This is a genomic window from Rhodococcus sp. ACT016, assembly GCF_050477185.1.
Taxonomy (GTDB): Bacteria; Actinomycetota; Actinomycetes; order Mycobacteriales; family Mycobacteriaceae; genus Prescottella.
Window position 1 is genome coordinate 172,195 of record NZ_JBEAET010000002.1, and the last position, 55,444, is coordinate 227,638.

Sequence of the window (55,444 nt, forward strand, 5' to 3'; positions counted from 1 at the left end):
GAAATCCCCATGGGCCGTGCAGGTGAACCCGACGAGGTTGCCGACGTCGCGCTGTTCCTGGCGTCCGACCTTTCCTCGTACATGACAGGAACCGTTCTTGAAGTCACCGGCGGGCGCTTCATGTGACTCGACGTCAACCGTCCAGCCTGCTAAGGCCCAGGATCAGCGCTCAGTCCACGTAGCTGGCGCCAGCCCCGCGAACAGCGGTGCGCGCTGCGCTCGGCCGTTTGGATTGTGCTGCGAAACAGAAGCTTCAACCGCTAGTCAGGAAAGGAAAACGAAGATGAGACCACTGGCGCACACCATACGTGGAGTCGACCACGTCGCTTTTCCGACGTTCGAGCCCGCTGCAACTGTCCGCTTCTATCGCGATGTGCTCGGCTTTCCCGTCGTCCATTCGATCTGCGCGGCAGGATGGGGACCCAAGGACCACCCCGACTTCATCCACTTCTTCTTCGACATCGGAAACGGGGATCGAATCGCCTTCTTCTACTACTTCGGCCTCGAACCCCTCCATACAGGCCCGAAGGGCGACGCATACGCATCCTTCGGCGAGGACACACCAGACTTCTTCGTGAAGTCACGCCACCTTGCCTTGCATGTTGACAGCGAGGAGGACCTACTCGACTATCGTCGCCGCCTCGACAACAGCGAGTGGCCCGTTTACCGGCAGCTCCAGCATGAGACGATCGAGTCGATCTACACCCACGATCCGAATGGCTACATGTTCGAGATCACTCGAGCGCTGCGTCCGGTTACTCCTCAGGAAGACCTCGACGCCAACCTCACGATTGACGCTCTAGTCGACATCGTGAGTGAGCCCAATCCCACCATGGAAGCGCTCCTCTGCCGGAAGGCCGAGCTAATCACTGAACGTGCTGCCGCGTGGGAGAAACAGACTCTGAACGTTCGCGGCTGACTGGCCGTCCGACCTCCGCACTGCCGTCGCCTCCAAAAGGCTCTTCGGGGCGACGGCAGCGCGGTCAGCTGCGGGTCAACGCGCCTCACTCGCCTATGAGGCGGTCGAGGAGATCGAGATCCTGTCGCAGCAAGGCGAGGGCGGCCTTCGGCCCGGCAGTCTCGGGGATTCGCTGGGAGTGCTGCGCGACGGCCGCCACCGCCATATCAGCCATCTGGTCAGCGACTGCGTCAGCTGACAGGCGTCCGTCAGGGCGATACCACCACGGCATCCAGTTCCACATTCCTATCAGCGTCAATGCGGCTACCTGTGTGTCCTGCGGTCGAAAGTGCCCCGATCGGATGCCTGAATCGAGAACCTTGGCAAGTTCGTTCAAGACTGCCCGGCGACCTGCTTCATGGGATTTGGAAAGTTCCGCCGGCAGGTCGGCTTCAGAGCGAATGATCATCTGAAACCGTGCAGGATGGTGAGCCTGACGCAACACGCTTGCGCGTGCGATCGCGCGGAGCTTCTCGGTAGGATCGAGATCGGCACGCCGGTTGATCTTGCGCAGCTCTGCCGTTGCGTCGCCCGTTGTCGACGAAACGAGGCGCGCGAGTAGCTCATCCTTACTCTTTACGTAGTAGTACAACGCAGGTCGCGTCAACCCAACCGCGTCCGCGATCTCCTGGAGATTGGTGCTCGCGAATCCTCTCTCTGCGAACAGTCGAGCAGCGTGCTCAAAGATCTCGTTCTCGACCAACTCGCGACGGGCAGAAGCACGCGGTCCCGAATCTGCCGATGTCGCTGATCCACGACTCGCGCCGTTTGTAGTTCTCTTCGCAGGCGTCATACTTCGCATCCCCCTATCGCTCGGCGAGCACAGCATCGTTCAGTTCGCATCTGAGGGCCCGAAGTGGTCCCTGCCGCAAACTGCGGTGATGTGGTCGAATTGCCTTACGAGGCAAAAAGCGTCGTACGGCCAGCCTTCCCGCGCACCTATGTTGATGCTGCGCTCTCTACTTGTGAGTAGATTATTCGACTCGAACTCCGGTCGTGTCAACTGCAGCGTCCTGAATTTCGGCGTCCCAGCGCTCGTATCCAATGCTCCCGTCGGCTGGGCAGATGCCAAGCAGGTCGCGCCTCTCGCCGGAGGCACAGCAAAAGGGAAGCATCGAAGGACAGTTCGATGGTGAACGAGCGAGTCGCCAAAGACGCCCAAGCGACTCACGCTTCACCGACTGCGTGTCGTCGGGCCGACGTGGTGGATCCGGTCCGATGCCGACGGCTCGCGGGCCCAACAGATGCTGGAGTCGGGTACAGCCGTTGTCCCCGGCCTGGTGAAGTTGTTGGCGGTCTACCTCTCATTGTCCGTCCGCTCGTCGAACGATGATCTCGCCGTCACGCAACGGCGAGTCCATCATGGCGCCGGCGGCCGCGCACGACTCGCCCTGTCTCCGCGCAGGTGAGCCACCACCTCGAACGGAAAGAGCTGATCTAGAGTCACCGAACCGGGTGTGCTGGAGGTCTCGTGTGCTGCAACACCTGTTGGTGCCTGATCAGTACCCATTAGCAGAACGTACGAAAGTAGCGTAGTGAGCTAAGGAGGTTGTTCGACACACGGACGCGCGAACCCTCCGGGAACAGAACCCGGTCATAAGACTCCATCGAGGTAAGTCCGCGCCAAGTGTGCGCGGTGGGAGTGGTGTGGCAGCGCCGGGTGCATAGTGCCGCGGTGAAGTACCTGCTCACTGCCACCCGCCTCCTGGACCGGCCAGTTGAGACTCGTAGAGCGAAAGTTCCTCATACACAGTCGAATCACGGTGATGGCGCCTACTCGTGCACCGCGGGCGACGAGTGCCCCGGATTGGGGCTGATCAAGCATCGATGACGGAATGCAAGTGCCCGCAGCATCAGCGAGGGCTACGCCGCTGCCTACGCAGCGGGACTGCTGTCCGGATGTAGGAAGGGCGGGCGAGCCGGGCGGGTGAAATGAGCGGCCTGTCCGATGCCTGACCTACAGTCGCCATCACGATCGGCGACCGGGAGGGAAAGATATGAACTCGACGATGCACTCAACGCCAGCGGGATCCGTCACTGAACAATGGGGCCGGATCGCCCGCTGGGTCAGCGACAACCTCAATGGCGTCACGTTTGATGGCGCTGATTCCGGAGCGATCAACGCTGCGATGGAGGCGACGGGTATCGAGTGGCCCAGCGAGCTGGTCGAACTCCTCGGATTGATCAACGGGTTCCCCGCCGACCGCCACGTGAGCCTCCTGCCGCAACACGCGATGTTCGATGTGCAGCGAGTTGTCGACGAGCGTGCGATGGAACTCGACGTGTGGAGCGAGTTCAGCGAGGAGTTCGGTGGACTTGAACCTGGCACCGAGGCGGGAGGTGTTGTGGGCACCTACCATCCAGCGTTCGTTCCATTCGCCGGTCTTGATGGCTACTTGTTCGTCGTCGACACCCGACCGGGCCCACTTCACGGATGCGTCACCGAATTCGAGAAAGTCGACGCAGACGGGGAGGGCCCGCGTTGGGTGTCGATGAGTGCCATGCTGCCTGATCTCGCGGACAGCCTGGAAACGGGATGTGTCTTCGATCAGAGTTCGACGCCAGCAGTCGTAGATGGGCATCTTGAGTGGCAATACGGCACGGAGGAGTAGTCCGGCAGAAAAGCATGGCCCACCGGCCGCTCTGGGGGAAGGCCGGTGGGCCGGTTGCGAATCCCGGGGGAGGGGTTTCGCTGGACGTAAGGTAGTCCGGCGCTCGGTGCGGTTGGTATCGGATTCTGGAGCGTGGAAATCCCTCGACAGAAACCGGATTGGTGTGCTGGGCGGCGGCAGACTTCTCCGGACCACCGCCACCCAACACAGGTAGACGCCCAAGTCGGGGGTGGACGCCTACCGTGCCGCCTTCAGTCGGCAACTTGGACGCTAGCCCAGCTCGAACGGTCGCCAAACTCGGTGTCCTGGGGAAACGTGGGTTCACCCAGGATTTCATCCCTCGCTCGGACCACGACGATCCGCGTCAACGGCTCGCAGTTAGCTCGCGCCGGAGACGTGATACACCAAGAAGCCGAGCAGCCCAATCGTCAGAACGCAGCTACCCAACGCGGACCAGGCACAACGGCGGTCCGAGGAACTCATCGCTCGGAACTCGGCCCGCAGAGCCTTCCGGGTAATGCCCTGACCAGACGCGGTACTCACAATCAAGGCAATCGCGCTGGCAGCCAAGCCCGTTGCCGACGCAACGAGCAGCCACAATCCCCAGGCGACCGACACGGAGGCAATCGGTGAGATGGCATGCAGAAGATTGTTGAGCGTCGTGAGGTCCGCGACGGCAACGACCAACGTGACGATCGCTGCTACTGCTGAGAGGGCAACGCCGGTGTCGAAAGGGTGCTCTCGAACCTCAAAGCGCGGCGCGCGTGGGAGAACCACATCGGCCCGATCCTCACGCCTCGGCAGATGCTTGACATCACCGAGTGGACAAAGCAGGCACTGAGCCAGGCCGTGCAATCGCGTCGAGTCCTGCGCCTCCAAGCCGAGGACGGCACCTTCGGCTACTGGTCGGGAGGACTGACCGAGACCTCGCCGCATCGCCCCCTCGCGGGTTTCAAGGAGACGCTCGCCGCCTGGGCCGCCGACGTCGATCCGTGGACGGTGGCGTCCTGGCTGTCGACCGAGCAGCCCGAGCTGGACGGCCGCACTCCGCAGCAGGCCCTCATTGACGGCGACACCGCCGACGTGGTGACCCTTGCCCGCCAGGCTGCGGGCCGACTCGCGTCGTGACGCCGCCGCGAGCGAGCCAGCACCTCACCACACCACCGGCGCCGGCGCCGGCGCCGGACGAGCTTCGCGGCCAGTTCCCGCAGATCACTGTTCGCGCGGGAGTCCCGCTGTTCCGGACCCGCTCGGCGAAGCTGAACCCGTGGTGGTTCGGCACCAGCCTCGACAACCGCTTCGACCTGCCTGGCACGGCAGGGACCTGCTACGTCGCTGAATCGGAGCTGCTGGGCCTACTCGAAGCGTGGTCCGGAATCCGGATCATCGCACGGGCGGACGCGGCGGTTCGTGCGATCTCGACGTTGAGCGTGAGCCGGGACCTGATCGTCGCGGACACCACCGCGAACGCCGCGATCCGGTTCGGAGTCACCGCCGAGATCTCGACGACCGTCGACTACGCACTCACCCAGCAGTGGGCCGCGCCACTGCAGGACGCCGGCTACCACGGCATCCGGTACTGGGCGCGGCACGAACTGTCTCACACCAGCGCCTCCATCGCGCTGTTCGATTCCGCTGGAGACCAGACGGATTCGCCGCTCCGGCCAACCGTGTACGGCGTTGCACGTACCGATTGCCTGATCGACCGGGATGATCTGCTGACCGATCTGCAGGTGAACGCGGGCATCACAGTCATGGCGCCGCCGTCGACGCTCGGCCCGTCGTGACCAGCAGGTGGGTTGGAATGGCGACTGCACACTCGCGGCCCGATCTCGTGGCCTCTGCATATCTCATTGAAGCCATGCGGCTCTTGGGCGTTGTTCAGGTCGACGACTGAACGCATCCGCGCCGACAGGCATCTGCAGTCGCGATCGAGGAGCCGAATGCCACGCGCTCAGAGGACCAGACGCCCGGCGCACAGGTCCTCTGGCGCACCCTTATCCGGAAATGCTGCTCCTCGGTCCTGCTGACGGTGTGTGGGGTCGTCCTGGCCTTTGAGGCGGAGGTCCTCAGGTTCTCGGCAGGCATGATCGTGCGTCCGGGGTGATCGGCGTCGTGTTCTTCGTGGCCCCGCTATGCACCGCTCTCTCAGGCAGAGAAAAGGACTGGCCTGCAACCGATCCTGAGTTGGGTTGGACCGTCAGCCCCGGGTCCGTCTGGGACATCTATCGGTGGGCCGGATAAGGAGGCGTAGAGGCAGGAGAGCTCCGAGGCCGCCGCGTGCTACCGCGCCAGTCTACGTCTGGTTGCAGGAGTGCTAGCGCCACATCAGGCCGCATTCGCCTGGCGACCACGACTCATAGCCGTTGTCCTCGGCGTCGACAGCTTCTGGCTGGAAGACCAGCTGATCGCTTCCGCAAAGCCGTCAGCCCGGCGGACGGCCGACGTTCGGGCGATTGTCGAAGGTGTTGAGTGCGGCACGGTTCCGCAATGCGTGGCTGCGGGACGGGTCTCAGGTGACGCAGCACCAGACGTTGCAGGCTGCCTGTGGAACACTGCCCCGGTGAACAACACCGAAGAGCCGAAGACTCCACCCGCACGTATCCTGATTCCTCTTGGTACCGCCATTGCGCTGGTCGCGGTATTGGTCGCGACCATGGTCGATCTCGGCGTGGTGGGCACCGTGATGACCTGGATCGTAGCGCTAATGGGTGTCGGCATCCTGATCCAGGGCGTCGTGAACTTTAGACGAGAACGGCAGAGATAGCCGTCCAAGGTTGGCGCTCGGTTCCCCGCAGGATCTCGGCAGAGTCGTGTAATCCACGTCGGATAGCCTGAACTTGGTCGATCGGTCGGCGTGGATCGCCGCTGGGGCGGCACAGCGTCGACCGCGGCGCTGGCGGCGTCCAGGCGCTGCAGGAGCGTCTGCAACTGGATGCCCATCGCCTCGCCCGGGGCCCGCGAACACTTCGACCGACGGCGCGCTGCCGGTGACTGGAGCCGCCAAGCTCAGCGTCACCTGTTCGGCAAGCTCCTCGGCCAACTCCACGCATGTCTGCGAACACGTCAGTGCTACGACGAGCAACGGGCCTTCCCCGACACAACATCGATGGTATTCGTCGCTTGATCAGGACAGACGATACTGTGGGCCGAGTCGGCTTCGCCGCTGGTGGCATCGTACGAATTTGTGCCTCAACGCTCCCCTCACTGGTCTCAAGGTGAAGGCGATCCCGTAGCTCCGCTGACCGCCTGACCGTGCTATCCATGGCTCATGAGAATCCTGATCGCGGTTGCTGTCGGTGCTGCCGTCCTGGCTCTGTCGGCCTGCACTGGTCCGATCGATTCGGACTCTGAGCCAGGAACTTCGTCTGAACCGCCATCGACGTCCGCCAGCACCGAAGACCTCGACGGGCAAGCGCAGACCGGCACATGGGTTCGTCGCAGCGATTGGAGCAGCGTGAGTGGACTTGCTGGTCAGGCACTGTACGACGAGAAGTGTCGCTCGGAGTCTGAGTACTTCGACTTGATGGGCGATCCCGTGCGGACGAGACGTATCGAGGAGTTCGATCGCGAGCAGTTTGCGCAAGAGCGAGTGAATGAGATGCGTTCGGACCCCGCGTGGAAGGCGACGTTCTCGCCGGCGGATCAGGAACTGATGGTCAAGGCAGTACTCGCTGCAGGCAGACGATCCTGCTGACGGGGGACAGCTCCACCGGGATTACCTGACTGCCGCGTCCTCCCTGGGATCTTTGTGTCCCGATCTGGGGATCGCGACGATCGCGATTCGCCTAGGTCGACGGACCCAGCTGTTGCGCATTACCGAACTGAGATGTCTGTGTGTGCTGTCAAGCGCCCCGGTGTTCGAATGCCGACGGGTAGATCTCGGTGCAGGTCGACGAGGGAAGCGTCGACCTGCACCGTTCCTGCGCCAATGTGAGCCCAGTCGTCGATGACCAGCTCGCCCTATCGCACGGTCGCGAGGTCTAGCCTGACCGGGGGGTCGGGAAAGATATCCGGAGGTGCTCGACGATGGACGACTGGTTCCTGTTCTGGCCAGTCCCTCCCGAGTGGCAACAGTGGCTTACACAGCACGTCCCATGCTGGTTGGGCGGCCACTGCCCCTGAACGAACCTGTGCGAATACCGTGGATGACACCGTTGATCGGATAGTGATCAACCAAGCCGGTCCGCTGGATTATCCAGCTTTCACACGAGATCCACTCGTGCATCGATCCGTTCGATGGGTATCGGCGCTATCGGTGGGACGTTGTCAGTCTCCACGTTGGGCTGCCTGGCGATGCAGTTCGACATCGTTTACCGCCGATGCGGGCACCTCGAAGATCGTGTCGAACGTCCAGTTGTAGGCGAAGGTGTAGACGGGGATGTAAGCGATGAACACCAGGTCCAGCAGAAATGCCTCGAACAGAGATCTATCCAACCACCACGCGATGAGCGGGATCAGGAAACACACCAGGGTCATCTGGAAAGCCAACGCGTGCAGGATTCGGCGGCGTACCGTGCGCGTGCGATCGCGTTGACGACTTTCCCACGCTTCGAACAAGTAGTTGAACGCCAGATTCCACGACGTCGCCACAGCGGTGATCATGATCGCCAGCACTCCTGTGGTGTCAGCCGGTTCACCGGTCAAGAGCGTCATCACCGCAGTACCGATAAGAAGACCCAGGATCTCGTATCCGCTCACATAGACCAGCTTGCGCTTCACGCCTTGCATTACTTCCACACTTCCGTTCGATCAGTTGGTCGGACGGAAGGAGACGATATGGTCAGAGCAACTGAACGAAAAAGTTAGATTCCTTCAAGAAAGTTGACAGATACATGGCCCTCTCCAGCGACGACATCGAACTGGTCCTGGCCGTCATCGACCACGGCTCCTTCTCCGGCGCCGCCCGCGCACTGCGCCGCGTACCCTCCGCGGTGAGCATGAGCATTGCCAACATCGAGGCCGAACTCGGATACCCCTTGTTCGATCGTTCCCGACGAGAGGCAGTGCCCACGCCACAGGCTCTTGCTCTGGAACCTCACGCCCGATCCATCGCCAGCAAGTTACGCCTGTTGCAGGTCCACGCTGTCGAACTGTCACAGGACCTGGAGAGTGCGCTCACGATCGCAGTGACGGCAGGCATCGATCACCAAGACCTGCTCGACGCCGTCAGCCGACTCGGCGACCGCTACCCGCTGCTACGTATGAATCTGCTCCGCGCACCACAAGACCGAGTACGGACGATGCTGCATCAGGAGCAGATCGATCTGGCATTGATGGTCTCCTCCTCGAACGTAGACCGCGAGGAAGCCCTGACAACCGTGGCAGAAGAGGTCTTCGTGGCGGTAGCAGCGGCCGCTGTAGACACCTACAGCCTGCCCAAAGACCTGCGACGGCTCGAAGACCTGAGCGGAAGCCGCCAAATCGTGGTGACCGGCCCTGACGACGAAATCGCCGACCGCCGGCTCCTGATCTCGGACGCCCGATGGCACGTGGACTCCGTAGAGACTGCAATAGGGCTCGTCGAACGCGGTGCAGGATGGGCCAATCTACCCTCATGTGCGATCCGAAGCGCCGTCGCAGCAGGCAGATTGAGAGTGCTGGAGTTCGACAATCTCAAGAACGGGTTGGCCCTCCCCATACAACTTGTGTGGCTCCGCAGGAAGCCCCTACACCGTGCTGCAGGAGAGATCGTCGAATTGATGCGCCGCACCCGGGTCTAATGCACCGATCGGTGTCACAACATTGCGTCCCCCATCTGCTGCGGCTGACGTGGCGGTCGTCGACGGCGTAGAGGATCGAGCGGTAGAAGGCGGGGAGGTAGGTGCAACCCTTGGTTCTCGATACCGGTTAGCTGCACATCGGTCCCGTCGACGAACCGTTTTAGACGAGCCCCGACGTGTCAATAGTGGCCGGATAGCTCTGGGAGGCCTGGCACCTTCACGCAGCGTCAACCGACTGCACACCCAGCCTCTCGAGCTGGTCGTCTCGCATCGTGCATCAAAGTCGTTTCGCGACTTGACGTTTGAGGAAGCGCTTCACCTCGCGTGAGGTCTTGCCCTCGGCCATCTTCCGTTGGTGATAGATGTAGCCGTCGCTGCTGGGTGTCCTCGCCTGGGTGACGGCGACGATATGGATTGCCGAGTTGAGCATTCGATCGCCGCTACGGGACAGTCGGTGTCGTTGTTTGTCGGCGCTGACGATCTCGACGGGCACGGTGCCGGTGTAGTTCGCGAACGCCGATTCGTTCGGGAATCGGGTGGGGTTTCCGGTGCGAGCGAGGATCCGTGCTGCCGTGGCGGTCCCGACGCCGGGGATCTTCTACAGTTGGGTTCCACAGGCGGTGAGCTCGGTCTTGATCCGGGTGGTGATCTCGTCGATCTGGAACCGGAGCCGGCGCAGATCACCGGCGATTTCGAGGGCGATGTTCCTGCGCATCGCATCGGCCGCGGTGTCAGGACCGAACGCCTTGAGCTGCCGGGCGGCTTCTTCGGTGTCGAACTCACGCTCCATCCCACCCGGAAACAGCGCCCGCAGCAGCGCATGGAGTTGGGTGGCCAGCCGCCCGTTCTGCTTGACCAGGTCGATCCGCCCTCCGCCCGGGATCCGCAGCACGTCGGTGTGGCTCTCCGGCGCGACCGGGCGGAAGTCGCCCTGAGAGAGAACGCGACGCACGCCGCGGCCGCCACGGGAGAGTTCCCGGACCCGAGTGGTCGCGGTCGACTGGATATCGACGACCGCTTCGCCGCGGCCGATCAGCCACTGCGTGAGGTGATGGCCGAGCCCGGATGCGTTCTCCACTGCCCAGATCCGGTCCGGCCACTGCTTCGACCAGGTCATTAACTGGGCGTAGTCGTCGAACGAGGCCCTGATCCGGACCGAACCCAGATCCCTGTTGGTTGCCGAATCCACCGCGGTCGCGGTGTGGGTGGACGTGTGTGGGTCGATACCGATGACGATCACCGTGGCGTGTCTCCATGTGCTGGTGGACGGGTGTATCTGCTGTCGGCATTCCGGCTTCCGGCCACCACCTGGTTGTGACTCTCCTGTATCGAGCCAGGCAGCGAACGGAGACCGCGGGCAGGCAGAACCCGCTGAGAGCCAACCCGCTGGCCGGTGGAGTGGCAGGAAGCCTCCGGGCCACCCCCACGGTCTCCTACGGCGCGCTACGAACCCGCCGGTTCGAACACCTGCCGCCACGCCATACAAGCCGGAAACTGCACGGAGGACTGCGGATCGCGGCCGCGATTGTCGAGATGGGCTTGCTTGCGGGTGCCCTCGTGGTTGGAGCGATAGCGCTGGCGCTGTGAGGGAGCGGTCTGATCTGAAAACCAGCCAGCAGCCCCCGATTCCAGTCGATCGCTTCGGTAGCCGTGCTGGCAGTGTTGTGCGGCGTCATCACGGTACCGACTCTCGTCGCCCAGTGGGCTTCGATCGGGTACTTCGCGCTCGCCGGAGTGGGAGTGGCGCTCACGGCCGCGCCATGGCTTCTGTATCTGAGAGGGAGATCGAGGAGGCCCCGATCTCCGTCCCGGTGAGGTGGGTGCGATGGGACGGGGCGTCGGTGCGGATCTCGTGCAGGTCGGGATCTTCGCCGCTGACGGTGCGGCGTTGCGCCGCACCGTCAGCGGGACCCATGTGAGCGGCTCAACGAGAAGAAGCGCAAGCTGGTGCAGCTCTGGACGATCCACGCTGAGAGGGCAGTCCAGCAGCAGAAATGGCTCCGGGACCGTCGAGAGCGCGTCGAGGCCGCGCACGCCGCGGGCGGCCCCAGTTTCCGCAGATATTGATCATGGCCCAGTGCAGGCGAAATGCTTATGTGTGGGTGAGGGCTGGCGAGGCCCGCCATCGGACGATTTCGACGGTGGACCACTGATGTGGTTGTCGATGACGGGTCTCTGACCCAACGCTACCGCTGATCCCGTGTTTGGGTGACGACTTTGGATGCTGCCTAGTGCTACTGCCCGTTGACGGCCTTGCGGGCCAGGATGTTCCACCGGTTGCCCGCGGCGTCGATGGTGGCGCCCTCGACTTTGCCGGAAGTCCTGAACTGGCAGGCGGCGACGCGGCCTCGTGCTGGCCGAGCCCGGTCGGCGACGAGAACATGGAAGCGGACTGCCCGTTGAGGGTGCTGGTGGTGAAGCAGTCGCGCATCAGGCAGCCCGAAGCGGAAGGGCTCGATGTTCGTGACTTCGGTCGTGTCCGCGATGCTCTGTCCGGTGGCGGTGGCGGTGGCGGTGTAGGACGCGTACTGCTTGGCGAAACTCGATGATGGCATTCCGCCCGGCCGGGTCGAGTCCGGCGACGTGGCGGTGAACGACTGCCTGGTGGCGGAGTTTTCGCCGACCTGGCCCGCCCAGTCAGTCGCTTCTTGCACCGCGGACCACGGCGCGGCTCCGCGTTCACCGCGGGGCGCAACCGGCGGGAGACGCCCCAGCCGTCGCTTGTTCCGGCGGGGAGAGCGATCGCGGGGGATTACGTCGGTGGGCCGCTTAGTCGGATCGGTGATCTGCCACGCGTCGAATAAGGACCGGGGAAAGTCCAGTGCGGTGACGGTGTGTGCACGCAGCTCGCCGGGCGGATCCACCAGTGCCGGTGTTGTCGTCGCTGCAGCCGGTCGCGGTGTCGACGATCAGGCCGGCAAGTGTCACGGCGGGCACGGTGGTGCGACGGTCTAGGATGGTTTCTGATCGCGCTGTCTGCGGCATCTTTTCGGAGACAATGCCGCCAGGGTTCTCCGGGCGTGGCGGCCGCCAGTCAGACTGGGCTCTCATGGGGACAACGAATGGGCCGGACCAGCGCCCCTTGGTCGAACAGGTACTTGCCGCGACTTCCCGATCTGATGTCGAGATTCGTGAGCTGACAGATACGTGGCTGACGATGGCCCGCAGCGTCGCGGATCTGCCGGCAGACGAACCGTGGCCGGCGTGGTCGGCAGGGGAGGTCCTGGCCGTTGCGTTGATCCTCGACGACGCGCAGCGCCTGCAGATACTCGGGTACACGGCGGACCAAGCCGTCGACCGGCTGAGATTCGACCTGCAGCTGCCGACCGTCGTAGAGGCGGCCCAGCGTTTCGCTGAACTGCGCACCAGGCTCTGACCAGAAACTGAGTCGGGTCACGTTCAGACACGTTCAGCTGCTGTTGTTCTCGCTCAACGATCGGGAGGTTCGCGATCGCATAGCGCGCATCGATTTTGGGCGCACCCGAGCGGTCGGGTGGAATCCACGGCCGGATAGCGCGGCCTTGGAGATCGACCAGCCACGTCATAGGGCAGCCCGATCCCAGGGCCCACTGCGTGGGTACCCCGCGAGAGAATCACGCGGTCGCCCTGCCACGCGTACAGCGCGTCGGTGGAGTATCTCTTCCGCCGGCGCATCGCCCACCGCAGCCGCAAGTCGGAAGGTTCTCCGCGCATCGAGGTCCCGGGGCGTTGGTGTCGGTACGACGGCGAATCGACGCCACCCCGACACCGATGGACACGACGCGCAGGTTGGTTTCCGGTACCCTGGTCCGTGTGCCGCACGGGTAGCGGCGAAACCATCACCCATTGAGCGGTGTTCAGCCGCGTGAACGGAGTTTCGCCATGCCCGACATCCGATCGTTCCGCCGTGCCGATCGTCAGCAACTGACCGATCTCGTCAACGCCCACCTCGGTGCGGTAGCCCCGGGTTGGGCGATATCGAGCGCGGCACTGCTGGCGAGTCTGGAGTCGGATCCGAGTCAGTACGTCACCGATCCATGGGTTCGTGACCGGCAGACTCTGGTTGCCGTTGTCAATGGTCGCATCGTCGGCGCGCTGCATCTGCGCCGGTACGGAACCGAACCCGATGTGTCCGCCGACTACCGCAATGCCGGGGAGGTTGCGTGGTTCGTGTTCTGGCCGGACCGGTCCGACGCCGCGAAAGAGCTGCTCGACGCCGGTCTGGCCGTTCTGGCGCGGAGCGGCGCCGCGCACGTCTTCGCTGACGGCGACATCCCGACACCAGTCTCCTATGGCGTCCCGGATGTGTGGCCTCACGTCGCGGCGACGCTGTCCGCCGCCGGCTTCGTACCGGACCCCGCGTGCACCGAGATCGTGTCGAGCAAGGATCTCCGGGCCCACACATCGCCAGAGACGGATCTCGATCCGCATCGACTCACCCGGACGGTGGGCATCCATGGAACCCGGTTCACCGCGATCTCGGCTGGCGACCCAACCGGACACATCGAGGTGATCGAGAACCTCACTCGGGGAGGCAGTCTCATGACGTTGGCCGGTTGGGCTGAGATCGCCGAGCTCGATCTTCCTGACGCTGCCGATGAGACCGTGGCCGACGCCCTCCTCGAAGCGGCGACACGATGGCTGCTGCAGGCAGGGACACGGCATGTCCTCGCGTCCGCCGGGGCAGACGAGCACGACGACCTCGCGCGCCTGCACCGGCACGGATGGCGGACGCTCACCGTCCTTCAGCGCAGATGGATGCTGCAGGTCGGCTGATCCGAGCGGGAACCTGCCCCGTCGAGTCCCCGCCGGTCAGTCGTTGTGCCGGCCTGTCGGCAACTCGTCCGGAGACAGATAATCGCAGCTGAGATGGACGGGTGCTCAGTTCGGTCTGGCGAGTTCGGCGGTGGTCACTTGTTTACGTGAGATGGTGGATTCGTCGAGGAGTTCTCGCACGGCCGCTTGAGGTTCCGCTTCAGTCTCACGGATGGCGGAATCAGCGCCAGCAGCCCGGGGATCTACTTGTCGTTCGGTGGTTAAGGGGATGGGGCGAACATACCCGCCGCGACGGTGTCCTCTACATCGGTACCCCGAACGGGTCCGGGGTTCTTCACTGCGTCGATCATCAAGTGATGACGTTGGTAGACCGGCCCTATGCGAGAATCCAGACGGGTTAGGCCGACTATTTAGATCATGATGTAATCTGTTCTGCGGCTGTATGATTCATCCGCTGTAGCGCAGCAAAGGGAGGGGCACATGAAGAATATCGTTCGGGTGGGAGCTGCCGTCGCCGGGGCGGGTATCGCCGTGATGGTCGCTGCAGGAACGGCGTGCGTGATCGCGGTCACCCCGATTCCGAACGGAAACAGCATCAGTTCAACCGTGCGGAGACCGAGTTCATCGCGAACACCGGACTGGCGAACGCTGCCCTCAGCGCCGCCTATCCGACATTCACTCAGCGCCAGACTGGAGCCTATAAGCCCCGACATCCAGCGCACCTTCAACACGGCAGCCACTGCCCCGCGTGGGCACGTGGATGTCGAAATCTATGGCGCGCTGCACGATCCGCACAACGTGAGAACGAACCTCTGGCTTCGTTAACTAGAACAACCGGCGGTCCCTCAGTCCCACAACGGAACTGGGGGCTGGTGTACCATCACCCGAGTGGGAATCGGCTTGGAGTCCGCCGCCACAGTGATACCCGCTGCCTCAGCACCGGCATTGCCTCCGCTACCGCAGCCTCCCACTTCAAGAGTAAGACCTGCGACCGCCAAACCCAATACTGCACGTACCTGCACTATTGCCCCCTTTTCACCTGCCCCGTACAAGTCCACCACCAACCCGCCAGCCCCGGCGCCCGCCCAGGTGCCGGCGCGAGTGCCGGCCCCTCGTCACCCAACTGGAGCAGACCCGCGCCGGCACGAGCAAGAGCTTGAGATCTTTCGCGCCGCCCAGGCAAGCCCCGGCCGAAACGAGATCCGCCGCTTGTCGGCCGAGCGCCGGAAGCCCCTCAGCTCTGGAAGAAACGTGGCGCCAAGCATGTCCGGTCCACGACGACCTCGTCGAACGGGACTTCACCGCCGATGAGCGGAATCGATTGTGGCTCCAAGACATAACCGAGCATCGCACCGGCGAGGGCAAGCTCTACCTGTGTGCGATCAAGGACGTTTACTCGAACTGGATCGTCGGCTACTCGGTCGACGCCCTCGATTCGGCCGTCGCCCGCCGGGCCGCAGCAGGGGATCTGGTGGCCGGCTGCGTAGTTCACAGCTACCGCGGATCGCATTTCCGCTCAAGGAAATTCCTCCACGCCCGTGGCCGGCATGCGATGACCGGATCGATGGGCCGGGTCGGCGCCTGCGGCGACAACGCCGCCATGGAATCGTTCTTCGCCCTGCTGCAGAAGAACGTCCAGGCCGCCGGCCCTGGGCCACCCGCGACGAGCTCCGGATCGCGATCGTCACCTGCACTGAACGCACCTACCACTGCCGCCGATGCCAACGCCAGAGCAGGCTCGGCAAATTGACCCGTCGAATACGAGACCATCATGACCACACCAGCCACTCAGGCTGCGTGACCGAATCTGTCACCTGATCGTGCAACAGTCCCACTTTGCCGGAGCCCTGGGGGTGTAGCGGACTACACCATTATCGGGGGGACTGCTCCAATGCGTGCGCCCAAGCACACGAGCAGAGTGGACGACGTAAGGGCAGCCCCAGACCAAGGCTGCCGATCACTGTTCAGCACAGGAGGCACCACCCTATGAAGGCCACGCTCTGGATTCTGCTCGTCATCGCTCTCTGCGCGACCGTCTACTTCACCAACTTCTCCGACCTCAGCGGAACCACCGCGATCATCAGCCGGGCGGTGTCAGCCGTGGTCGCCGCCGCCGCCGGAGTCGGCCTGTGGCTGATGCGCAGCGAGAAGGACGCCTCCTAGCTAGGGCATGTCTGTCAATTGCGATCAGCGCGTTGATCCACCGATCAGGCGGTTACCGATCAGGACCCTGCCAACGCTCCGGCCGGTCGGGCGGCAGGAAGCTCCTCGGGCCACCCCACGCAGGGATGAACTCCACATGGTGGAGCGGGGGAGGAGCAGGCAGATGACATTGGTGGCCTTAGAGCCGGCAACGCTAACTAACAAGACGATCGTCGGGACATGGCGGTGTAAGCGCCGTCGGTCGCAGCTATCCGGACCAAGCCCGACTGGGGGGCTCGATCACCAACGCACCAATGAATTCTTCCGCGTTGCCGAAGGCCAGCTGGTGCCCCGGACTGCGGTACGCCCCGTCGCCATGCAATTCGACGACCAGAAGCGTGTCCGCGCAAACGGCGGCGCCCGCACAGCACTCTCACCCGAGGGATACGTCATCCTGAGCGGCGCATACAACCAGCAGAAGCAAGCCGCAGCCGACCTCGGGGTCCCCATCCCAGGACCTCGGGAATACACCTCGGTGAGAGTCGCACCATCGAACGACAACACCGGAGCCATGATCAAAGGAACCCGCTGGCGCCGTGCGCGACCCGGCGAAACTCTGCACCATCCCGCCCCGGTAATCTCCAAGAACGACGAGCAGTCCCTCGGCGCGGACCGCCGCTCCACCCCCGGTGCTGCGGCCACAGTGCCGCAACGGCGATCGCATCCCCGGAGCCTGACCGAGATGCTCAACGCCATGCCGAACCGCCGCGCCATCATGGATGCGGCCACACCCGACGTAAATCCCTACCGCGGCAACAGCAACGAGCTCGGCCTCTAGCCACACGTATCCTCGCCGCACCCAGTCATGACAGTGCCCGACCAGCTTTGCCCAGCTTCTTCGGCGCGAGCCCGGTCGTTCACGTCGAGCTCGCCGATCCGGTTGTCTTCTGGCGCCGCAATGTCGGTGTGGACAGTTCAGGGTCGGACCCGCATTGAAGCGCTATCAGTGCCGGGCGTACCCGACAGGGGAGTGGCAATCGCTGGCCCGATCATTCGGGTGCGCGCAGATGGTCTTGAACGATGCGATCGTGGTTCGGCAGACGTCACGGTTGGCGTACCTGAACTACTTCGGCTCCTATTGGGAAACGGGAGGGGAAGGGGCGTAGGATCGGTGCACCGCGGTCCACTCCCGCCGCGACAACAAGCAGTCGATCTGGTTCACCCACAACGGATTCACGGTGGTCACCGGCCGGGTTCGGTGACAGCAACCCGCAGTGATCCGGGGCTACCATCCGAGCCGTCGTCCATGTCAATGATTCGGGATGCCGACGCCGCTCTTGCGGGGACAGCACTCTCCGAACGTGCACGACTCCGCCGACCCCGGACTACAACATGAGGAGGACAACCATGCGTAACCTTGCGCAATCCGCGCACGCCAGTGAGCAACTGACCGCAACGCGGCGTACAACATCCGCAATTCCGCCCGAACAAAGCCGGCGGAAGAGCCGCACCGAGGAGATCCACACTGCGCTCTTCAGCCACTACCGCGGCTGAGGCTGGGGCTGAGACTCAGTCGCCGCAATCTGTTCCTAGCGGTGCCTGTCGACACGGTAGAACTCATCCGGATCAGGGCGCACCGCTCGTCTAGGTTCTCGATCGTGGCCGACCGGCGAATGAAGGACTGCCCCGACCGTTCATGGTCAGGTCAGTCGGCAAGAACGCGGCAGGCGCATAGTCATTCCCGCGCGCAGCCCCGATTTGACCCCACGCTCGAAGTCCGACCAGGACGGAACATAAGGAAAGTCCGAACACTACCCGCGCGCAACTAGATATCGAATAGCCACCCCCAAACAAGGCCAAGAGGGGAGGGGTCGTTCCCAGTCTTGGCCTGCGCACCGATGTGTGGGGCGCGGAAGTTACCTCGTCGCCGCTGGATGATTCGCCTGGTTCCGCTCGTGCTCTGGACGTGCGCCTCGAGTGCGTTGTCCAACCGAACGCGTTCCCGCTCTACGCCGTCCTGCCCGACCTGACCCTCAGCGACGACAGCCGCGCTGAGCTGATCCGGCAGATCCGGGATTGTTGATCACCGGCCGGCGCGCCGGCGACGATTTCATCGAGCACGACGCTGAGGACTACGACCTCACCGACAAGCAGCTCAGGCGGCGTTCGTCGTGCTCCGCACTGCCAGTGCGCCAGCAGGCGGAGATTGGCGCGTACGCGCGCCGCATCGAGGATGCTCAACACCAGCGGCGTAGTTGCCCGCACGGACTTCTCTTGGCGCGGTAGCTGTGCGTCCGGCGAGATCTGGGAGGAGCGCGACGACAGTCGGCACTGGAGGAGCCACGTGCACTTTCATCAGCAGGACACCGACGGTCTCGTCGAGGACGGCGAAAGCTACATCGGCTACGGCGCGTTCTCGCCCGAGGAATTCGATGTGGTCAGCGATGACGCGAAGGAAGACCTCTATTCGGCCGATGTGGTGTTTCCCGTATTCCCGCGCCACGGCAGCGAGCCGGAGTGGAATCGAGACTTGGGCACGCGGGTCCTTCTCGAGAACTCCGGATGGTGCGTCCCTATCGAGGCTAGGACCGTGCCCGTCCGTGAACTCAGGGCTTCGTCAAAAGAGCCGGCCACCTGACTGGCCGGCGGGCCCGGAGATCTCGAGCTGTTCCAGTGTTGTTGCAGCGCATCGCTCGCTGTGACCGCGATTTCGCTCCGGTTGTCTCCCGGGGACGCGGAAGGCAGGTCAGTGGTAGTGAGGCTCGGCAGCAACCAAGCCCCACTACCGCCGCCGCTGGCCGGGACCGGGCTAGTTGTTCTCGATCGCGCTGAGGACTTCGCGTGCGAGTGCTTGTTCGCCGTCGGCGTTCGGGTGCACGGGAACCGGCTGCGTGGCGAAGAGCATCGGTTCGATCCACCGCTGCCCGACTGGCTGGCAGCTGTCCCGGCCCTCCGACACCGCAGCCGTGTCGACGAAGGTCGTGCCCGTCTCAGCGGCCGCCCGCCGCACGGCGTCGTTCAGTGTCGCTTGCAGGTCGCGCAGGTAAGGGACGTCGCCCGGCGCGATCGGCTGCGGGAAGCAGCCGCCGCTCGGTGGAAGCAGCCACGGGTATCCGACGATGACGATGTGGGCATACGGTGCGCGGGCGTGAATGTCATCAAGGGCGCGGACGAGGGCTGGGTAGGTCCGGCTGACGACCGGCTCGGTCAGGCTGTCGCCGTAGCGTGCCTGACAGGGGTTGTGGGCGCCCGGATTCGTCGCCGCCGCGGCGATGCAGGATGCCATTGCGCCGCCGAAGGTGTTGTTGTTGTTTCCGCCGATCATGACGGTGACGAGTTCGGTCGACGGTGACAGCGCGTCGAGTTGTGCTCGGGTGCCTGAATATTGGGGTGCGTAGAAGTCTTCGGTCTTCGCGCCGCCGCAGCTGACATCGGTGAGCCGGTAGTTGAGTTCGGCGGCCACGATGTGGGCGAAGTTCCGTTCCGACTGCCAGCACTGGAGCGGCTGCCCCGGGGCGGTGGGGAAGACCCCCGACCCGGCGCTGAAGCTGTCGCCGAGGTTGACGTACTCGACGGCACCTGGCTGTGCGGATGCCGGTGTGGCCAGCGCGAGGGCCGTCGTGGTGGCCGCGAGAGCGGCCAACACCGCGTTCCGGAGGCTACCTCTGAGCCTTGTCGTCATTGTGTCTCTCCTTGTCGATGTCCGCCCTGAGGCGATCGGATGTGGAGCGCATCTCATCTATGGGGCAGCAACATACGCGCCTGTTCAAGGAAATTGGGGTGGTTGAATCACGCGGGTGCCGATAGATAGCCAGCCGCTCCAGGGCGTCGCGCTGAGCACCGTGCCGGCCTGCGGGAACCTTCGACGAGAGGGAATTCGGATTCATCGCCGGTCGATCGCAAGGGCTCAGAAGGCGCGCCCGCACGACGCGTTTCGCCTGGTTGAGCAGCGGTTGACGCCCGGGGCCGGGGCACGTCGGTCGATCCTTCAGGTTCGGCGCGGCGGCGATGGTTGAATCCCGAGCATGGAAATGCTCGATACCGGACGAATCCGGCTCGGGGTGGATCGACGAGGGGAGGGCCCGCCAGTCATTCTGACCGGCCGGATGGGGATGCCTCCCATCGCCTGGGAGGTCTCCGGGCTGACTGCTGCGCTGGCCGACAGTGGATTTGAGGTCGTCACCTTCGCCGCTCGTGGTGTTGTGCCGAGCGATGCGCCCTCACCCGAATGCACCGTCGCGGACCTGGGCGAGGACCTCGCCTCCCTCATCGACGTGCTGGGCCTCGACAGGCCGCCAGCGCTGGTCGGCTATTCCCCAGGCAGCTTCACCATCGAACACTTGCTGTCGACGTGCCCAAGTCAGTTCTCGGCCGGAGTCCGCATTGCAGGTCCTGGCCCGACGACACCGCTTCTTCATTCGGTCGTGGACAGCGAAGCCGCTTTGATAGACCGGTTGGGTGCACTGCCCGCTGAGGTGTTAACGCTTCTCCTGCCTGAAGGCAGGAGATTTCACGCTCAGACCGCAACCGGGCCATCCCCCCGGAGGAGGTGATCAGATTGTCTGACGTCGTCAACACGTGTGTGGCCGCGTTCTGCCACAGCCAGGATCACCCCGGCAGCGTTCCGATCCCGACCATCGGTGTACCCGCAGGCCGTGCATCGGAAGTTTCGTTCGCCGAGCCCGAGTCGCTGCTTGACCCTGGCGAAACAACCCGAACACGTCATCGACGTGTAGGCGGGCCGCACCAACACCACCTTCCGGCCAGCCCGCACACCACGCTCGAGAAGTTCGCGTTTCGCCGCGCCGATCGCCGCATCGGCGGCCTTACGCGCCATTGTGGATTTGGCAAGGAACCTCGATGTGAAGTCCTCGACCGCGATCAGGTCGTGGCGCTCGACGACCTTCTTCGCCCAGACGCGAGTGTCGTGCGCGTTTTGGCGGGCGGCCTTCTTTTGCAGCTTCGCAGCCTCCCGCCGCGCACGCAGGTAACCATTGGATTGAGGTCCGCGCTTGCCGGTGTGACGACGGGTCATCTTCCGTTGCGCCCGCATGAGTTCCGCCGCACACCGCTGACGGTGCCCAAGATAGGGAAGATCGAATTCGCTGTCCGTCGTGGTGGCGGTGGTGGCCACACCCCAGTCGACACCGGTCCCACCCACAGCCTCCGGCGCGTTGGGCGCGTCGCCGCGAACCACAAACGAGGCATACCAGTGCCCCAGCGAATCCCGCGTGATCCGGACGCTCGTCGGCTCCGATGGCAACTCCCGCGACCACACCACCGGCACACCGATCCCTTTCGGCAGCACCAGCCGACCGTCGCGGATCCGGAACCCCCGGCGCGTGAACTCCAGCGACAACTGTGCCTGCTTGCGGGGCTTGAACACCGGCCGGCCCCGCCCCTTCACCGTGAACGACTGCCCCAACGCCTGCGAGTACGTGCGCAGCGTCTGTTGCTGCGCGACCTGCGATCCGTCCCGCAGCCACTCGTTACCCGACCGCGCCGCCGTCAGCAGCTTCGACAGCTTCCCGAACGTCGGCTTACCACCCGACTTCTTCTGGTGGACAGCCTCGTTCCACAGAAACCGGCACCGATGCCACTCCTCGGTCAGCACACGTTCCGCCCGCGACCCGGGCCGCAGCCGGAACGTGTACCGCACAACTTCCCCCATGCACGGAAAACCTAACCGACACCACCGACAGAAAGGAGGATGGCGCTTCCTCTCCCCCGTGAACGAGGGAGTATCCGCGCCAAACATCCGATGACGCATGCACAGCACGTCGTTCCCCGGGTCGTCGAGTTCCTCATCAAGAACCACAGCTGACTAGAAGCGAGGAGTCGAGCGGCATGTCCGCCCCGAAGGCCGGACAGCCCGCTCCTGTCTCAGCGGCTCATTGTGCTGCGATGTTCCCTGGAACCCGCCCTCTCAGAGCGTTCGTCCTTGTACTGCCGTGCGCGGCGGGTCAGGATCACCCTTCGCGGGTGAGGCGACCACCTGGCGCCGTGTGGAGGTTGGTGGGATGCAGTCGCGGAATGTGGACAATCCGGATCTTCGGTGGGATGCCGTGTCGCGTTGGGTGCGCGCGTGGGATCCCTTTCTGGACTCGCGGGATCTGGAACTGTGGGCGGCCGGGTTGATGGACGCCGCGGTCGACGTTGATTCTGGTGTCTTGTGGTCTCCGGAGGCAGATGTTGTAGCCGCACCGGCGAACCGATCGACTACGGAACTGGAGACGTGCATGCGACGGGCCCTGGCCTCGTTTGCTGGTATTGGCTTTCCATGCCGGGATGAGTCGACGAATTCCGGTGAGGACGGACCTCACTGGAATCGGTAGGGTGCCGGCCGGGCCACCCATGTCTTGTAGCTGGGTGCTGGTCCTTTCCCGAAACCTGCCGCACGAGTGCCGTCAAGCTCGCGGTCCCGGCCAAACAACGCGCACGGACAGCGCTCATTGAATCGAGTTGCAGCTGGCGGCACGCATCTTTCGGCAGGGATGCACAGCTCTCGGTGATCGGGGGGGGCAGCGTGGCGATCCGTGTCCAAAAGCGATTGCACCGTGCTGTTCCCCCGATCTTCTACTTCGCCCGTTCGTGAGCGACTGCGGCGCACACTGATGGCTATCAGTCGATCCCGAGGCCTTGGCCACGTCGCCGGGCCGGCGCCCACTGCAACACCGGACACATCAAGTGCAGCCGAGTAGTGAGCATCGGACCGTGCGTAGCCTCGTCGCGGAGTTCACCACAGGGGTGGTCTACGACCGGCTCGGCACCGGCTGGAGCGACACGGTGGACCTCCCGCGCAGCGGCACACAGGTGACCGATGACCCGCACGAGCTGCTGCTGTACCCAGCCGGTACCTTCTGGTCAGCACTCACTCGGTGGCTTGTGTGCACGGCTCCGCGCGAAGCGATTTCCCGGTGAAGTCACCGGACTGGTCCGGCTCGACCCGACACATGAGGACATCGTCGACTATCTGTCGGAGGAGAAGGCGAAGCGGCTGCCGGACTCGAACACCGACGACCTGTTCGCGCGCGAGCAGTTGGACGCGATGCGCGCGGCTGTTCGGCCGGGCGCATCGCCAGCTGGCCTGCCGAGATCCGCGCCCCCTGCTGGATCAGGGGTTCAGCAGCGAGGCCTGTCAGCAGTCGCTGCGGGAATCGCTGGACCTGCCGCGCTTGTTCGGCGAGGTCCGCGACGCTGGACCGGACCCGTCGTGCCACTGATCCGCCTGTCCTCGATGGGCACTGACACCTTCGCCAAGGATCCGGTACCGCCGGAAGCGCACACGGCGCTGGCCGAGTCCGACCGGACCAAGCACCGGCTGTTCGCCGACCTGGCCGCGGCGCTTCTCCAAGCCCAGGTTCGCCGCCTGGACGATGCCGGACACTCGTGCATCGTTTGGTTCCGCCAAGACGCCGCGGTTCAAGTAATTCGTGAGTAGCCGCCGCGCCGGCACCGCAATCCACCCAGAGCGACCAGCTGACCACCGGCACCCGGCCGGCGACCGGGGTCGATTTGAGTCCGCCTGAAGCCGCGGCTGTCTTGCTATTGCGGCTGAGGCGGGTCGAGGATCGCGCCACCTGTGCGGTGCTCGTAGGTGCGTCGTCCGCCGTGGTTTCCGCACCGGAACCCTTAATGAGTTCTGGATCTCGACGAGGGCCCAGAATGATCTGACCGGCACCAGACGGGCCCACAACCCCACCACCTATACCGCCGTTGGCGTTGTTGCGAGCCGCCGCGCCATCCAGTCAAAGGAGGTGGCCGACATGAGAACTCGATGTGTTCTCACGGCACATCTCGCGTCGGGCTCGATTACTATCAGTCAGCCGCTCGGTGGACCCAGCTAGATTGTCGGGATGAGCGAGACGAGGGCCGCTGATATGAAGCGGGCTGGGGCGCGGAGGCATTATCACCCCCTGGCCTGGTCATCTCGATCGTGGCAGTTCTCGCTGTCAGCCTCGTGATTTGCCTCCACTACGGTTGGTGGCCATCTCGATTCGGCAGCTTCCAGTGGGCCGAGCCTCTCATCTTCGCTCTCGGGGCGCTACTTACACTGAGTGTGGTGGGACTGGCCTGGGCGGTCCGTACGCTGATCTATGTCGTCGAAGAACGTCGATGGTCGTGGTGGATTCTCCCAGCGCCGGTAGTAATGCTAAGCGCTGTTGGGCTCAGTTCCATCCTGCAGCCGACATCGTTCGACCAGATGCGGCCGGAGTTCGAGCGGGCAGCTCAGGAACTGCTCGCCAGCCCTGACAGCACCCGAGAGAACCTCGAGATCGGCCGATTCGACATCTCCCACGCGTTCGAGGGCCGTGACGGTGAGGTCTACTTCCGTGAAGCGTCCCGGTTCTCCTTCGGTACCAGCAACGGATGGGTGTACTCACCGAACGGGGAGCCCGCAGGGTTCGATGACTTCTCGTCGACACACCTCGGTGGGGCTTGGTACGCATACACATCCGTCTGGCGAGACTGAGTTCACGGCCTTCGGGGGTGCGATAGCGCACCTAGTGTGCAATCCAGCGGCTGAATGTCGACTCGAAGGCACAGTGCACATCCCAACGGAGGGTTTGCCCATGCGGGCGGAACAGGTGGTCCCGCGAGTCGAAGGTTCCTAGGGACTGGATCACAAACTGGGAGAGGTCGCGGCATCCGGCTGAGCCGGCTTTCCCCCAGGTAATACGGCGTCGGCGTCGGCGTCGGCGTCGAAGAGTGTCTCCTCATCAAGGTTCGAGAATTCCTCGGGCGGCAAGTCGCATCGGGAGGTAACGCGTAGGAACCGTCGATCCACTCACCGTCGGCAAGGAAGCTCGGCCATGCCAGGAGGACGAGGGTCAGCAGGGCCTCCCGCCGGCCCTCGGTCCGGAACGACGCGGCGGAAGTACCGGACGCGGGGATGCCGGAACTCAGCACGGAGGACGAGTCCCTCCACTCTTGTTGGGATTCTGCTCTGTCGCGCAAGCGTTTCGACCAACGCGAGTCGCTGGGTGCCGACCCCGCGGGTCTTCGCAAAGGTTAAGGGCGCTGATTGCGTGTCGTCGAGCGCGTAACCGTCGCGAACGTTGTGTGAACCCATCGGTGCGCTCGTTGCGGATACTCAAGACCGGGCCTACCGGGGCCCATGGTGGGCACCCCGAACTGGCTGAACCGTGGATCATCCCAGTTCAGGATCGGGGTTCGTTCGACACTGCCACGCGCGACGCCTCCATCGCTTGGTCGAAAATCCTGCCTCCGCCAGGTTGTGATCAGAGAACAACTCACTAACTCTCAACCACAGCAAGCACGCTCGTTCAGACGTCGCGGACATCCGACGTTCCCCGTCGAAGTCCGCTCGGCCGGCACACCATGGTGCCGACAGTGCACGGCGATTCTCGATCTCACCATTTGTGGTCCGCCAGAGGCGTCTGGCGACTTGTCCCTTGGTGCGGCGCCTTGCCTCCCCTGAGGTCATGCCCGGGTCGGGCCGAGTTCGTCGGTTGGACCGTAGGGGAGCGCGTTTCCAACTGGAAACGACGGCGCTGCAATCTGTCGCATGACGAAACACAGCGGTGCACGACTCACGGTTGCGAGATAGGCCGAATGAAAACGCTGCCGCCCACCAATCCCCCTGACGTCACCGAAGCTGAGTGCCGCACAGTAGAACTGAGTTCCATCGAGGCGGCGACGGGCGGGAAGCTGATGACCCCACTCCACACGCAGTACCTCAACGGGTGGCGACTACTTCCGGGCAAGAGCCCGATTGACGGTATCGGGTGACGCACGCGGGAGCTCATCCCGTCTTCTGGGCGGGGTGCGCGGCAGCGTAGTCCGCGAGGACGGCGTGGGGGACATGGCCAGTGTGTCGTGCGATGGGGTGGCCGTGGGTGCGGGCCCATTCGCAGACGTCGCGCATCCCGTTGTCAGATGCAGGGAGCATCCTCCCTGCCCACCTCTTGTGCCCGCCGATACGGCGGGCATGTCGGGTGTAGCCGCCGAACAGGCGGCGTAGCTGCGCCGCGTTCTCGTCACGAAGATCGATCGAATACTCGACACCATCGATCGCGAAGTCGATTGTCTCTCCTCCGGATTCGATCGTCTTCCCGTCGAGATCGTCGAGGGTCTCCACGACCACCTTGAACATCATGCCCTCCCCTGCACGTGTCGTTGGACGCGAAAACCGTCCCCGCGCAATGCTCATGGGGACGGTAGCGGGCGGTGGAGCCCACAGCATGTGGCCTATCGGCTCCACCGCCCACCTGGCAGCCCCCTTAGGTCAGCTGCCCGAGGTCATCGATTCGAGGCTTGCCCAGCCTCCACCCTGTTGTGAGGCGGTGTACAGCCCGACAGACCCGACGGTGGTGAACGCCGTGAGCAAGTTCACCAAGCCGTGCCAGTAGTTGGACGACATACGTTTCAATCTCCTTCTAGGAAAGGCCGGACAGGAATGTATTGAGCGGTCCTGCCAGATTCATCCACAGTTGAAACAACGTAACGTGGAGCAGGTCGGTGCTGATTGCGTTGAGTGACATTCACAGGCTCCTTGGTGCGGTCACGGGCGTCATCCCGGGATGGTGTTCCCGAAAGACAGCTGTATGGGCAGGTCGATCAGAAAGCCGAACAGCATGGGGAGCATCTGTGTCACGGTCTGTCCGAGCGACGCGGTCCCTGCCTGAATCGATCCCATCAGCTTGCTCCTCCGCTCGAGTAGGCAGTGGTCGACATGGCGTTGAGCCCGTCGAGGGAACCGCCCAAGGCGGTTGCGAATGCCGGGACGAAATCCCGCAGCAGGGCCATGAACTGACCTAGCATCGTTGACTCCATTTTCGGTCGATGGTTGTATTGCGGCCACGTGTCTTGCGATGCGATTCGCGGAGGGCACGGTTTGGTGGCCGAAAGGCTGGGTTGCGGGCTCATCCGCAACCCAGCCCGGCCGATCACTGATGAACGGCGTCGATCAGATCACTGGTAGACGACATTCACCTTCCACGCACTCTTCGCCGAGGTCGTTGCGGTCGGGTAGCCATGGCTGAGGAACTCGAGGGAGTTGATGGAGGCATCCGTCCCTGGGGCGCTGGTACCACCCGACATCTTCCCGGTGTAGGTGCCGACCGTCGGAGTGTCGAAGGACATCTTGACCTTGCCGCCCCACGTCACCGTGTTCGCCATTGCCTCATCGCCCTGCAGGCACCAGGTACCGTCGCTGGCCGTCGTGGTCGTGTACGTCGCCTTCAGGCTGTTGAGAAGGTCATACAGCTGACCAGTGATCTTGACACCCCCGACGGCCTTGGCGTCAGCCGGCGGCGCACCCACGTGGGTGTCCGCGCCGACATAGGCGGTGCCACACACCTGGTAGTCCGCGGTCGGAGTGCCCGTGCCGGCCGAGCCGGCGGGCCCGACAACCACGGCCGCGGATGCCGAACCGGCACCCATCACGATGGCCGCGGTCATAGCGGTGCCGGCAAGTGCTGCTTTGGCGAACGTCGTCTTCATCTGAGCTCCTTCGATTTCCGATGGCGAACCCCAGTGGGGCTGCGCAGCTTTGATCCTCGACTTGTCCAGCAGTTCCAAGAAGTGCCGTGACGACCCGAGGGCAACTCTTCTTTCATCGAGCTAGCTGATCCGAGTTTCCGAATCGCACGCGCGGATCGGATCCGTAAAGGTCCAGTTTGCGCCCCTCCTCGAGCTCGAGCGAAGGGCCACCAGTACGCCCTAGCTTCCATCCTCGAGGTCAGCACCACGCACGCTATTACGAACCGGTCGCGGCCGTTAACGGTTTCGCATACCTACCCACCGGTAGGTTATTGGGGCCGTGAACGAAGGGTGGAGTCGATCCCGCGTTCAGGTGAACTCGGTCTCCGGCTGTGATGTTGTTGGACTGCAATCCGATTCACTGGACTCCGACGGATGCGTATTGTGCGTTTGTTCAACACGGGTCGGAATGCGCAGGCGGTGGTCTGGGATTGGATTGCCGCGTGAGCAACCTGGATCTTTCCGGGTAGACGTGTGGCGGGCGTGCATACACAGCAGCACTCTCGCTCAGAGCGGGCTTCAGGTGCTGAAACCCGCGGCATCTACGATTGAAAGACTTTGGGCAACATGCAGTCCGCATGGACTGCCGCTGGGGCGTGGCGGGTTGAATCCATGCGGGTGGATATCGACACGATCGCGGCGTATGTGCGCCAGCCTCTGGACGAGGGAGTGCTGTCTCGTCCAGAGGCTGGCGCGGATGTGCCGCGGCGTTAGGGTGTTGCCCTGTCGTTGTATTCGCCTGGTGCTACGTGGTCACCGTCAGCTGGGGCGTGGAGTTGAAAGTCAGGGTTCCGGTCATGGTGCCGGTTCCGGCTCCGGCCGGGGGGCAGCTGGGCGAGCCGGTTCCGTTGGTGACAGTGTTGAAGTTGACGGTTCCGACGGGTGTGCTGGCATCGATCTTCGGAGGCGTGCCGTTGATCCAGGGGGCGGGGCCGACGTTGCTGGCACCGACCGTGATCGTGCACCCGTTGGTCGTGCCGATCTTGACCGTCGCGCCGCTGGCGGGGATCTTCAGGGTGCCCATCGGGGAGCCGGAATCGGCGTTGGCGTTGACCGCCCAGGCTCCGGCGGTGGTGACAGTTGCCGGTATGCCGTTGACCTTGCAGCTGCTCAGGGTCGGCGGTGAGCTGAGCGGGACATCGATTCCGCCGGCGCCGGTGTTGACGTTACCGGGGGAGGCCGGGGCTGTACCGGTTCCGTTGACATTGGTGCACTTGAGGACCAGGCCCCCGGTGGTGGTGATGGCCAGGTCGGTGCTGGTGGCCGTGACGGTCAGTGGTCCGCCGGGGGAGATGGTCGTCGATGCCAGGGCGGGCAGTGCCCCGCCCAGTGCGAGGGCGGCTGCGGCGCCGGCGACGAGGGCGGTCCGGGTGAGTTTCGATTGCATGTTCTTCTCCTTGTCATGGGATCGGATACTGCATCTTTCAGCTGGTGCGGCCCGGTGAGATCAGCTGGAGCGCACCATGTCTGCGTCAGCGACGAAGAGGTCGCTGGTGGTGTTCAACGAGTTCTTTCCGCTCTGGGATGGCGCGTTGGCGCGCAGGTTCACGGCCCAGTTCAGTGCGCCGAGGAGACCGCAGCCGCTGGCGCCGGGGACGGCGAAGGTGGTGTCGGTGTGTTGGACGTTGCGGTAGCTGGCGGTGCCTGGGTAGCCAGCGACCGGTGCCATGGTTCCGGCCTGAGTCACGTCGAGGTTGAGCGTGATCGGGTTCGACGCCGAGCCGAGGTAGCAGTTGTTGCCCAGTGTCGGGTTACCGATCTTGAGGCGGACGGGCATCTTCACGGACTGCTCGAACACGTCGACGGTCGGGTTTGCGACTGGCTCGACGGTCGCGGTGATGGTGGTCAGTCCGCCGGGGAACGGGATACCCAATCCGAAGATGCCGCCAGGGACGGTGATTGGTTGCGCGTAGACGCCCTTGGTGCCGTCGGTGGGTGGGACGAAGACCTGGTCGAAGCCATTCGGGTTGTTCGGGTTGTCGGGGAAGGCGACGCCTCCGGCGATTTTGAGTGCTCCGGAGGGCACCGGGACTTCGAGATCGCCGATCCGCATCGTGCCGGCCTTGACGGATACGTTCACGCAGGTGCTGGTGTCGGGATTGGACACCGGGCACTTGCTCCAGCCATCGAACGGTGCATCGGGGAGCGGAGTAGCGCCAGCTCCTGCACTGAAGACGACCATCGCAGCCGATGCGGCGGCGAGTGTGAGTGGGGCGCGAGAACGAGCTTTGCGAGACATGCCTTTCCTTTCCACACGATCACGGGTCGCCGGGACAGTGGCATGCCTCGACGACGATGGCTTGGAGCAGTGGATAGACGAGCGTCGAGAGTGCGGAGCAATGGTTCCGGTTCCTGCCTGGACGGTTCGTTGACCGCCCAGGCAGGGCGGTTGGAACCGGCTACGGGTTCTGCATCCCGCGGACTGCGTCCGCGTCGTTTGTGAAGACGTCACTTGTGGTGATCAGGGAGTTCTTGGCGTCGGGCGATGGGGTTCCCGCGCGCCAGTTCACGATCGGGTTGAGAACTCCGAAGGGGCCGCACCCGGAGGCAGCGGGAACCGCGAATGGCTCGGCGGCGTGTTCGACGTTGCGGAAGCTGGCGCCCATGTTCGCGCCGGGAATGGCTTCGAGTGTGCCAGCTTTGGTGACGTCGAGGTCCAGCTGAACGGGCGTGGCATCGGAGCCGAGGTAGCACTTGTTCCCGAGTAGCGGGTTGGCGATCTTGAGCTTGACCGGCATCCTGACGGACTGCTCGAACACGTCGAGCGACGGGGTGTTGTTGCCGGCCAACTCGACCGTGGCCGTAGCCGTGTTCAGGCCGAAGAGGTTGTTGAACGGCAGGTCGATGCCGAGCGCGCCACCGGGGATGTTGATCGGCTTGGAGTAGATTCCGCCGCTGCCGTCGGTCGGTGGTACGAAGACCTGGTCGAAGCCATTCGGGTTGTTCGGGTCCTCGGGGAACGCCACGCCACCGGCGACGCGTAGTGAGTCGTTCGGGACATCGACGGACAGCTTGCCGATCTGCATGGTGCCGCCCTTGACGGTGACTCCGACGCAGGTGCTGGTGTCCGGGTTGGAGATTGGGCAGTCACCCCACCCTCCGAACGGTGCGTTCGGGAGGGTGTCAGCGCCTGCGGTGGCGGTCGTTGTCAGTGCTGCCGCGGCGGCGATCGTGAACCCCCCGATCATCGCGGCACGATAACGTTTCTGCATGTCTGCCTCTCTCGATGAACTTGTGGAAGTGCGGGAGGCCCAATCCGAACCAGACGGTCGTGATCCCCCGGTAACTCGGATGTGACTGTAGTCACCTGTTGACGTGCATGTACAGATAAATTGCCGAAAATTCCTACGCTTACCGCCAACGGCAGCCGCCCGGCGTGAGCGATCTCCCGATTCGATCGAGCACGTAACTGAGTTGATGAATTGCCCCACTTCGACTGCAGTGCACTGTATTTCGATGCCGACGAATGATGCGTGCGGCGGCGCTGCCCGACCGCATCGAAGCGCTACCGAGACCAAAACCGGACCGCCGGTATGCATCGTCAAAACCTGGGCATCCGGTAACTGTGCCGGCCACAGGAGGGGCCGCTCGGCCCGGCGGCGACGTGATCCGGGTCGGCCGAACCGGCGAGGAGACCCCGGGCCGAGGGACGCCGAGACCGAGGGATCCTCAACACCACCGAGGGCACGTCACCAGGTCGCGCGCCGCCGGGTCGTTCACGACTGGAGACAGAGTCGACGCAACCTCTGAATGATCCACGCGCGATCGACTTACGGCAGCTCCGGACGCTTCATCGTGCCTGAAGTTCGACGCGACGGCGGTTGCGGTCAAGCGCAGGAGAAGAATCACGACGGTCATCCACCTCGCCAGCGAGTCCGCACCGGAGCGATCCTTGCCATTGACCGTGGGCCTCTAGATTCCTATGCCTGCGGCCCGGTGCAGGGCCGACGGTGCGCGCTATTGACGGGTCTGTCGAGCCGGGCCCGTTGGCATCGACGGCGCCACTCCCGTGACGCGGTCGCGGGGCGGGGCCGACCCCGTGGCGGGGCCGACCCCGTTTCCCTTCCCCCTCGACACCGCGTGTGGCGGCGCGTCATTGCATCCGGCTAGGCAGAGAAAAACCGGCTAGCTGGTATGTCCGAGGAGTCTAGCGGACTCGGGGCGCGTCCGCTGCGAGGGCCGTGGAACTGTGAATGCCATTGGTCAGGATATGGATCCGCGAAACCGCACATTCCGCACTGTGGGCGGGTCTATAGTCCGAATCTGAAAAGCCGGTCGGTTGGCATGTTGAGGATGGGCGCGGCGGATGAATCAAGTGTTGAGCTTTCAGTCGGCTGTTGCGAAGCGCTATGTGCACCGTCATGCGATCGCCGAGGTGTACCTGACAGACTGCGTGCCGGTTGGGGACGACCGGTTCCTCGTCGGGGCACAGTGGCCGCGTCTGCATGCCTTCTACCGCACCTGCACGGGGCGCTACGACACGATGCTCCTCGCGGAGACGGTGCGGCAGTGTGCGATCTATCTCGCGCACGTGCGATATGCAGTGCCGATGAACTACAAGTTCACAATGCAGAGGATGCAGGTCGATTGCAGCCTGGATCTGCTGACTATTGGATCGCGAGCGGCCGAGGTCACCATCGATGCGCGCGTCACGGGAACGGCCCGCCGTCACGGGATTCTCTCGGCCTTCACCGTGACCCTCGAGTTTCATGTGGATGGAGTCGCGGTCGGCCACGGTTCAGCTGTCGCGAATGTGCTCGCTCCGTCGGCGTATGAACGTGCACGGTGGCAGGGGGCAGGGGCCCGTGCGGTCGGAATACCGCCAGGACTGACGCCAGTCGACTCCGATGCGGTGTGTGTACCGGATCCGCGGGCGGTTGTTCTGGGTCCGCACCCTGCGGGGGCGCAGCGGGGAATGTGGCTGTTGCGAAGCGATCTGACGCATCCAGTGCTGTTCGACCATCCCTTGGATCATGTGCCTGGCGCGCTAATCCTGGAAGCTGCACGTCAGGCCGCTCGACTCCGGCTCGGCCAGTCGTGTGCGGATGTCGAGCACCTCGATGTCGGCTTCCGTCGCTTCCTCGAACTCGACGAGGCCACGACCGTTGCAGCCCGGATCTCGGACGCCGAGGAAGGCTGTGTCGAGGTCGAGTTTTCGCAGTGGGGCGAAGTTCACGCTGTGGGGAGCGTGCGACTGTCGGTGCCGGCGAAGGCCCGCGATCACGCGATGGCCGGGACCCAACGCGCGTGACGGATTCGGTCGATCTTGTGGCGCCGCCGCGAGGGGACGATCGCCTCGAGCACGAACGTCAGCATCTGGTCGATTCGCTCGTCGAGATCGATGCGTGCGGTGAGCACGTTCGAAACGAGCTGGACGCCGGTGAAACTCGAGACGAAGTAGTGAGCGAGGTGCGCCGGGTCGACGGTATCGAGCACGTCGCCCTGCTCAATCGCGGCATGGAACATCTGCTCACAACTGTCGATCCAGTCGAGGTACGGCTTCGATGGCCCGGCCTCTGCGCTCATTTCGAGGGTCAGCCGGATCCCTGCCCGGACGATCGGATCGTCGACCATCTCGCGCTTCATCTCGTAGCAGAACATCACGATCTGTTCGAGCGCAGGTGCGCCCGTGCCATTGATCGCCTTGACCGCGCTCATCGAGATCGCGTGCTGTTCTTCGATGACAACCGCGGCGAGTTCATCCTTGGATTTGAAATGGAAGTACAACGCGCCCTTCGTCAGGCCCGATTGATCGACGATTTCCGCCAGAGTTGCGCGCTCGTAGCCATCTCGATCGAACAGCTCTGCTGCGCCTTTGACGATCTGGTGCCGGGTCGCGAGCGCTCTCGCCTGTCTGACCACTGTGCCGAATCCTCTCCATCCCCGACTACCCATCGGATAGCACCATGACCGATCACACGGCGACCGAACCGCGCCGCACCGAAACTTCCTCAGCAGTGTTCACTCACTCGGCGCCCGAGAGCCGCCTACGTAGTATTGCAGTAATAGGGTCATCCGGTTTCATTGGTTCAGCCACCATACGTGCATTGGCGGCCCGCCGCTGCAGAGTTACAGCCATAGCGCGGCAACGGCCTCAGGTTCCGCATCCCGGCGTCCGATACATCACTGCCGATATCACCGAACTGCATTCACTGGTGCACGCCCTCGAGGACGTGGATATCGTCGTGCATGCCGCCAGCTACACCGGCCCCGACGAACGACTCTGCGAAACGATCAACCGCCTCGGTACCGAGAACGTGATCACCGCCGCCCACATGCACAGAATCGAACACGTCATCAACACCAGCACCATCGGGGTCTACGGCCTCGGGCCGTTCAGCAACGTCGTCGAGAACGCCCGCGAACCCAACCCAGTCACAGCACTGAGCGCAGCCAGAGCGGCGGCCGACGACTTCGTCCGCGCCCGCGGCGGGACCACCGTCCGGCCTGGCTTCGTCTACGGCCCCGGCGACAGGTGGTTCCTCCCGGGACTGCAGAGCATCCTCGGCAAAGCCCGGACATGGATAGACCACGGCTCTGCCCTGCTCTCCGTGATCGAGATTGGAGAGCTCGGCGCGTTGATCGCCGAGCTCGCGCTACGCTGCTCCGCCGACGACCAAGGCGCGCTATTCCACGCAGCTCATCCCGAACCGAAAACAGTGCACGACATCACCATCCGCCTATCGGGTAGGGACTTCAACGCACCAAGTGCCAGCTGCACCTACACGGAGGCCCTGTCGCACGCTATCGATCTCGGCCTGACCGCCCGCCAGATCGACCTCGTCGGTCGCGAGCACTCGATCGACTCGAGCAAGATCTGGGACAGAACTCAGAGAACACCGGCAGGGCTCGATGTCCGGCGGTAGGTCTTGGACAGAGCCTTGGACAGCACAGGGGGTCGCCGGAGGTCGGGAAGTACTGCGTGAAGGCCTCGGCAGGCCGCGCGAGCACCGCGGCACGAACGGCTCTCTCGGCACTTCGATCCCTGCGGGCCGGCGCGGCCTACTTCTCGAATCGGTTGAAGCAGGATTCCATAGTCTCCGCCAGATGATTCAACGCGGAGAGATCGGGGCAGTCGAGCTGCTCAGCCACCGGGACAGCGCCGGATCCCGGCCGTAGCGTAGAGCAGTCGGGCACGCCAGGTCGGGTCAGAGTGTCGAGATCATTCCGTAGACAGGGTTTGTGGCCGCCGCTGCCCGGGTCTCTTTGCCGGCTCCCTGCGTGTATCGCTGGGTCGTCGTCATCGATTCATGTCCGAGCAGCCGCATCAGGGTGTAGACGTTGACATCCGAGTCTGCGAGCGAGGTTGCGAAGGTATGTCGGAGCTGGTGCACGAGTGCACCTTTCGCGCGCTGACCGTTGATGCCGGCCCGCCGATACGCTCGTTCGACCCGGTACTGGATCGTCGGTCCGGTGATCCGTTCACCGTCGGGGCCGACGAACAGTGGGTCTGTCGCACGCAGCCGATGCCACGGAGAGGCGGTCGGGGAGGACCGCCGCTTCGCTGCCCCGGGGAAGCGGACTAGCCGCGACTCGAGGTACCCCGTCAGGACGTCCACCAGCCCGGCTTCGGCGGTCAGTACTCGTTGCTTGTTGCCTTTGCCGTGCACCATGATCGCCTTCACCCGGCCGGTGTCGTCGGTATCGCGGAGGTCGCCGATGTTCATCACCACAAGCTCGGACAGCCGGCACCCCGTGAGCAGTGCGGTAAGTATGATCGCGAAGTCCCGTTCCTGCCACGCTCGTGCGTTCGCCTCGTCCGGCTCCATGAGCGCCTCCATGAGGCGTTGCACGGCATTGTTGTCGAACGACTTCGGGACTGTCTTGGGGATCTTCGGCCGCAGCACTGCCGACATCGGGTTCGCCAGGATGATGTCCGCGGTGAACAGGTAGTCGCACAACGTGTTCCACGTCGACCAGCAGCGCCGGATCGACGCCGCTGAATGGGACTCGGCGTAACCGGCGAACGCCCCGCGCATCCGGTCCTTGTCAACCACGGTGCAGGCCAGTTCGCCGACCGACGTGCCAGCCATGTCCGCGAGCCGCGACGCGATCGCGTCGAAATCCTGCTGATACGCCTTCACCGTGGCCGGAGACGGCTTGCCGGTGCTGCGGAAGACAAGAAACTCCTCGAACCGTGCGGTGAGGCTGTCAGTGGCTGGCATATTCTGATTCTGCCTGACGACCATATCGAGGGTGGTGATCCGGGCAGGCGGCTAAGGGTGTTCGCGACGCACCTCCGCTGCCTTCGTGGATCTTCGCCGACGGGGTGGCCAAGGCTCTGGGGCGGTATCTAGCGGTAGTTCACCAGGAAGGCTGCGAGCGCGACGCACATCGTGGTGAAGAGGGTGGCCAGACCGGCTGTGGCGTAGGACATCCCGGCGAGCAGCGTGATCGTTCCTGGAATTGCCAGGATTGCGGCGATGCAGGCGAGCCACCCAATCCTGAGCGCTGCCGTGGCTACAGAACGTCGTGTTGGTCGGTGAGGTGTGTCGGACATTTGTATCTCCGATTTCGGTAGCGCCCGGGTCGGGAACCGGGTCATCCGGCCTCTCGGCCGATGTTGTCGGGATCGGCGTTGCTCCTTTCTCGGCGATGCTCGGCGATCGATGGGTTGGTGTTGGCGCGGACGGTGCCTTCGTCGATGACGACTTCGGTGACGTCGTCGCGGCTGGGGATGTCGTACATGAAGTGTTGGAGCACCTCCTCCATGATCGCGCGTAGTCCCCGTGCGCCGGTTCCTCGGACGATCGCTTGGGATGCGATCGCGTCGAGCGCATCGGCAGTGAAGGTGAGCGTGACGCCGTCGATCTCGAACAGGCGGGCGTACTGCTTGACGAGCGCGTTTCTCGGCTCGGTGAGGATCTCGACGAGGGCGTCCTTGTCGAGGGGGCGCACGGCCGTGACGATCGGTAGGCGGCCGATGAACTCGGGGATGAGGCCGAACTTGTGTAGGTCGTCGGGCATGACGTCGCCGAGGTGGTCCCGGGTGTCGTTGTCTTTCGAGCGGATCTCGGCGCCGAATCCGAGTTCTTGATGACCGGTTCGGTTGGCCACGATCGTTTCGAGACCTGCGAAGGCACCGGAGACGACGAAGAGAATGTTGGTGGTGTCGATTTGGATGAAGTCCTGGTGTGGGTGTTTGCGACCGCCCTGCGGGGAAACACTTGCCTGGGTTCCCTCGAGGATTTTCAGGAGTGCTTGCTGGACGCCTTCACCCGAGACGTCGCGGGTGATCGACGGGTTCTCGCTCTTGCGGGCGACCTTGTCGATCTCGTCGACGTAGATGATCCCGGTCTGGGCTCGTTGAATGTCGAAGTCCGCGGCCTGGATCAGTTTGAGAAGGATAGTCTCGACATCTTCGCCGACATAGCCGGCTTCGGTGAGTGCTGTCGCATCGGCAATCGCGAAGGGCACGTTGAGCATGCGGGCGAGAGTTTGCGCGAGGTAGGTCTTTCCGCAACCGGTCGGCCCGAGCATCAGGATGTTCGATTTCGCGATTTCGACAGTGTCACTGCGTGAGGTGCTGCTGCCCTCGTGTGCGGCGCGGATTCGTTTGTAGTGGTTGTAGACGGCGACAGCGAGTGACCGCTTGGCGGCGTACTGTCCGATCACGTATTGGTCGAGGTGGTCGCAGATTTCGGTCGGCGTTGGCATGCTCTCGCGTTCAACGATGCCGGAGTCGGCCAGCTCTTCTTCCAGGATCTCGTTGCACAGGTCGATGCACTCGTCACAGACATAGACGCCGGGTCCGGCAATCAGCTTTCGCACGTGCGTCTGGCCCTTGCCGCAGAACGAGCACTTCAGCAGGCCGTCGCTCTCGTTGATCTGCGCCATTGTTCACTCCTCAATGATGATGCGCTGGGTGGGCACTGAAGTGTCAGCGGCCTCGGGCTGCTGAGCGGAGGGCATCGGCACGCGCGCAGGCGCCCGGGCCGATGCTGCGCGCCCTGATGTGTCCGTCGGAGATGGAGACGGCGGCCTCGGTGTCGTCGTCGACGTTGGTCACCCCGCAGGCTGCGGCGATATCAGCGTCGGGGTCGACGATCACCTGCAGATGCGGCCATGTGGGGGAGGGGAACGCTTGGCGCAGTGACCGGCACAGGTCCGCGAGTGCCAATCGAGCGAGTGGAGCGAGCTCCGCGGCGTCCGCGGTGACGAGCACAGCGGTGACCGGCGCATCGTTGGGTGCAGTACGGGCCAGGTGTTCGATGTGGTCGAGCCGGTTCATGCCGACGACGGCAACGGTTCCATCGTCGATCGTCACCGGCTTCCCTCGAACGACGTCCGTCGCCCGGGGGCAGCTCCATTCCTCGTGCACGGTCTCGACGGCCACTTCCGCGGCGTCAGGACGAGTCCACCGATCGTCGATTGCGATGCTGGTGATATGTCGGCAGGTTGCGATCACCTTCGCCGGGTCGACGAAATCAGGTGCGACGAAAGATAGCTGGCTGGCACCGTACAGGACGGTGAGCACCGATTCCGCGACTCCGGCCATGCGCACGGATGCGCCGGGAAGATGGGGGTGCTGATGCATGCGCTCGAGGGCGAACCCGAGGAGTACGGCGTCGAGTTTCACCAGCTGAGCGAACGGCCGCTGAAAGTGCTCCTCGGTGAGGATTTCGGGAATGAGGTCGACACCGAGCATCGGTGAGGTGAGCTGCACCGATCCCTGGTATTCGTAGTTGTTGGTCCGCGGAAGCCGCTCCACCCAGGTGCTCGCGAACACCCCGAGCGCGCCCGATGGGGTGTCTGCGTGAGCGTGCACTACTTCCCCGGCGCTTTCTGCCTCCTCGGCGAGTACCGCGAGGTAGAGCGCGCGTTTTCCGGGGAAGTTCGAGTACACCGCTCCTCGGGTGAGATCGGCGCGGACAGCGATGTCGGCGACGGTAGCCCTGCGGAACCCCCGCTCGGAGAACTCTGCTCGGGCTGCGGTGAGCACCCTGCTCCGGTTGAGCTCTTGCTGCTGGACCCTCGTCAGCCGGCCTACCGTGCCGTCGTTGACACGGCCCGACCCCAGGTTCGGCATGTGGCCGGTTACCACGCGGGGTGGTGGGACGAGCACGGTGCCCCGATCCGGAGGTCAGGAAAGTCGGTTCGGCCGGCCCTGGTGTTCGCGTCGGCCGCCGCGGTCGGCGCCCGGGACATGCAGACGTGTTTGCCCGAAGCGGTTGCGGTCGAACTCGTTCACGATTTCTCTTTGATCCACGACGGCTTGATGGACGGCGATACCGAGCGGCGCCACCGTCCATCAGCGTGGACGGTGTTCGGGACCGGCGACGCCCTGCTGGCCGGGGACACGTTGCTAGCGTTGGCGATCAACGAGCTCGCCGGCCGCGCGAGCATGACCGCCCTCGCCAGCGCTCTTGTTTCACTGTGCGCCGGCCAGTCGGATGATCTCGACTTCGAGTCCCGCACGAGCGTCGAGCTCAGCGACTGCATGGCCATGATCGAAGGCAAGACTGCGTCTCTATTGGCATGTGCGTGCGAGATCGGGGCGACCGGGGGCGGCGCTCCTCGCGCAGTTCGGCCACCATCTCGGCATCGCGTTCCAGCTGACCGACGACATCCTCGGGATCTGGGGGAATCCGATTGCCACCGGCAAGCCCGTCTTCTCCGATCTCGTCAATCGCAAGAAGTCCCCGCCTGTCGTCGTTGCCCTGCAAGCGAATCCACAGTTCCGCGAGCTCTACGACACCGACCCCACCCACGACGACCTCGTTCGCCTCCGGATGATGGCCGATCTCATCGACGCGTGCGGAGCCCGCAGGTGGGCAGAAGAGCAAGCCGAACAGGCATTGACCCAGGCGAAGGCGTGCGTGGACGCGCTCGACTGCGGCGAGGACGCCGACGATCTGCGGCAGCTCGCCGACTTCATCTGCCGGAGATCCCGATGAGCCAGCACGTCAACTGGATCCGCCCTATCGACCCGCCGGTAGAGACCGCATGACCAGAGCCGCTGTCACGCACGCCAACACAGGGCCAGCAGGCCTCGACCAATGGCCACTGAGATCACCCACCTGCCTTGCCCGCGCTCTCCTCGATCTGAGGCGCATCGACCCGTCCGCAGCTAGACCAACTGCATCGGAGGACAACACCCTCATGGAACCCATCGACGCCATCCCCTTGGCGAAGCGGCACCTACCGGTCCTCGGGCACAGTGCATCCTTCCTCCGTGACCCGCTCGGCTTCGCCTCCGCCCTTCCCCGCGACGGCGATCTCGTCCGGATCAAGATGGGGTCGATGACGGTCGTTGTCGTCTGCGATCCGCAGCTGACCCGTCACGTGCTGCTCGACGATCGGACCTTCGACCGAGGAGGCCCGCTCTACGACCGGTCCCGTGAGGTCGCCGGAGAAGGCTTGGGCACATGCACCTATGCCACCCATCGACGCAGCGCCGACTGTGCCAACCGACCTTCCGTCTCGAGCGTTTCCCCGGCTACGCGGAGGTGATGGCCACAGCCGTCGAAGACGTCACCCGGTCCTGGCGCGACGGACAGGTCATCGACCTGAGCTCCGAGATGTCCAAGCTCACCGTCCGCGTCGCCGTGCGCACGATGTTCTCGACCGCACTGCCCGAAACTACCGTCCAGCAGGTCGCAGACGACTTCAGCCTGATCGCCAAAGGGATGTTCCGGCGAATGGTCATGCCCCCGCTGATCAACCACCTACCCACCCCTGGGACACGCCGCTACTACCAGGCCAAGGACCGACTGCGCCAGGTCGGTGCACAACTGATCGCCGAGCGGCGCTCCGACGATCGTGATCACGGAGATCTGCTCTCCTCACTGCTCAGTGCACGCGATCCCGAAGCCGGCACCGGGAGCGCGTCAATGACCGACAGCGAACTCTCCGACCAGATCTTCACCTTCTTCTTGGCGGGCGCCGAAACCACTGCCAGCACCCTCGCGTGGGCCCTCTATATGCTCGGCCGGGCGCCCGAAGTTGAACAGGCAGTCCACGCAGAGGTCGATCACCTCCTGACCGACAGAACCGCCGGGTTCGACGATGTCGGAAACCTCCCGACCGTCAACAGAGTGCTCACCGAGACCTTGCGCATGTATCCGGCCGGGTGGCTCCTCACCCGAGTGGTCTCGCGCGACACCGAACTCGCAGGAATACACCTTCCAGAAGGCACGACGGTGGCGGTCAGTCCGCACATCATCCACCGGCGTGAAGACATCTACGAGCGCGCCAACGAGTTCAGCCCTTCCCGATGGGAGGGCGTCAAACCCGACCGGACGACGTACATCCCGTTCGGTGCCGGTGCCCGCAAGTGCATCGGTGACCAATTCGCGCTCACCGAAGCAAGTCTCGCGCTCGCCACCATCACCGCCCGCTGGCAGCTGACCGCATTGAGTGATCGACCAGTCTCGGCGTCCCTCAAACATCTCCCGGCACCACGGAATCTGATGACGCGGCTCACCAGCCGCATCTCGGCAGACACCGCGCCCGGCACCGCGGAACAACCGGTGAAGTGATCTATGGCCGTCGACACCCCACCCACCGACACGCGGCTAGGCCGTCTGGTGCGTGCACCCATGCACGAGGCCAGGGTCTGCTGGTCGTTCACCTGGGGCGACCTATCTGCAACGGTCCTACCCGCGACGACGTTCGCCATCGCAGCCTGGAACAGCACCGGACTGCCCGCGCACTCCTTGCCGACCGTCGTCGCGAAGTGCCTCGTGTACTTCTGGCTCTACATCTACACCTTCAACCTGTCGAACCAGCTCATCGGCGTCGACGAGGACCGGATCAACAAGCCGCACAGGCCCCTGGTGACCGGGCTGATCACGCCCACGGGTGCGCGCCGGCGCCTGCTCCTTGTGACCGCAGCATTCGTGATCGTCGGCGCCCTGTTCGGGGTGCTGCTGTGGACCTGCTTGTGGGTCGCCGCGTGGACACTCCACAACCACCTCGGGTGGGCGCGCACCGCGTGGGGGAAGAACGCCGCCATGGTTGCCGGAACGATCGCCCAACTTGCCGCCGCGTGGCAGATCGTCACACCGCTGACCGGTACGGCGTGGACCTGGATCCTGACGATCGCGGTCCCACTGGGCGTCCTCGTCTCCCTCCAAGACCTGCGCGACCTTGCCGGCGATGCTGCGATTGGGCGCAGGACCGCCGGCATGGTGATGGGGGAGAAGAACTCTCGCCGGTTCTTCAGCGTCGCGTTCGCCCTCTACCCCGTGGTGACCTACCTCGCGCTCTACCGCTATGCACCCATGACGGCCCAGTGCGTTGGAGCCATCGCCGGGATCCTCTCGCTCGCAATCGCATACCGAGTTGTGCGCCTGGACGACCGACGATCCGACAACACGACCTACATGGTGTACACGTACTGGTACTGCATCACACTGGCCAGTGCCGTGTTCGCAGTCGGGTGACATCGACACCATCCCCAGCACGAGATGAGGACCTGTGCGCACGACAGAAGAACTGGTCGTCCTGCTTGACGACACCGGCAATCCGATCGGCAGTGCACCGAAACACACCGTGCACACGGCAGATACACCGCTGCACCGGGCATTCTCCTGCCACGTGTTCGCCCCCGATGGGCGGATGCTGGTCACCCGGCGTGCATTGACGAAAGCCACCTGGCCGGGGGTGTGGACGAACTCCTTTTGCGGCCATCCATTACCCGGTGAGTCGGACCACGACGCGATCACTCGGCGCGCACAGTTCGAACTCGGCATCACGCTGACCGACATCCGACCGCTGCTGCCGACGTACCGCACCGTGCCGTCGACTCCTCGGGAATCGTCGAAAACGAGATCTGTCCGGTGTTCGCGGCGACCACAACCGACGCGCCCACCCCGAACCCTGCAGAAGTGCACGAGTGGAACTGGGTATCGGTGCCCGACATCGCAGCCGCAGCAGCCAGCGCACCCTTCGCATTCAGCCCCTGGTTCGTCGAGCAACTCTCCCAAAGGGGGGAGTACACGACCGACTGGAGTTTCGCTCCCACCGCAGAGCACCTGGCAGACAGCTGACGGCGAGCGTGGCGACAGCCCCACAGACCCGGCGTGGTGGGATCAGCTACCGGGCGGTTGGCCGGTCGAACGGATGATGAACTTCACCCGGATGGTGTCCGGACACACCGACGGCGACGACATGGTCGATGACGGGTGGACTCGCGTCATGCGCAAGGTCGGGAGCTTCTTCAAGAAGGAGATCCATACTGCAAGTCCGGAAGAGATGCCCGATCTACTCGAAGTAGCGGACTTCCATCATATGGAGGACCTGCGCCGACGCGTCGACCAGCTCGTTCACGACATCGGCACCGCGAAAATGCTCAAGCTCTACTACGGATCCTTATGCAAACGGCCCTGCTTCAGCGACGACTACCTCCCTGCCTTCAACCTGCCCAACGTGTCCCTCGTCGACGTCAGCGCCCACAATGCCATCACAACAATCTCCGATCGCGGGATCGTCACCGCGAGTGCGGAATACGACCTCGACTGAATCGTCTTCGCCACTGGATTCCACATCGGCACAACCATCGTCGAGCGCAGCGGATTCGACATCACCGGGCGCGACGGTGTCGCGTTGTCGAACAAGCGGCAGGCAGGTCCGAAGACGTCGCACGGGCTCATGACCCACGACTTCCCGAACCTGTTCTTCCTCGGCGCCATCCAAACGGGCTCGACCAGCAATTTCACCCACATGCTCTACGAGCAGACCGCGCACATGACCAGCATCATCACAGCATGTTCGGATCGCGGCGCCGACTACGTGGAGCCCACTCCGGCAGCCGAAGCATGCCACTTGGGGACCTCGGAACCGTGCCACTTACCGCCGAAAATTGCTCGCGATCGAACGCCCCGACACGTCTCGTGCGCACGGGAGCCTGCTGACGGGCGACCACTCCGCGGGGACTGCCTGAGTGCCGGGTCCGAATTGAGCTGGCGGAGCCTCGGACAGACCATCAGGCGTCCTTCAACTTCCGAAAGCGCGCACACTCACAACGAATCCGAGTCCTTGAGCGCTGTCGATGGCGGGATCAAACTCCAGCCCAGCTGCTCACGGATACGATTTCTCTCCTCCCTTACCTCCTCGTCCCATTCCCGACACGTAGAGCACTTCGGGTACTCACGCCCACCAGGACCGACACCGGCAGCGCGACTCACCCGCTGAATACGCTGCCCACGTGGACAGTCCAGAAACACGTGATACACCTTCTCGGCCGTCGCAGCCTTCGAGAAGTACGGCAGAAACCGCTTCACATTCCCCCTGGGTCGAGCACCAAATCCAATGTGCCCACAACCATGCCCCCGTTGGTCCCACCGGAACTAGGGGACAACGCCCCACCCCAATAGGGGCAATCGTCCTGGATAAACCCGAAACCGCAGCAGGACGCAATGTCACGCCGGTATCCCGCAATCACCTTCGGTGCACCCGAGTGGAACAGAGTCACTCGCTTCATCGGGGGCGGCACGGATAGGTGACGTCGGATCGGTCTGGTCGGGAGGCGCTGCTGGAAGGATGTGCCCCTGCGGCTGAAGTCGTATCCCAAGGAGTTCTGCGGCGATGTCGTGCGAGTGGGTGGGCGAAGGCGTACCCGTCGCAAGCCGCTGCGCTGGGGCACCGGGCGCAGACGGCGAGCGGCGTAGTCGAAGTCCTCGCTGGGATCGGGGAACTACTGGTCCGGGTGCTCGCCGTCACCGGGTGAGGTGAGGGTGGGGATTGGGTACCGGTACGAGCTGTATACGCATTGCGGTCCGTTCGAGGCGAAGTTCGCGGGCGCGTATTGGGAAGCGATCCCTCCTCCGAAGCAGGTGGTGGACCTGTCTGATTGGGGTGATCCGTGTCAGAAGGGGACGATGACGCGGGTGTCGGAGAATGAGGCGGTCTTCGAGGCCGAGGGCTCCGAGGCACGGTTCACACGGCGGTCTGCGGCGACGGGGTTCCTCAAGACCTGTGCGTGAGGGGATCGCGGTTCGGGTCGCCGAGCGTGTGCGGCGGCCACGAGGTTTGATCCGATCTGATGGGGGCGGAGGCCCCGGCCCGTCGATACTGGGCCGGGCCTCCGTTTGTCACTCTGCCGGCTTTGATCGCCGTGATCGCCGTCTGACCGCTTAGTCCGCCGCCTCATTCGGTGTTCCTGGTGGGAGAGGAACACCTCCTGGGATATGCGCTCTGACTTCGAATCCCCCGTCATCGAGGTGCCGGGTGTCGAGGGTGCCACCTACTGCGCCGGCACGATCGCGCATGCCACTGATGCCATTGCCGCCGGACGACTCGGGGGGCGTGTCCGGATCCGGCGCACTGGTCGCGGGCCCGTTTGCTACCACGAGTGACGTTGCGGCTGCCGCGAAGTCGATCGAAACGTGGACGTGCGCGCCTGGGCTGTGCCGACTAGCGTTGGCCAGAGACTCCTGCAAAATCCGATACACCGTCAGCCCCGCAACCTCCGTAATGACGGACGGGTCACCGGACACGCTACGCGAGAGCGATATTCCGGCACGGACGCTGCCGTCGAGGAGGTCCTCGATCTCCGAAGTCCCCGGTTGCGGAGCGCGCTCGACTGTCTTGCCGTCGCTGCGCAGTACACCGAGCAGGCCGCGGATCTCGTTGAGCGCCTCGCGCCCGGTAGCCCCGATCGATTCGAACTCCGTCTTCGCCTCGTCTGATACCGAGTCGAGCCGATAGGGTGCGCTCTGCGCCTGCACGACGACCATGGACATGTGGTGGGCCACTACGTCGTGCAGGTCGCGGGCGATGCGCGCCTTTTCTTCGAGGATCGCACGCCGCGCGCGTTCGAGTTCGCTGGTCTCTTCCTCGGCCGCAAGCTGACGGCGCGAGAGCGCCAACCAGCGAACCAACAGCCCGAGGGACACGAGAACGGTGAGCGCAACAGCCCAGCCCGCGCCGTCCTGCCCGGGCGCGTCAATGTAGAACAACAGCGCTGTCGACGCCCAGGCCACCGCGACCACGGGCAGGGATGACCGGGTACTCACGGTCAGGAGCAGCACGATCAGCACCAGCACGTGAACCATCTGCCACGGGAAGTCGAAGTCACCGGTCCTTTCATATGCCAGCGGGATCACGAGCGCGCCGGCCGCCGAGATCGCCCAGCCCAAGGCCGGGTTGGACCGGACCAGCAGGAAGGGCAGGGCCGCCAGACCCGCAATCACCGGTTGCACGCCCACCGGGACACGGTGCGTCACATGAAGGGTCGGCCACGCGATCGCGAACAGGATCGTCGACACGAAGACCACGAGTGCGGCGAGAAATCTACTGCTGTTCAGTCGCTTCGACCTCGGCCCGGCCGAGACGGCGCCCGGTTCCGCAGGACCAACAACGTGGTTCGTCATTCTCGCATCCAAAACACTAGGAACCGGGGATCGGGGATGTCGTCATACCCAGGGGGGAGATGCGACTGGCGTCTGGGTCTCAGGGAGCTGTGCACCACACTTTTACGCGGGCTCGTTTCGGTGCGCCGGATGACGTTGCAGCGCGACGACGATTCCAAGCGCCGTTTGCCAGGCGACTACGAGGAAGACCCAGGCTCTCCTCACGGGCGTGACGATCAACGACACCGGGATGTCGGTATCCTCGTCGGCCGGACAAGCGGAACTGCCCCCTGGCCGACGCTTTCCGCCACTGCCGTCCGGGAGACGCAACACGATCAGGAGCCAGCGTGCGGCTCGTCGTGGAGCCGGTGTCGAGCTGGCCGGTTCTGAGGGCGCCCGTAGGTGGCTCGGCGGAGTACCCATTCGACGGGCCCGTATCGGTGGTGGCGGACCCATAGTCTGCTGATCGCGAGTTGAGCCGCATAGATCGTGATTGCGAGCGTGAGGACCTGCCAGTCGGGGAGACGTCCGACGAGGGCTAAACCGTACCCGGTGAAGATGATCGAGGTGATCACCGACTGGGCGATGTAGTTGGTTGCTGCGATCTTGCCCGCGGGCGCGAAAGTGTTTGTCACCCAGGAGTAGTGGTGCATCAGTCGCAGGATCGTCGCTGCGTAGGCTGTGGCCAGCAGTGGGGCGAGGAGAGCGCTTGGCCCGGCGAGATATGGGCTGTCCACGACGGCCGCGAGCAGAGCGAGCGGGGCCGCGATCCCGAACCCGATCCATTGAATCTTCGGCAGCAGCGGGAGATAGCGTTCGGGCCGTTCGAGCAGGCGTGTCTTGCCGGCGGCGAAGCCCACGAGGAACAGTGGTAGGACGTTGAGGAACCCAAAGAGCAGGAACGCGCCGATTCGGTCGGAGAACGTGTCCCACCGGTAGGACGCGGCGTCGAGCCAGCCTGTCCGCATCCGTGCGAGCGCACGTTCGGGGTCGGCAATGCTGCCGGATGCTTCCGACGGTGACAGCAGGCTTATCGCGGTCATGGCGAGGACAAAGAGCCCATACGTCGCGGCTGCGATGACGACAGCACGTTTCGGTCGTAGCCGGCTCATCGACAGCAGGATCAATCCGAGGAGTCCGTAGCCGAACAGGACGTCGCCGCTGAAAAAGAACACGATGTGCAGCAGTCCGACGGCCATCAGCGCCAGGCAGCGGCGCACTGTGCGCGCTCTGGGATCGGCACCGTCGCGTTCGGCCGATCGGAACTGCATGGTCAGCGAGTAGCCGAACAGGAACGAGAACAGCACGTAGAACTTGTCGAAAAAGAAGGCGACGAGGAACGTGTGCGCGGGTCCGGCGGCGAACCCCGATGGGTTGGACATCACGGTGATGTTGACCATGAGAATCCCGCCGAGAGCGAAACCGCGCAGGACATCGAGTGCTGCGATGCGCGGCACCGAGGCCACCGCTGGTTGGCTGGTCATGCCGCGACGATAAGGACCGCACACCCGTGTACGGATCACTCCACAGAGTGATCCGTACACGCAATGATCGACCCCACGGAGTGATTTCAGGAGCGCCGTAGTCGGTTAGACATGCGGTCTACCGAGCCACGGTCGACCCTCCCGCGGCGACGAAACAACCACCGGACCGGGCAGCAACCGACACCGCCGTACAGAAGCTCAGACACTGGTTTGGTTCCCTAGGACGCTCCTAGCTCGCGACAGAGGAGCCTGGTGCACGGGCAGGCCAACCTGCCCCGACCTGCGGCGCGACAGCTAGCGTGGCGACGAAAGGGTGCGTTCGTGGTCATCGAAGTTGGCAATTGTTCTGCCCCATCCCGACTGGATGAGAGTTGACGACACTCACCCAGTTCCGGGATCGGCGGCTGTATTTCAGTTCGAACGGCGCCCGACCGACACCAAACCCGTCTCGTAGGCGATGATCACCAGCTGTGAGCGGTCATGGGCCGCGAGCTTTTGGAGGAGTCTGCCTACGTGTGTCTTGACGGTCGCGATACTCAGATGCAAGTGTGACGCGATCTCCGGGTTGGTCATTCCTCGGGCAATGAGTACCAGTACCTCCCGTTCCCGTCCGGTCACGCGGTCGAGGTCGCGGGCAAGAGGTGCTACTGGCTCGGACTGTCGCGCGAATTCGGCAATGAGCCGGCGGGTGACGGTCGGCGCGAGCAGCGCTTCCCCTGACGCGACGACGCGTATCGCGGCAAGTAGATCGCCGGGCGGACTGTCTTTGAGGAGAAACCCGCTTGCTCCGGCGCGAAGCGCCGCGTAGACGTATTCGTCGAGGTCGAAGGTGGTCAAGATGATGATTCGGACCGATTCCAGCGCGGGATCGGCAGAGATTCTCCTCGTTGCCTCGAGGCCATCCATCCCCGGCATCCGCACGTCCATCAGCACGATATCGGGCTCCAGACGGCTGGCGATGTCCACGACCTGCTCGCCGGTTCCGGCCTCTCCGACAACGGTCATGTCCGCGACGCTCTCGACGAGCAGCCGAAAGGTGGATCGTAGTAGGGCTTGATCGTCGGCGATCACCACTCGAAGTTGCTCGGTCACTGCAGTTCTCCCCCGAGAGGGATGCGGGCATGCACTCTGAAACCACCCTCAGGGAGGGGTCCGGCGGTGAGCACGCCACCGTAGATCCGGGTCCTCTCGCGCATACCGGCGAGTCCATGTCCACTGCCCGTCACCAGACCAGGAGCGCCTTGTCCGTCGTCAACCACCTCAACGTCAACCACCCCGGGATTTCGCGAGGTAACGGTGACCCGGCAACGGGCAGGTCCAGCGTGCTTCACCACATTCGTCAGTGCTTCCTGGACAATGCGATAGATCGAGAGGCTCACGCCTTCCGGCGGGGCGACCTCCAAATCGATATTCACGTCGACCGGGATGCCAGTACCTGCAGCGAGGGTGGGAATCTCGCCAAGACTGGGTGCGCGGTCCACGCTCGATATACCTGTGCCGGACCGCAATACACCCAACATGGCACGCATCTCGACCATTGCAGCCCTGCCGGTCTCCTCGATGAGACGCAGCGCGATACGCGCTTCGTGAGGTTGCTCGTCGGCGATCAAACCGGCAACGCCGGCCCTCGCAGTGATCAAGCTCATGCTGTGGGCGACGACGTCGTGGAGATCGCGAGCAATCCTCAATCGCTCGTCGGCGACGGCCTCTGCGGCCAATCGTTCCGCGGTACGTATCGCGTCAATCGTCTTCTGCCGCACGGCGACACCGACGATCCAGGATGTGCTCATCAGCAACCACCCGAACAACACCTCGGACACGGTTTGCGGGAACACGGATCCTCCGGCCAAGAACTGGGCCAGCGCGACACCGGCAAGCGACAAAGCGAGACCGAGACACGCTCGTCGCCTCACCTCGCCGGACCCGACCGTGTACAACACAATCGCGACCGCAAGAAACGACTCGGGCAGCCCGACGATCACGGCCACCATCGCGGCCACCAGTACCGCGACGAGTACCCCCAGCGGCCACAATCGCCGCACCGCAATCGGAAGATACGCGGCCGCCACGGCAACCAAGGCAGGCGACAAGCCCGTCTTCATGTACGCGGCGACGCTGAACATAGCGGCCAGCACGACCGCGGCGACAACGTCGACGGCCAACCAGAAACCGCGACTCGTCGGACGAACTGCGTGCGGGCTCGGGGCGCGGTAATCCACATTTGCAGCGTACGTATCGGTCTTGCCGCGTGAACCGAGTCGCCGCACATGTCATCCCGTGGGCTGACTTTCACTGCGAACGACGATTCCACGTACAGCTCTGGTCTGACGAGAAGTTACTCTGCCGGCGCGACGCGTGGTGCCATCCGAACCCGGATCGTGGGAAGCATGAACAAACGAGCACTAACGGTATCCGCCTCCGCGCTGATTGGCCTCGCCGTCGTGACCACTTCGACGGCCTGTACCGAATCCGAGCCTCGCGTCATATCCACCTCGGAAGCGCGCCCAGCGCCCGGCCTGGGACCCGCAGAGTTTTCACCGGCCGCACCGACCGGACCGAGCCGGGTCGGCACCGCTTCCCTGCACCTGGTCGACGGGACTCGACAAGACCCCTGGGTGGCCACCGAGAAGCGAGAACTGATGGTGAGTCTGTGGTATCCCACGAACGCGCATGAGGGCGACTATCCGAGTGCCCCGTGGTTGCCGCGGGTCGCGACCGACAGCTACCTCGACGGTGTCGGTGTGGGTTCGGGCAACGTCGCCTTCGGAGACACACGGGGCCTGGTGGGAGCACCCGTGGACCGGAGTCGGGGGAACCTGCCGGTCGTGCTGTATTCACCGGGAGCGAACGCGTCTCGGGCATTCGGCACAGGAGTCGTGCAGGAGTTGGCCAGCCGCGGATACGTGGTGGTCACCGTCGATCACACCTACGATGCGGCCGTCGTCGAGTTTCCCGGCAATAGGGTCGTGACAAACCCGGACGGCGAGATCACCGACTACGACAAGGCCGTCAGCGTTCGCGTGGACGACACACGATTCGTTCTCGATCAGCTCGAGTTACTCGAGTCGGGTAGCAACCCGGACGTCGACGGGGCCGCACTTCCCACAGGCCTTCCCGGTGCACTCGACCTCACGCGGATCGGCATGATGGGTCATTCTCTCGGTGCCGCATCCACCGCATCGGCGATGTATGCCGACGGACGCATCAAGGCAGGCATGGGTCTCGATGGCGGGGGTGTTGGACCGGTCGTCGAGGGCGGACTGGATCGTCCCTTCCTCGTGGTCGATACCGAGGGGAAGGGTGGCAAGTCCACCAATCCTGTCCTGCAGAAGTTTTGGTCGAATCTACGTGGCTGGCGCCTCAACCTGACACTGCAGGGTGCTGCGCACCACTCGTTCGGCGATGACGCTCAGCTCATCCCGATCGCCTTGCCGTTCGCAGGTGTTTCGTCGGAGGACATTCAGGAGATGGTCGGCACGATTCCGACTGATCGCGCTCTTGCGTTCCAACGCGCCTACCCACTCGCATTCTTCGACCTGCAGTTGCGTGGCGTCGGGCATCTGTTGGACGGGACCTCGGCCGACTTCCCTGAAGTGGCGTACAGCCGGTGAGGCCGGCTGATGTTGCAGCGGGGCCTGTCGACTCAGGGACAAGAAGTAGGGACGGTCAGGTGTCCGGCGAAACGATACGAACACTGCAGAATCTCGGGGAGTTCACGAAAGCTGTTATTCGACAACCTCGGAGGGTCTGTGCGGTCGCTCCGAGTTCGGCATCGGTGGCCGCGCTGCTGTCGCGGGTGGTCCCATCGAGCGGGGCGCCGGTCGTCGTTGAGCTGGGTCCGGGCACCGGGTCGGTCAGCGACGCGATCTCGGCCCGGCTGCCGACCGCAGGTCGGCACCTTGCAGTGGAAGTGGACGGCGGCCTGGTCGCACATCTGAGACGAACCAGGCCGCACGTCGAAACGCTGTGCGGCGACGCCGAGAAGCTCGGTTCGTTGCTAACTGCTGCGGGAATCGAAGGCGTCGATGCCGTCGTCTGCACGCTGCCGTGGTCGATCCTCGGCGCGACCAAGCAGCGCGCCATTCTCGATCAGGTGGCGGTGGCAGTCCTGCCGGGCGCCGGCCTGAGTACAGTCGCCGACTCGCACGCGCGGTGGCTTTCGGGGGCGAGAGATCTACGTGTCGGTCTGGACCGCCGATTCGACGAGGTCATCCCCAGCAGGATCATCTGGCGCAACGTACCCCCGGCCATGGTGTACGTGTGTCGACGACCTTCCCTGGTTGATCCAAGGGCCGCACCGCACGGCACGTCATCGCGGCCGGCCCGACCGACGGAACTGCGGGAGATGCCAACTACGTGACGAGGTCCCAACATCCAAGTCTCCAGACTCACCGGGGCGATTGAGGGGGTTGTCGAGGGCGCGGCCGGCGAAGTTGGACAGGATCCCGATCGATTCTTGGACCCCACCCCGCAACTCCTGATCAACGCAGGCGAAGCGATCAAGCGAAGCAGCGGAGTTCTTACAAAGGGGAGCAGCCAGGTGAGACCGAGTCGTCGCAGTGACCAAATAGGGCCGCCGAACTCCACGTGGGGAACTAGTGAGGTGAACACCAGGATCCTCGAGGTAGTTGCCGAACCCAGATTCAAGGTGTCAGGGCGCTAGACAAGGAGCAAGGAGGAGCCGGAAACCATCGGCTCCCCAGGTGCCGGCGGTTTCGACTCGAGCGAGGTGGCTACGTGCCGGTGTAGTTCGCGAACTCAGATTCGTTCGGAAACCGGGAGGGATTGCCGGTGCGGGGGAGAATCCGCGACGCGGTCACCGTGCTGACGCCCGGGATCTTCGGTAATTGGGCTCCGCTGGCGATCTCGAGGGCGATGGTCGTTCTCATCGCATCCGCCCCGGTGCCCGGGCCGAACGCCTTGCATCGCACATGCGATGACGAAGCATGCGCGATTGCGCGTACCGTGATCGCCCGAGTGTCGGACTACCCGATGTTGTCGACGGCCTTCCGGATCCGGTAGGCACGCTGACGGCAGGTGTGCGAGCAGTACTTCCGGCGTCGGCCCTGTGCAGGCTGGGCGATCAACCTCGGGCAGGATGCACACCGGCTGTAGGCGAGCCCGGCGGATGTTTCGTCACCGCGGCTGGAATCACGTTCCGTTTCGTCATCACGGCGTCGTCCGGTCGAGCGGCGCTGCGCGAGGTGGGCGGCCTCGAGAAGATCGTCGACAGGCACTCGTCCGCGGGGAGTCCGGGCAACCAACTCGCTGTCCAGGATCGGGCAGTTCGCACCGATGTCGTCCTCCTCGCAGTGCAGCAGGTGGGTGAGGTATCGGCGTGCCGCGTCGAGTCTCTTCGTGCGTTGGTCCAGTCGGTCGATGTTCCGACGGAGGGCTTCGCGCCACTCGCTGCGGCTTCCGTTCCCCGAGGTCACGGCTGCGGCTTCATCGAGCGGCATCATGCCGATCACGCAACACATGTAGGCCAGCCCGATCCGGCGCAGGTCCCGCGATGCGTAAACACGTCGGCCACCGACACGATCCGCCGCTTCGAGGACGCCCAGCTCCTCCCACCACCGCAGAGTCGCCGGCGTCACATCGAACAGTGCTGCCGCATCACCGATCTGAACCGCTTGCTCAGTCACCCCACCAGTTGACATCAAGCCCACCCGAGGTTGCAAGCTTAGGCAAACCTAATTTGTCGCGGCCGTCGACTGCGACCGGCATTCCTGGAGTGCGCTGAATGAACGAACTGATCGATACCGTCGAGATGTATCTACGCACACTCGTGGAACTCGACGAGGAGGGAATCGCGCCGATTCGTGCGCGGATCGCAGAGCGTCTCGGCCATCGCGGACCAACTGTGAGCGAGACGGTTTCGAGAATGCGTCGCGACGGCCTGCTCTACTTCGGAAACGAACACCGACTCGAGCTGACGGCCGAAGGCGGTCGACGTGCACGGGCAATCATGCGCAAGCATCGCGTCGCGGAGCGCCTCCTCGTCGACGTGGTGGGACTCCCGTGGGAACTGGCCCACGGCGAGGCGTGCCGACTCGAACACGTCATGGGTGACGCCGTCGAATCGTTGGTGATGGAACTTCTCGACTTCCCGACCACGTCCCCGTACGGGAACCCCATACCGGCGGAGGTCGAGCCGCCCGGCGCAGTGGTGGACGACGATCGGGCACCGCGAGTCCCCCTGCCGCTGATCGGTGCCCGCGGCGGAGGGACTGCCCTCATCGAGTGGATAGCCGAACCCCTGCAGCAGGATCCGCAAACCCTCGTCTACATCCGGGACGCCGAACTGATGCCGGAAACGATCGTCGAAGTCCGGCCGTACGACGACGGAATCACCCTCGATGTGGGGAACGGCCACTTCGACGCCGAACCGTGTGTGCTCGACGGGATCTACTGCACCCCACTGGACGTGGATGCCCGGGACCCCGCTTCTGCTCTCACCCAATGTGGATGCGCCCTGCCTGTGCATCCGCGAACCGCATGCTGACCGAAGGAAATCCGTCAATGTCCCAGTCGTTCCCCGGCTCCACCGATCCGCTTCCAGTGCCCAGATTCACCACCTACCGTTCGGTCGTCCAGCGGGTGCGTGAGATCGGCCCGAACTATGTCCGTGTGACCCTCGGCGGTCCCGAATTGCGCGACTACGAGTGCAGTGGCCTCGCTCCCAAAGTCAAGGTGTTCATACCCACCGACCCCGCCAGCGAGAGCCCCGTGCCCGCACTCGGCCCATCCGGCTTCGAGTACCCCGTCGGCACCCCAACCGCGGTCGCACGCACCTACACGGTGCGCGCGCATCGACGGAACGCGGGCGAGGTCGACATCGACTTCGTCGTCCACGCCGCCGGCCCCGGCGGCCGGTGGGCGGCCGGGGCGAGTGAAGGTGACGTCATCACGATCACCAACGGCAGCGGATCGAGCCTGCCTCAGGGCGTCGGTACCATGCTTCTCGTCGGCGATCCGTCATCGCTGCCGGCCATCATGACGATCGTCGAGTCTGCCGGTACTGCAATTTCTTTCAGCATTCTCCTGCTCGCTGATTCGGCCGCGGACATCGTGCCCCTCGAGCCGCTGGCCGCGGGTCGAAGCGGCTGGCTACTGGCCTCCGGCTCGCCCGGCCCTGGGGCCGTGCTCGCGCAGCGCGTAGTCGACTACGTCAGGGCCGAGGACGTCGACTACGTGTGGGTTGCAGGAGAGGCGTACACCATCCGAGACGTCCGCCGCGTACTCCGCGACATCGCGGGCTTCACGAAGGCGAACTCACGCGTCGTCGGGTATTGGAAGAAGGCGAGCACCGCCGATGAATACGACCGCCAGACACTCGACAGAATGCGATCGGCGCACCTTCTCGATCGCGACTCGAACACTCACGACCTCGACGAGCTCAGTGTCCCTGACGAGGCGGAGGAGGATATGTCGGCTACGAAGCAGCAGCGGTGAGACCAGGGCGCAGTTGGTCGAGCAGCCATGGGACGGCCACGACATTGGGGGACTGCAGTGCGGTCGCAGCCTCGATCCCCAGCGGTTGGTACCTGTTCGACTTCATGATGCCGAGCCGGGCGACGATCGGCCCGGATTCGAACTGGCTCTTCATCGCACCACCCGCGAAAGTCATGAACAGCACGTCCGCGTCGTCGAACAGGTCGGCCCGTTCGTAGCTGACGTCGACGGTTCCGGGAACCGAACCCGGGCCGGGAAGTGCCGCAACCGCGGGCAGCGGGACCAGCCCGAGGCGACCCATGAACCGCGCGGTGAGGTTGCTGTCGTCGACGACCATCACCACCTGGGCCTCGCGGGCCTGACCGTACAGATAAGTCCTACCGGCAAGGCCAGGCAGGGTGTTCCTGAGGTCGCTGATCGCAGCGTCGGCTCGGGCGACGAGTTCACGTGCGGCGGGTTCGTCGCCGAGTGCACGTCCGATCCGTTCCGCCTCGTCCTCCGCCGTGGTCCGGTA

At 64.1% G+C, this 55,444-nt stretch carries 58 protein-coding genes and 3 pseudogenes (2 of these 61 running past the window's edge); 32 read left to right on the forward strand and 29 right to left on the reverse strand.

The features are described from left to right. Positions 1-126, forward strand: the 3' portion of a protein-coding gene (gene fabG / locus ACQ5DX_RS27675; protein WP_430335957.1) for a 3-oxoacyl-ACP reductase FabG. The gene continues 618 nt to the left of window position 1, outside the view; the window shows 126 of its 744 coding nt (coding positions 619-744); the start codon falls outside the window, past its left edge; it ends in the stop codon at positions 124-126. Between the two features lie 157 nt (positions 127-283). After that, positions 284-919 carry a VOC family protein gene (locus tag ACQ5DX_RS27680; RefSeq protein WP_430335958.1) on the forward strand — a complete coding sequence of 212 codons (636 nt, stop codon included), beginning with the start codon at positions 284-286 and terminating at the stop codon, positions 917-919. An 85-nt stretch (positions 920-1,004) separates the two neighbouring features. On the opposite strand, the gene ACQ5DX_RS27685 is transcribed toward ACQ5DX_RS27680, so the two are convergent. Continuing rightward, the gene (locus tag ACQ5DX_RS27685) at positions 1,005-1,661 is read right to left on the reverse strand and encodes a TetR/AcrR family transcriptional regulator (protein WP_430335959.1); all 657 of its coding nucleotides are present in this window, start codon (positions 1,659-1,661) and stop codon (positions 1,005-1,007) included. Between the two features lie 1,294 nt (positions 1,662-2,955). On the opposite strand from ACQ5DX_RS27685, the gene ACQ5DX_RS27690 reads away from it, so the two are divergent. Next, positions 2,956-3,570 (forward strand): hypothetical protein, encoded by a 615-nt coding sequence (locus ACQ5DX_RS27690; protein WP_430335960.1) that lies wholly within the window; start codon positions 2,956-2,958, stop codon positions 3,568-3,570. Positions 3,571-3,948: 378 nt separating this feature from the next. Here ACQ5DX_RS27690 and ACQ5DX_RS27695 read toward each other — a convergent pair whose 3' ends face one another. Beyond that, positions 3,949-4,347, reverse strand: a complete 399-nt coding sequence (locus ACQ5DX_RS27695) for a hypothetical protein (protein WP_430335961.1) — start codon at positions 4,345-4,347, stop codon at positions 3,949-3,951. A 27-nt stretch (positions 4,348-4,374) separates the two neighbouring features. Here ACQ5DX_RS27695 and ACQ5DX_RS27700 point away from each other — a divergent pair, with 27 nt between their 5' ends. From ACQ5DX_RS27700 to ACQ5DX_RS27715, 4 genes are all read left to right on the forward strand, one after another. Beyond that, a complete protein-coding gene (locus ACQ5DX_RS27700) occupies positions 4,375-4,698 on the forward strand; it encodes a hypothetical protein (RefSeq protein ID WP_430335962.1) in 324 nt (107 codons plus the stop codon). Continuing rightward, complete coding sequence (locus ACQ5DX_RS27705) at positions 4,695-5,357, forward strand: RES family NAD+ phosphorylase (RefSeq protein ID WP_430335963.1); 663 nt, start codon at positions 4,695-4,697, stop codon at positions 5,355-5,357. Before ACQ5DX_RS27700 ends, ACQ5DX_RS27705 begins: the two co-directional genes overlap by 4 nt. A 776-nt stretch (positions 5,358-6,133) precedes the next feature. Beyond that, on the forward strand, positions 6,134-6,337 hold the full coding sequence (locus ACQ5DX_RS27710; protein WP_430335964.1) for a hypothetical protein: 204 nt from the start codon (positions 6,134-6,136) through the stop codon (positions 6,335-6,337). Positions 6,338-6,841: 504 nt separating this feature from the next. Next, positions 6,842-7,267, forward strand: coding sequence for a hypothetical protein (locus ACQ5DX_RS27715; RefSeq protein WP_430335965.1), 426 nt, complete (start codon positions 6,842-6,844; stop codon positions 7,265-7,267). 572 nt (positions 7,268-7,839) lie between these two features. Here ACQ5DX_RS27715 and ACQ5DX_RS27720 read toward each other — a convergent pair. After that, positions 7,840-8,292, reverse strand: coding sequence for a PACE efflux transporter (locus ACQ5DX_RS27720; RefSeq protein WP_430335966.1), 453 nt, complete (start codon positions 8,290-8,292; stop codon positions 7,840-7,842). A 113-nt stretch (positions 8,293-8,405) separates the two neighbouring features. On the opposite strand from ACQ5DX_RS27720, the gene ACQ5DX_RS27725 reads away from it, so the two are divergent. Continuing rightward, entirely contained in the window at positions 8,406-9,293 is an 888-nt protein-coding gene (locus ACQ5DX_RS27725) for a LysR family transcriptional regulator (protein WP_430335967.1), read from the forward strand. A 277-nt stretch (positions 9,294-9,570) separates the two neighbouring features. Here ACQ5DX_RS27725 and ACQ5DX_RS27730 read toward each other — a convergent pair whose 3' ends face one another. From ACQ5DX_RS27730 to ACQ5DX_RS27745, 4 genes are all read right to left on the reverse strand, one after another. Beyond that, positions 9,571-9,888, reverse strand: a complete 318-nt coding sequence (locus ACQ5DX_RS27730) for an IS110 family transposase (protein WP_430336327.1) — start codon at positions 9,886-9,888, stop codon at positions 9,571-9,573. Between the two features lie 3 nt (positions 9,889-9,891). Beyond that, on the reverse strand, positions 9,892-10,533 hold the full coding sequence (locus ACQ5DX_RS27735) for a hypothetical protein (protein WP_430335968.1): 642 nt from the start codon (positions 10,531-10,533) through the stop codon (positions 9,892-9,894). Between the two features lie 507 nt (positions 10,534-11,040). Beyond that, positions 11,041-11,208: a hypothetical protein gene (locus ACQ5DX_RS27740; RefSeq protein ID WP_430335969.1), complete on the reverse strand. Its 168-nt coding sequence runs from the start codon at positions 11,206-11,208 to the stop codon at positions 11,041-11,043. A gap of 319 nt (positions 11,209-11,527) precedes the next feature. After that, on the reverse strand, positions 11,528-11,947 hold the full coding sequence (locus ACQ5DX_RS27745) for a hypothetical protein (RefSeq protein WP_430335970.1): 420 nt from the start codon (positions 11,945-11,947) through the stop codon (positions 11,528-11,530). Between the two features lie 395 nt (positions 11,948-12,342). On the opposite strand from ACQ5DX_RS27745, the gene ACQ5DX_RS27750 reads away from it, so the two are divergent. From ACQ5DX_RS27750 to ACQ5DX_RS27780, 7 genes and pseudogenes are all read left to right on the forward strand, one after another. Beyond that, entirely contained in the window at positions 12,343-12,669 is a 327-nt protein-coding gene (locus ACQ5DX_RS27750) for a hypothetical protein (protein WP_430335971.1), read from the forward strand. 485 nt (positions 12,670-13,154) lie between these two features. Continuing rightward, entirely contained in the window at positions 13,155-14,048 is an 894-nt protein-coding gene (locus tag ACQ5DX_RS27755; RefSeq protein ID WP_430335972.1) for an N-acetyltransferase family protein, read from the forward strand. A gap of 480 nt (positions 14,049-14,528) precedes the next feature. Further along, on the forward strand, positions 14,529-14,873 hold the full coding sequence (locus ACQ5DX_RS27760) for a hypothetical protein (RefSeq protein ID WP_430335973.1): 345 nt from the start codon (positions 14,529-14,531) through the stop codon (positions 14,871-14,873). 442 nt (positions 14,874-15,315) lie between these two features. Continuing rightward, positions 15,316-15,849: pseudogene (locus tag ACQ5DX_RS27765) on the forward strand (DDE-type integrase/transposase/recombinase); the annotation flags it as partial. A 185-nt stretch (positions 15,850-16,034) separates the two neighbouring features. After that, positions 16,035-16,211, forward strand: coding sequence for a hypothetical protein (locus tag ACQ5DX_RS27770; protein ID WP_430335974.1), 177 nt, complete (start codon positions 16,035-16,037; stop codon positions 16,209-16,211). 163 nt (positions 16,212-16,374) lie between these two features. Then, positions 16,375-17,028, forward strand: a complete 654-nt coding sequence (locus ACQ5DX_RS27775; protein WP_430335975.1) for a NaeI family type II restriction endonuclease — start codon at positions 16,375-16,377, stop codon at positions 17,026-17,028. Positions 17,029-17,182: 154 nt separating this feature from the next. Further along, the gene (locus ACQ5DX_RS27780; protein WP_430335976.1) at positions 17,183-17,356 is read left to right on the forward strand and encodes a helix-turn-helix domain-containing protein; all 174 of its coding nucleotides are present in this window, start codon (positions 17,183-17,185) and stop codon (positions 17,354-17,356) included. Between the two features lie 841 nt (positions 17,357-18,197). Here the strand turns inward: ACQ5DX_RS27780 and ACQ5DX_RS27785 are convergent. Beyond that, positions 18,198-18,431 carry a hypothetical protein gene (locus ACQ5DX_RS27785; protein ID WP_430335977.1) on the reverse strand — a complete coding sequence of 78 codons (234 nt, stop codon included), beginning with the start codon at positions 18,429-18,431 and terminating at the stop codon, positions 18,198-18,200. On the opposite strand from ACQ5DX_RS27785, the gene ACQ5DX_RS27790 reads away from it, so the two are divergent. Continuing rightward, positions 18,424-18,828 carry a DUF6891 domain-containing protein gene (locus ACQ5DX_RS27790; RefSeq protein ID WP_430335978.1) on the forward strand — a complete coding sequence of 135 codons (405 nt, stop codon included), beginning with the start codon at positions 18,424-18,426 and terminating at the stop codon, positions 18,826-18,828. The genes ACQ5DX_RS27785 and ACQ5DX_RS27790 overlap by 8 nt on opposite strands. Positions 18,829-18,999: 171 nt before the next feature. Here the strand turns inward: ACQ5DX_RS27790 and ACQ5DX_RS27795 are convergent, their stop codons facing one another. Then, positions 19,000-19,872, reverse strand: a complete 873-nt coding sequence (locus tag ACQ5DX_RS27795) for an SGNH/GDSL hydrolase family protein (protein WP_430335979.1) — start codon at positions 19,870-19,872, stop codon at positions 19,000-19,002. 343 nt (positions 19,873-20,215) lie between these two features. Between ACQ5DX_RS27795 and ACQ5DX_RS27800 the strand changes: the two genes are divergently transcribed. Next, a complete protein-coding gene (locus ACQ5DX_RS27800; protein WP_430335980.1) occupies positions 20,216-20,743 on the forward strand; it encodes an alpha/beta fold hydrolase in 528 nt (175 codons plus the stop codon). On the opposite strand, the gene ACQ5DX_RS27805 is transcribed toward ACQ5DX_RS27800, so the two are convergent. After that, positions 20,707-21,861 (reverse strand): RNA-guided endonuclease InsQ/TnpB family protein, encoded by a 1,155-nt coding sequence (locus tag ACQ5DX_RS27805; protein ID WP_430335981.1) that lies wholly within the window; start codon positions 21,859-21,861, stop codon positions 20,707-20,709. The two genes, ACQ5DX_RS27800 and ACQ5DX_RS27805, sit on opposite strands and share 37 nt — an antisense overlap. A 1,043-nt stretch (positions 21,862-22,904) precedes the next feature. Between ACQ5DX_RS27805 and ACQ5DX_RS27810 the strand changes: the two genes are divergently transcribed. The 3 genes from ACQ5DX_RS27810 to ACQ5DX_RS27820 all read left to right on the forward strand — a co-directional run bounded on the left by ACQ5DX_RS27810 (position 22,905) and on the right by ACQ5DX_RS27820 (position 24,663). Continuing rightward, positions 22,905-23,111, forward strand: coding sequence for a hypothetical protein (locus tag ACQ5DX_RS27810; protein ID WP_430335982.1), 207 nt, complete (start codon positions 22,905-22,907; stop codon positions 23,109-23,111). Positions 23,112-23,427: 316 nt separating this feature from the next. Further along, the gene (locus tag ACQ5DX_RS27815) at positions 23,428-23,631 is read left to right on the forward strand and encodes a hypothetical protein (RefSeq protein ID WP_430335983.1); all 204 of its coding nucleotides are present in this window, start codon (positions 23,428-23,430) and stop codon (positions 23,629-23,631) included. A gap of 708 nt (positions 23,632-24,339) precedes the next feature. Beyond that, positions 24,340-24,663 carry a hypothetical protein gene (locus ACQ5DX_RS27820; protein ID WP_430335984.1) on the forward strand — a complete coding sequence of 108 codons (324 nt, stop codon included), beginning with the start codon at positions 24,340-24,342 and terminating at the stop codon, positions 24,661-24,663. 1,293 nt (positions 24,664-25,956) lie between these two features. Here ACQ5DX_RS27820 and ACQ5DX_RS27825 read toward each other — a convergent pair. The 7 genes from ACQ5DX_RS27825 to ACQ5DX_RS27855 form a co-directional block, all read right to left on the reverse strand. Next, positions 25,957-26,310 (reverse strand): histone-like nucleoid-structuring protein Lsr2, encoded by a 354-nt coding sequence (locus ACQ5DX_RS27825; RefSeq protein ID WP_430335985.1) that lies wholly within the window; start codon positions 26,308-26,310, stop codon positions 25,957-25,959. 129 nt (positions 26,311-26,439) lie between these two features. Next, positions 26,440-26,574 carry a hypothetical protein gene (locus ACQ5DX_RS27830; protein ID WP_430335986.1) on the reverse strand — a complete coding sequence of 45 codons (135 nt, stop codon included), beginning with the start codon at positions 26,572-26,574 and terminating at the stop codon, positions 26,440-26,442. 150 nt (positions 26,575-26,724) lie between these two features. After that, positions 26,725-26,850 carry a hypothetical protein gene (locus ACQ5DX_RS27835; RefSeq protein WP_430335987.1) on the reverse strand — a complete coding sequence of 42 codons (126 nt, stop codon included), beginning with the start codon at positions 26,848-26,850 and terminating at the stop codon, positions 26,725-26,727. A gap of 275 nt (positions 26,851-27,125) precedes the next feature. Next, positions 27,126-27,656, reverse strand: coding sequence for a hypothetical protein (locus ACQ5DX_RS27840; protein WP_430335988.1), 531 nt, complete (start codon positions 27,654-27,656; stop codon positions 27,126-27,128). Positions 27,657-28,440: 784 nt separating this feature from the next. Beyond that, positions 28,441-29,082, reverse strand: a complete 642-nt coding sequence (locus ACQ5DX_RS27845) for a hypothetical protein (RefSeq protein WP_430335989.1) — start codon at positions 29,080-29,082, stop codon at positions 28,441-28,443. A gap of 60 nt (positions 29,083-29,142) precedes the next feature. Beyond that, a complete protein-coding gene (locus ACQ5DX_RS27850; protein ID WP_430335990.1) occupies positions 29,143-29,802 on the reverse strand; it encodes a hypothetical protein in 660 nt (219 codons plus the stop codon). A gap of 292 nt (positions 29,803-30,094) precedes the next feature. Then, positions 30,095-30,883: a hypothetical protein gene (locus tag ACQ5DX_RS27855; RefSeq protein ID WP_430335991.1), complete on the reverse strand. Its 789-nt coding sequence runs from the start codon at positions 30,881-30,883 to the stop codon at positions 30,095-30,097. 1,118 nt (positions 30,884-32,001) lie between these two features. Here ACQ5DX_RS27855 and ACQ5DX_RS27860 point away from each other — a divergent pair. Beyond that, the gene (locus ACQ5DX_RS27860; RefSeq protein ID WP_430335992.1) at positions 32,002-32,946 is read left to right on the forward strand and encodes a ScbA/BarX family gamma-butyrolactone biosynthesis protein; all 945 of its coding nucleotides are present in this window, start codon (positions 32,002-32,004) and stop codon (positions 32,944-32,946) included. On the opposite strand, the gene ACQ5DX_RS27865 is transcribed toward ACQ5DX_RS27860, so the two are convergent. After that, positions 32,916-33,557, reverse strand: a complete 642-nt coding sequence (locus ACQ5DX_RS27865) for a ScbR family autoregulator-binding transcription factor (RefSeq protein ID WP_430335993.1) — start codon at positions 33,555-33,557, stop codon at positions 32,916-32,918. The genes ACQ5DX_RS27860 and ACQ5DX_RS27865 overlap by 31 nt on opposite strands. Positions 33,558-33,601: 44 nt before the next feature. On the opposite strand from ACQ5DX_RS27865, the gene ACQ5DX_RS27870 reads away from it, so the two are divergent. Continuing rightward, a complete protein-coding gene (locus tag ACQ5DX_RS27870) occupies positions 33,602-34,561 on the forward strand; it encodes an NAD-dependent epimerase/dehydratase family protein (protein WP_430335994.1) in 960 nt (319 codons plus the stop codon). Positions 34,562-34,843: 282 nt separating this feature from the next. On the opposite strand, the gene ACQ5DX_RS27875 is transcribed toward ACQ5DX_RS27870, so the two are convergent. The 4 genes from ACQ5DX_RS27875 to ACQ5DX_RS27890 form a co-directional block, all read right to left on the reverse strand. Next, a complete protein-coding gene (locus ACQ5DX_RS27875; RefSeq protein ID WP_430335995.1) occupies positions 34,844-35,860 on the reverse strand; it encodes a tyrosine-type recombinase/integrase in 1,017 nt (338 codons plus the stop codon). A 128-nt stretch (positions 35,861-35,988) separates the two neighbouring features. Further along, positions 35,989-36,195, reverse strand: a complete 207-nt coding sequence (locus ACQ5DX_RS27880; protein ID WP_430335996.1) for a hypothetical protein — start codon at positions 36,193-36,195, stop codon at positions 35,989-35,991. 41 nt (positions 36,196-36,236) lie between these two features. Next, positions 36,237-37,532: an ATP-dependent Clp protease ATP-binding subunit ClpX gene (gene clpX / locus ACQ5DX_RS27885; RefSeq protein ID WP_430335997.1), complete on the reverse strand. Its 1,296-nt coding sequence runs from the start codon at positions 37,530-37,532 to the stop codon at positions 36,237-36,239. A 43-nt stretch (positions 37,533-37,575) separates the two neighbouring features. Continuing rightward, positions 37,576-38,724, reverse strand: a complete 1,149-nt coding sequence (locus tag ACQ5DX_RS27890) for a TetR/AcrR family transcriptional regulator (protein WP_430335998.1) — start codon at positions 38,722-38,724, stop codon at positions 37,576-37,578. Between the two features lie 81 nt (positions 38,725-38,805). Between ACQ5DX_RS27890 and ACQ5DX_RS27895 the strand changes: the two are divergent. From ACQ5DX_RS27895 to ACQ5DX_RS27920, 6 genes and pseudogenes are all read left to right on the forward strand, one after another. Beyond that, positions 38,806-39,592, forward strand: a pseudogene (locus ACQ5DX_RS27895) (polyprenyl synthetase family protein). 205 nt (positions 39,593-39,797) lie between these two features. Next, positions 39,798-40,148 (forward strand): hypothetical protein, encoded by a 351-nt coding sequence (locus ACQ5DX_RS27900; protein WP_430336347.1) that lies wholly within the window; start codon positions 39,798-39,800, stop codon positions 40,146-40,148. Next, the gene (locus tag ACQ5DX_RS27905; RefSeq protein WP_430335999.1) at positions 40,064-41,176 is read left to right on the forward strand and encodes a cytochrome P450; all 1,113 of its coding nucleotides are present in this window, start codon (positions 40,064-40,066) and stop codon (positions 41,174-41,176) included. Before ACQ5DX_RS27900 ends, ACQ5DX_RS27905 begins: the two co-directional genes overlap by 85 nt. Before the next feature lie 3 nt (positions 41,177-41,179). Continuing rightward, a complete protein-coding gene (locus tag ACQ5DX_RS27910) occupies positions 41,180-42,082 on the forward strand; it encodes a UbiA family prenyltransferase (protein WP_430336000.1) in 903 nt (300 codons plus the stop codon). Positions 42,083-42,116: 34 nt separating this feature from the next. Beyond that, a pseudogene (idi, locus tag ACQ5DX_RS27915) lies at positions 42,117-42,688 on the forward strand (isopentenyl-diphosphate Delta-isomerase). Positions 42,689-42,761: 73 nt separating this feature from the next. Continuing rightward, entirely contained in the window at positions 42,762-43,160 is a 399-nt protein-coding gene (locus ACQ5DX_RS27920; protein ID WP_430336001.1) for a hypothetical protein, read from the forward strand. A gap of 1,613 nt (positions 43,161-44,773) precedes the next feature. On the opposite strand, the gene ACQ5DX_RS27925 is transcribed toward ACQ5DX_RS27920, so the two are convergent. From ACQ5DX_RS27925 to ACQ5DX_RS27940, 4 genes are all read right to left on the reverse strand, one after another. Next, positions 44,774-46,012 (reverse strand): sensor histidine kinase, encoded by a 1,239-nt coding sequence (locus ACQ5DX_RS27925; RefSeq protein WP_430336002.1) that lies wholly within the window; start codon positions 46,010-46,012, stop codon positions 44,774-44,776. A 314-nt stretch (positions 46,013-46,326) separates the two neighbouring features. Then, positions 46,327-47,475, reverse strand: a complete 1,149-nt coding sequence (locus ACQ5DX_RS27930) for a DUF418 domain-containing protein (protein WP_430336003.1) — start codon at positions 47,473-47,475, stop codon at positions 46,327-46,329. Between the two features lie 411 nt (positions 47,476-47,886). Continuing rightward, on the reverse strand, positions 47,887-48,567 hold the full coding sequence (locus ACQ5DX_RS27935) for a response regulator (RefSeq protein ID WP_430336004.1): 681 nt from the start codon (positions 48,565-48,567) through the stop codon (positions 47,887-47,889). Then, on the reverse strand, positions 48,564-49,694 hold the full coding sequence (locus ACQ5DX_RS27940; protein WP_430336005.1) for a sensor histidine kinase: 1,131 nt from the start codon (positions 49,692-49,694) through the stop codon (positions 48,564-48,566). Before ACQ5DX_RS27940 ends, ACQ5DX_RS27935 begins: the two co-directional genes overlap by 4 nt. A gap of 396 nt (positions 49,695-50,090) precedes the next feature. Between ACQ5DX_RS27940 and ACQ5DX_RS27945 the strand changes: the two genes are divergently transcribed. Together ACQ5DX_RS27945 and ACQ5DX_RS27950 are read left to right on the forward strand one after the other, a co-directional pair. Then, positions 50,091-51,086 carry an alpha/beta hydrolase family protein gene (locus tag ACQ5DX_RS27945; protein ID WP_430336006.1) on the forward strand — a complete coding sequence of 332 codons (996 nt, stop codon included), beginning with the start codon at positions 50,091-50,093 and terminating at the stop codon, positions 51,084-51,086. 164 nt (positions 51,087-51,250) lie between these two features. Further along, on the forward strand, positions 51,251-51,835 hold the full coding sequence (locus tag ACQ5DX_RS27950) for a class I SAM-dependent methyltransferase (RefSeq protein ID WP_430336007.1): 585 nt from the start codon (positions 51,251-51,253) through the stop codon (positions 51,833-51,835). 373 nt (positions 51,836-52,208) lie between these two features. On the opposite strand, the gene ACQ5DX_RS27955 is transcribed toward ACQ5DX_RS27950, so the two are convergent. Both ACQ5DX_RS27955 and ACQ5DX_RS27960 read right to left on the reverse strand, forming a co-directional pair. Next, positions 52,209-52,364 carry a transposase gene (locus ACQ5DX_RS27955; RefSeq protein WP_430336008.1) on the reverse strand — a complete coding sequence of 52 codons (156 nt, stop codon included), beginning with the start codon at positions 52,362-52,364 and terminating at the stop codon, positions 52,209-52,211. Between the two features lie 96 nt (positions 52,365-52,460). Then, a complete protein-coding gene (locus ACQ5DX_RS27960; RefSeq protein WP_430336009.1) occupies positions 52,461-53,120 on the reverse strand; it encodes a MerR family DNA-binding transcriptional regulator in 660 nt (219 codons plus the stop codon). 98 nt (positions 53,121-53,218) lie between these two features. On the opposite strand from ACQ5DX_RS27960, the gene ACQ5DX_RS27965 reads away from it, so the two are divergent. Together ACQ5DX_RS27965 and ACQ5DX_RS27970 are read left to right on the forward strand one after the other, a co-directional pair. Next, on the forward strand, positions 53,219-53,980 hold the full coding sequence (locus ACQ5DX_RS27965; RefSeq protein WP_430336010.1) for a metal-dependent transcriptional regulator: 762 nt from the start codon (positions 53,219-53,221) through the stop codon (positions 53,978-53,980). A 17-nt stretch (positions 53,981-53,997) separates the two neighbouring features. Continuing rightward, positions 53,998-54,930, forward strand: a complete 933-nt coding sequence (locus ACQ5DX_RS27970) for a siderophore-interacting protein (protein WP_430336011.1) — start codon at positions 53,998-54,000, stop codon at positions 54,928-54,930. Here the strand turns inward: ACQ5DX_RS27970 and ACQ5DX_RS27975 are convergent. Further along, positions 54,911-55,444, reverse strand: the 3' portion of a protein-coding gene (locus tag ACQ5DX_RS27975; RefSeq protein ID WP_430336012.1) for an ABC transporter substrate-binding protein. It continues 474 nt past the right edge of the window; 534 of the gene's 1,008 nt are visible here — the last part of the coding sequence; its start codon lies beyond the right edge, outside the window — the gene reads right to left on this strand; the stop codon is at positions 54,911-54,913. The two genes, ACQ5DX_RS27970 and ACQ5DX_RS27975, sit on opposite strands and share 20 nt — an antisense overlap.

What these genes read in the sequence shown, in the direction of transcription:
- ACQ5DX_RS27740 (WP_430335969.1), bottom strand. Translation starts at nt 11,208, where the DNA reads ATGGGTCCCGCTGACGGTGCGGCGCAACGCCGCACCGTCAGCGGCGAA.
- ACQ5DX_RS27815 (WP_430335983.1), top strand. Translation starts at nt 23,428, where the DNA reads ATGGGCACTGACACCTTCGCCAAGGATCCGGTACCGCCGGAAGCGCAC.
- ACQ5DX_RS27845 (WP_430335989.1), bottom strand. Translation starts at nt 29,082, where the DNA reads ATGCAATCGAAACTCACCCGGACCGCCCTCGTCGCCGGCGCCGCAGCC.
- clpX (WP_430335997.1), bottom strand. Translation starts at nt 37,532, where the DNA reads ATGGCGCAGATCAACGAGAGCGACGGCCTGCTGAAGTGCTCGTTCTGC.
- ACQ5DX_RS27820 (WP_430335984.1), top strand. Translation starts at nt 24,340, where the DNA reads ATGCTAAGCGCTGTTGGGCTCAGTTCCATCCTGCAGCCGACATCGTTC.
- ACQ5DX_RS27700 (WP_430335962.1), top strand. Translation starts at nt 4,375, where the DNA reads ATGCTTGACATCACCGAGTGGACAAAGCAGGCACTGAGCCAGGCCGTG.
- ACQ5DX_RS27890 (WP_430335998.1), bottom strand. Translation starts at nt 38,724, where the DNA reads ATGCCGAACCTGGGGTCGGGCCGTGTCAACGACGGCACGGTAGGCCGG.
- ACQ5DX_RS27835 (WP_430335987.1), bottom strand. Translation starts at nt 26,850, where the DNA reads ATGGGATCGATTCAGGCAGGGACCGCGTCGCTCGGACAGACCGTGACA.
- ACQ5DX_RS27880 (WP_430335996.1), bottom strand. Translation starts at nt 36,195, where the DNA reads ATGTCCGACACACCTCACCGACCAACACGACGTTCTGTAGCCACGGCA.
- ACQ5DX_RS27920 (WP_430336001.1), top strand. Translation starts at nt 42,762, where the DNA reads ATGATGAACTTCACCCGGATGGTGTCCGGACACACCGACGGCGACGAC.
- ACQ5DX_RS27725 (WP_430335967.1), top strand. Translation starts at nt 8,406, where the DNA reads ATGGCCCTCTCCAGCGACGACATCGAACTGGTCCTGGCCGTCATCGAC.
- ACQ5DX_RS27905 (WP_430335999.1), top strand. Translation starts at nt 40,064, where the DNA reads ATGCACCTATGCCACCCATCGACGCAGCGCCGACTGTGCCAACCGACC.
- ACQ5DX_RS27875 (WP_430335995.1), bottom strand. Translation starts at nt 35,860, where the DNA reads ATGCCAGCCACTGACAGCCTCACCGCACGGTTCGAGGAGTTTCTTGTC.
- ACQ5DX_RS27770 (WP_430335974.1), top strand. Translation starts at nt 16,035, where the DNA reads ATGAAGGCCACGCTCTGGATTCTGCTCGTCATCGCTCTCTGCGCGACC.
- ACQ5DX_RS27830 (WP_430335986.1), bottom strand. Translation starts at nt 26,574, where the DNA reads ATGTCGTCCAACTACTGGCACGGCTTGGTGAACTTGCTCACGGCGTTC.
- ACQ5DX_RS27790 (WP_430335978.1), top strand. Translation starts at nt 18,424, where the DNA reads ATGCTCAACACCAGCGGCGTAGTTGCCCGCACGGACTTCTCTTGGCGC.
- ACQ5DX_RS27750 (WP_430335971.1), top strand. Translation starts at nt 12,343, where the DNA reads ATGGGGACAACGAATGGGCCGGACCAGCGCCCCTTGGTCGAACAGGTA.
- ACQ5DX_RS27900 (WP_430336347.1), top strand. Translation starts at nt 39,798, where the DNA reads ATGGAACCCATCGACGCCATCCCCTTGGCGAAGCGGCACCTACCGGTC.
- ACQ5DX_RS27755 (WP_430335972.1), top strand. Translation starts at nt 13,155, where the DNA reads ATGCCCGACATCCGATCGTTCCGCCGTGCCGATCGTCAGCAACTGACC.
- ACQ5DX_RS27690 (WP_430335960.1), top strand. Translation starts at nt 2,956, where the DNA reads ATGAACTCGACGATGCACTCAACGCCAGCGGGATCCGTCACTGAACAA.
- ACQ5DX_RS27840 (WP_430335988.1), bottom strand. Translation starts at nt 27,656, where the DNA reads ATGAAGACGACGTTCGCCAAAGCAGCACTTGCCGGCACCGCTATGACC.
- ACQ5DX_RS27860 (WP_430335992.1), top strand. Translation starts at nt 32,002, where the DNA reads ATGAATCAAGTGTTGAGCTTTCAGTCGGCTGTTGCGAAGCGCTATGTG.
- ACQ5DX_RS27965 (WP_430336010.1), top strand. Translation starts at nt 53,219, where the DNA reads ATGAACGAACTGATCGATACCGTCGAGATGTATCTACGCACACTCGTG.
- ACQ5DX_RS27870 (WP_430335994.1), top strand. Translation starts at nt 33,602, where the DNA reads ATGACCGATCACACGGCGACCGAACCGCGCCGCACCGAAACTTCCTCA.
- ACQ5DX_RS27925 (WP_430336002.1), bottom strand. Translation starts at nt 46,012, where the DNA reads ATGACGAACCACGTTGTTGGTCCTGCGGAACCGGGCGCCGTCTCGGCC.
- ACQ5DX_RS27760 (WP_430335973.1), top strand. Translation starts at nt 14,529, where the DNA reads ATGAAGAATATCGTTCGGGTGGGAGCTGCCGTCGCCGGGGCGGGTATC.
- ACQ5DX_RS27775 (WP_430335975.1), top strand. Translation starts at nt 16,375, where the DNA reads ATGACATTGGTGGCCTTAGAGCCGGCAACGCTAACTAACAAGACGATC.
- ACQ5DX_RS27910 (WP_430336000.1), top strand. Translation starts at nt 41,180, where the DNA reads ATGGCCGTCGACACCCCACCCACCGACACGCGGCTAGGCCGTCTGGTG.
- ACQ5DX_RS27715 (WP_430335965.1), top strand. Translation starts at nt 6,842, where the DNA reads ATGAGAATCCTGATCGCGGTTGCTGTCGGTGCTGCCGTCCTGGCTCTG.
- ACQ5DX_RS27825 (WP_430335985.1), bottom strand. Translation starts at nt 26,310, where the DNA reads ATGATGTTCAAGGTGGTCGTGGAGACCCTCGACGATCTCGACGGGAAG.
- ACQ5DX_RS27805 (WP_430335981.1), bottom strand. Translation starts at nt 21,861, where the DNA reads ATGGGGGAAGTTGTGCGGTACACGTTCCGGCTGCGGCCCGGGTCGCGG.
- ACQ5DX_RS27970 (WP_430336011.1), top strand. Translation starts at nt 53,998, where the DNA reads ATGTCCCAGTCGTTCCCCGGCTCCACCGATCCGCTTCCAGTGCCCAGA.
- ACQ5DX_RS27795 (WP_430335979.1), bottom strand. Translation starts at nt 19,872, where the DNA reads ATGACGACAAGGCTCAGAGGTAGCCTCCGGAACGCGGTGTTGGCCGCT.
- ACQ5DX_RS27930 (WP_430336003.1), bottom strand. Translation starts at nt 47,475, where the DNA reads ATGACCAGCCAACCAGCGGTGGCCTCGGTGCCGCGCATCGCAGCACTC.
- ACQ5DX_RS27680 (WP_430335958.1), top strand. Translation starts at nt 284, where the DNA reads ATGAGACCACTGGCGCACACCATACGTGGAGTCGACCACGTCGCTTTT.
- ACQ5DX_RS27955 (WP_430336008.1), bottom strand. Translation starts at nt 52,364, where the DNA reads ATGAGAACGACCATCGCCCTCGAGATCGCCAGCGGAGCCCAATTACCG.
- ACQ5DX_RS27800 (WP_430335980.1), top strand. Translation starts at nt 20,216, where the DNA reads ATGGAAATGCTCGATACCGGACGAATCCGGCTCGGGGTGGATCGACGA.
- ACQ5DX_RS27855 (WP_430335991.1), bottom strand. Translation starts at nt 30,883, where the DNA reads ATGATCGGGGGGTTCACGATCGCCGCCGCGGCAGCACTGACAACGACC.